At 38.5% G+C, this 57,671-nt stretch carries 55 protein-coding genes (1 of these 55 running past the window's edge); 34 read left to right on the plus strand and 21 right to left on the minus strand.

The features are described 5' to 3' along the window. Window positions 1-100 precede the first annotated feature (100 nt). Window positions 101-772 carry a LytTR family DNA-binding domain-containing protein gene (locus ACOMCU_RS20655; protein ID WP_421051254.1) on the minus strand — a complete coding sequence of 224 codons (672 nt, stop codon included), beginning with the start codon at window positions 770-772 and terminating at the stop codon, window positions 101-103. Window positions 773-986: 214 nt separating this feature from the next. Here ACOMCU_RS20655 and aceA point away from each other — a divergent pair, with 214 nt between their 5' ends. From aceA to ACOMCU_RS20670, 3 genes are all read left to right on the plus strand, one after another. Continuing rightward, a complete protein-coding gene (gene aceA / locus ACOMCU_RS20660; protein WP_421051256.1) occupies window positions 987-2,270 on the plus strand; it encodes an isocitrate lyase in 1,284 nt (427 codons plus the stop codon). Between the two features lie 110 nt (window positions 2,271-2,380). Beyond that, a complete protein-coding gene (gene aceB, locus ACOMCU_RS20665; RefSeq protein ID WP_421051257.1) occupies window positions 2,381-3,979 on the plus strand; it encodes a malate synthase A in 1,599 nt (532 codons plus the stop codon). Window positions 3,980-4,288: 309 nt separating this feature from the next. Then, entirely contained in the window at window positions 4,289-5,458 is a 1,170-nt protein-coding gene (locus ACOMCU_RS20670; protein ID WP_010857539.1) for a pyridoxal-phosphate-dependent aminotransferase family protein, read from the plus strand. 130 nt (window positions 5,459-5,588) lie between these two features. On the opposite strand, the gene ACOMCU_RS20675 is transcribed toward ACOMCU_RS20670, so the two are convergent. After that, complete coding sequence (locus ACOMCU_RS20675; RefSeq protein ID WP_421051286.1) at window positions 5,589-6,251, minus strand: O-methyltransferase; 663 nt, start codon at window positions 6,249-6,251, stop codon at window positions 5,589-5,591. A 123-nt stretch (window positions 6,252-6,374) separates the two neighbouring features. Here ACOMCU_RS20675 and ACOMCU_RS20680 point away from each other — a divergent pair, with 123 nt between their 5' ends. From ACOMCU_RS20680 to ACOMCU_RS20705, 6 genes are all read left to right on the plus strand, one after another. After that, window positions 6,375-7,262, plus strand: a complete 888-nt coding sequence (locus ACOMCU_RS20680; protein WP_421051258.1) for a LysR family transcriptional regulator — start codon at window positions 6,375-6,377, stop codon at window positions 7,260-7,262. A gap of 166 nt (window positions 7,263-7,428) precedes the next feature. After that, window positions 7,429-7,824, plus strand: coding sequence for a GntR family transcriptional regulator (locus ACOMCU_RS20685; protein WP_010857542.1), 396 nt, complete (start codon window positions 7,429-7,431; stop codon window positions 7,822-7,824). A 4-nt stretch (window positions 7,825-7,828) separates the two neighbouring features. Beyond that, window positions 7,829-8,926 (plus strand): DUF1648 domain-containing protein, encoded by a 1,098-nt coding sequence (locus tag ACOMCU_RS20690; protein ID WP_421051259.1) that lies wholly within the window; start codon window positions 7,829-7,831, stop codon window positions 8,924-8,926. A gap of 55 nt (window positions 8,927-8,981) precedes the next feature. Then, complete coding sequence (locus ACOMCU_RS20695) at window positions 8,982-9,653, plus strand: response regulator transcription factor (RefSeq protein ID WP_010857544.1); 672 nt, start codon at window positions 8,982-8,984, stop codon at window positions 9,651-9,653. Continuing rightward, complete coding sequence (locus ACOMCU_RS20700; protein ID WP_010857545.1) at window positions 9,650-11,026, plus strand: HAMP domain-containing sensor histidine kinase; 1,377 nt, start codon at window positions 9,650-9,652, stop codon at window positions 11,024-11,026. The genes ACOMCU_RS20695 and ACOMCU_RS20700 overlap by 4 nt, the downstream gene beginning before the upstream one ends. A gap of 72 nt (window positions 11,027-11,098) precedes the next feature. After that, a complete protein-coding gene (locus ACOMCU_RS20705; RefSeq protein ID WP_421051261.1) occupies window positions 11,099-11,509 on the plus strand; it encodes a hypothetical protein in 411 nt (136 codons plus the stop codon). A 198-nt stretch (window positions 11,510-11,707) separates the two neighbouring features. On the opposite strand, the gene ACOMCU_RS20710 is transcribed toward ACOMCU_RS20705, so the two are convergent. Together ACOMCU_RS20710 and ACOMCU_RS20715 are read right to left on the minus strand one after the other, a co-directional pair. Next, entirely contained in the window at window positions 11,708-12,619 is a 912-nt protein-coding gene (locus tag ACOMCU_RS20710) for a DMT family transporter (RefSeq protein WP_421051262.1), read from the minus strand. A gap of 33 nt (window positions 12,620-12,652) precedes the next feature. After that, the gene (locus ACOMCU_RS20715) at window positions 12,653-13,252 is read right to left on the minus strand and encodes a nitroreductase family protein (protein ID WP_421051263.1); all 600 of its coding nucleotides are present in this window, start codon (window positions 13,250-13,252) and stop codon (window positions 12,653-12,655) included. A gap of 310 nt (window positions 13,253-13,562) precedes the next feature. Here ACOMCU_RS20715 and ACOMCU_RS20720 point away from each other — a divergent pair, with 310 nt between their 5' ends. Next, window positions 13,563-14,432 (plus strand): LysR family transcriptional regulator, encoded by an 870-nt coding sequence (locus ACOMCU_RS20720; protein WP_010857549.1) that lies wholly within the window; start codon window positions 13,563-13,565, stop codon window positions 14,430-14,432. Between the two features lie 86 nt (window positions 14,433-14,518). Here the strand turns inward: ACOMCU_RS20720 and ACOMCU_RS20725 are convergent, their stop codons facing one another. Then, window positions 14,519-16,462 carry an SEL1-like repeat protein gene (locus ACOMCU_RS20725; protein ID WP_421051264.1) on the minus strand — a complete coding sequence of 648 codons (1,944 nt, stop codon included), beginning with the start codon at window positions 16,460-16,462 and terminating at the stop codon, window positions 14,519-14,521. Window positions 16,463-16,621: 159 nt separating this feature from the next. On the opposite strand from ACOMCU_RS20725, the gene ACOMCU_RS20730 reads away from it, so the two are divergent. The 4 genes from ACOMCU_RS20730 (at window position 16,622) to ACOMCU_RS20745 (ending at window position 20,542) form a co-directional block, all read left to right on the plus strand. Then, complete coding sequence (locus tag ACOMCU_RS20730; RefSeq protein ID WP_421051265.1) at window positions 16,622-17,329, plus strand: glycosyltransferase family 2 protein; 708 nt, start codon at window positions 16,622-16,624, stop codon at window positions 17,327-17,329. A gap of 92 nt (window positions 17,330-17,421) precedes the next feature. Further along, on the plus strand, window positions 17,422-17,682 hold the full coding sequence (locus ACOMCU_RS20735; protein WP_010857552.1) for a metal-sensitive transcriptional regulator: 261 nt from the start codon (window positions 17,422-17,424) through the stop codon (window positions 17,680-17,682). 269 nt (window positions 17,683-17,951) lie between these two features. Further along, the gene (locus ACOMCU_RS20740; protein WP_421051266.1) at window positions 17,952-19,106 is read left to right on the plus strand and encodes a transglutaminase domain-containing protein; all 1,155 of its coding nucleotides are present in this window, start codon (window positions 17,952-17,954) and stop codon (window positions 19,104-19,106) included. Window positions 19,107-19,234: 128 nt separating this feature from the next. Next, window positions 19,235-20,542, plus strand: coding sequence for a transglutaminase domain-containing protein (locus tag ACOMCU_RS20745; RefSeq protein ID WP_421051287.1), 1,308 nt, complete (start codon window positions 19,235-19,237; stop codon window positions 20,540-20,542). 41 nt (window positions 20,543-20,583) lie between these two features. On the opposite strand, the gene ACOMCU_RS20750 is transcribed toward ACOMCU_RS20745, so the two are convergent. The 7 genes from ACOMCU_RS20750 to ACOMCU_RS20780 form a co-directional block, all read right to left on the minus strand. Further along, complete coding sequence (locus tag ACOMCU_RS20750; RefSeq protein ID WP_010857555.1) at window positions 20,584-21,531, minus strand: N-acetylglucosamine kinase; 948 nt, start codon at window positions 21,529-21,531, stop codon at window positions 20,584-20,586. Further along, window positions 21,528-23,042: an argininosuccinate lyase gene (gene argH, locus ACOMCU_RS20755; protein WP_421051267.1), complete on the minus strand. Its 1,515-nt coding sequence runs from the start codon at window positions 23,040-23,042 to the stop codon at window positions 21,528-21,530. Before argH ends, ACOMCU_RS20750 begins: the two co-directional genes overlap by 4 nt. Window positions 23,043-23,069: 27 nt before the next feature. Continuing rightward, window positions 23,070-24,791, minus strand: coding sequence for an ABC transporter permease (locus ACOMCU_RS20760; protein WP_010857557.1), 1,722 nt, complete (start codon window positions 24,789-24,791; stop codon window positions 23,070-23,072). A gap of 12 nt (window positions 24,792-24,803) precedes the next feature. Continuing rightward, entirely contained in the window at window positions 24,804-25,874 is a 1,071-nt protein-coding gene (locus ACOMCU_RS20765) for an ABC transporter ATP-binding protein (RefSeq protein ID WP_010857558.1), read from the minus strand. Window positions 25,875-25,964: 90 nt separating this feature from the next. Then, window positions 25,965-27,056 carry an extracellular solute-binding protein gene (locus ACOMCU_RS20770; protein WP_036129763.1) on the minus strand — a complete coding sequence of 364 codons (1,092 nt, stop codon included), beginning with the start codon at window positions 27,054-27,056 and terminating at the stop codon, window positions 25,965-25,967. Between the two features lie 310 nt (window positions 27,057-27,366). Beyond that, window positions 27,367-28,284, minus strand: a complete 918-nt coding sequence (locus ACOMCU_RS20775) for an EamA family transporter (protein WP_010857560.1) — start codon at window positions 28,282-28,284, stop codon at window positions 27,367-27,369. 18 nt (window positions 28,285-28,302) lie between these two features. After that, on the minus strand, window positions 28,303-28,866 hold the full coding sequence (locus ACOMCU_RS20780; protein WP_010857561.1) for a GNAT family N-acetyltransferase: 564 nt from the start codon (window positions 28,864-28,866) through the stop codon (window positions 28,303-28,305). A gap of 179 nt (window positions 28,867-29,045) precedes the next feature. On the opposite strand from ACOMCU_RS20780, the gene ACOMCU_RS20785 reads away from it, so the two are divergent. The 6 genes from ACOMCU_RS20785 (at window position 29,046) to ACOMCU_RS20810 (ending at window position 34,008) form a co-directional block, all read left to right on the plus strand. Further along, window positions 29,046-29,993, plus strand: coding sequence for a carbohydrate kinase family protein (locus tag ACOMCU_RS20785; protein ID WP_010857562.1), 948 nt, complete (start codon window positions 29,046-29,048; stop codon window positions 29,991-29,993). A gap of 17 nt (window positions 29,994-30,010) precedes the next feature. Next, entirely contained in the window at window positions 30,011-30,445 is a 435-nt protein-coding gene (locus ACOMCU_RS20790) for a protein-tyrosine phosphatase family protein (RefSeq protein WP_230491814.1), read from the plus strand. Between the two features lie 743 nt (window positions 30,446-31,188). Further along, a complete protein-coding gene (locus tag ACOMCU_RS20795) occupies window positions 31,189-31,392 on the plus strand; it encodes a PLDc N-terminal domain-containing protein (protein WP_010857564.1) in 204 nt (67 codons plus the stop codon). Continuing rightward, on the plus strand, window positions 31,389-32,282 hold the full coding sequence (locus ACOMCU_RS20800; protein WP_421051268.1) for an ATP-binding cassette domain-containing protein: 894 nt from the start codon (window positions 31,389-31,391) through the stop codon (window positions 32,280-32,282). The genes ACOMCU_RS20795 and ACOMCU_RS20800 overlap by 4 nt, the downstream gene beginning before the upstream one ends. Next, window positions 32,279-33,061, plus strand: coding sequence for an ABC transporter permease (locus ACOMCU_RS20805; protein WP_421051270.1), 783 nt, complete (start codon window positions 32,279-32,281; stop codon window positions 33,059-33,061). The genes ACOMCU_RS20800 and ACOMCU_RS20805 overlap by 4 nt, the downstream gene beginning before the upstream one ends. Window positions 33,062-33,294: 233 nt before the next feature. Further along, a complete protein-coding gene (locus tag ACOMCU_RS20810; RefSeq protein ID WP_421051271.1) occupies window positions 33,295-34,008 on the plus strand; it encodes a CBS domain-containing protein in 714 nt (237 codons plus the stop codon). A gap of 18 nt (window positions 34,009-34,026) precedes the next feature. On the opposite strand, the gene ACOMCU_RS20815 is transcribed toward ACOMCU_RS20810, so the two are convergent. Further along, a complete protein-coding gene (locus ACOMCU_RS20815; protein WP_219363846.1) occupies window positions 34,027-34,746 on the minus strand; it encodes a DUF421 domain-containing protein in 720 nt (239 codons plus the stop codon). A gap of 108 nt (window positions 34,747-34,854) precedes the next feature. On the opposite strand from ACOMCU_RS20815, the gene ACOMCU_RS20820 reads away from it, so the two are divergent. Further along, window positions 34,855-36,063: an MFS transporter gene (locus ACOMCU_RS20820; protein ID WP_421051272.1), complete on the plus strand. Its 1,209-nt coding sequence runs from the start codon at window positions 34,855-34,857 to the stop codon at window positions 36,061-36,063. Between the two features lie 301 nt (window positions 36,064-36,364). Here ACOMCU_RS20820 and ACOMCU_RS20825 read toward each other — a convergent pair whose 3' ends face one another. Beyond that, the gene (locus tag ACOMCU_RS20825; protein ID WP_010857570.1) at window positions 36,365-37,051 is read right to left on the minus strand and encodes a histidine kinase; all 687 of its coding nucleotides are present in this window, start codon (window positions 37,049-37,051) and stop codon (window positions 36,365-36,367) included. Window positions 37,052-37,538: 487 nt separating this feature from the next. On the opposite strand from ACOMCU_RS20825, the gene ACOMCU_RS20830 reads away from it, so the two are divergent. The 10 genes from ACOMCU_RS20830 (at window position 37,539) to ACOMCU_RS20875 (ending at window position 45,956) form a co-directional block, all read left to right on the plus strand. Continuing rightward, window positions 37,539-39,953, plus strand: coding sequence for a Na+/H+ antiporter subunit A (locus ACOMCU_RS20830; RefSeq protein WP_010857571.1), 2,415 nt, complete (start codon window positions 37,539-37,541; stop codon window positions 39,951-39,953). Then, entirely contained in the window at window positions 39,940-40,362 is a 423-nt protein-coding gene (locus tag ACOMCU_RS20835; protein WP_010857572.1) for a Na(+)/H(+) antiporter subunit B, read from the plus strand. Before ACOMCU_RS20830 ends, ACOMCU_RS20835 begins: the two co-directional genes overlap by 14 nt. A 3-nt stretch (window positions 40,363-40,365) precedes the next feature. Beyond that, window positions 40,366-40,704 carry a Na(+)/H(+) antiporter subunit C gene (locus ACOMCU_RS20840; protein ID WP_010857573.1) on the plus strand — a complete coding sequence of 113 codons (339 nt, stop codon included), beginning with the start codon at window positions 40,366-40,368 and terminating at the stop codon, window positions 40,702-40,704. Then, on the plus strand, window positions 40,697-42,202 hold the full coding sequence (locus ACOMCU_RS20845) for a Na+/H+ antiporter subunit D (protein WP_010857574.1): 1,506 nt from the start codon (window positions 40,697-40,699) through the stop codon (window positions 42,200-42,202). The genes ACOMCU_RS20840 and ACOMCU_RS20845 overlap by 8 nt, the downstream gene beginning before the upstream one ends. Next, window positions 42,202-42,684, plus strand: coding sequence for a Na+/H+ antiporter subunit E (locus tag ACOMCU_RS20850; protein WP_010857575.1), 483 nt, complete (start codon window positions 42,202-42,204; stop codon window positions 42,682-42,684). The genes ACOMCU_RS20845 and ACOMCU_RS20850 overlap by 1 nt, the downstream gene beginning before the upstream one ends. After that, window positions 42,684-42,968: a Na(+)/H(+) antiporter subunit F1 gene (locus ACOMCU_RS20855; RefSeq protein ID WP_010857576.1), complete on the plus strand. Its 285-nt coding sequence runs from the start codon at window positions 42,684-42,686 to the stop codon at window positions 42,966-42,968. The genes ACOMCU_RS20850 and ACOMCU_RS20855 overlap by 1 nt, the downstream gene beginning before the upstream one ends. Continuing rightward, the gene (locus ACOMCU_RS20860; RefSeq protein ID WP_010857577.1) at window positions 42,946-43,305 is read left to right on the plus strand and encodes a Na+/H+ antiporter subunit G; all 360 of its coding nucleotides are present in this window, start codon (window positions 42,946-42,948) and stop codon (window positions 43,303-43,305) included. Before ACOMCU_RS20855 ends, ACOMCU_RS20860 begins: the two co-directional genes overlap by 23 nt. 365 nt (window positions 43,306-43,670) lie before the next feature. Next, the gene (locus ACOMCU_RS20865; protein ID WP_421051273.1) at window positions 43,671-44,471 is read left to right on the plus strand and encodes a transporter substrate-binding domain-containing protein; all 801 of its coding nucleotides are present in this window, start codon (window positions 43,671-43,673) and stop codon (window positions 44,469-44,471) included. A gap of 110 nt (window positions 44,472-44,581) precedes the next feature. Next, window positions 44,582-45,241 carry an amino acid ABC transporter permease gene (locus ACOMCU_RS20870; protein ID WP_010857579.1) on the plus strand — a complete coding sequence of 220 codons (660 nt, stop codon included), beginning with the start codon at window positions 44,582-44,584 and terminating at the stop codon, window positions 45,239-45,241. Continuing rightward, the gene (locus ACOMCU_RS20875) at window positions 45,234-45,956 is read left to right on the plus strand and encodes an amino acid ABC transporter ATP-binding protein (protein ID WP_010857580.1); all 723 of its coding nucleotides are present in this window, start codon (window positions 45,234-45,236) and stop codon (window positions 45,954-45,956) included. The genes ACOMCU_RS20870 and ACOMCU_RS20875 overlap by 8 nt, the downstream gene beginning before the upstream one ends. A gap of 75 nt (window positions 45,957-46,031) precedes the next feature. Here ACOMCU_RS20875 and ACOMCU_RS20880 read toward each other — a convergent pair whose 3' ends face one another. Together ACOMCU_RS20880 and ACOMCU_RS20885 are read right to left on the minus strand one after the other, a co-directional pair. Further along, a complete protein-coding gene (locus tag ACOMCU_RS20880; protein ID WP_421051274.1) occupies window positions 46,032-47,105 on the minus strand; it encodes a saccharopine dehydrogenase NADP-binding domain-containing protein in 1,074 nt (357 codons plus the stop codon). Then, window positions 47,106-47,816: a class I SAM-dependent methyltransferase gene (locus ACOMCU_RS20885; RefSeq protein WP_010857582.1), complete on the minus strand. Its 711-nt coding sequence runs from the start codon at window positions 47,814-47,816 to the stop codon at window positions 47,106-47,108. 268 nt (window positions 47,817-48,084) lie between these two features. Between ACOMCU_RS20885 and ACOMCU_RS20890 the strand changes: the two genes are divergently transcribed. Next, window positions 48,085-49,152: a helix-turn-helix transcriptional regulator gene (locus tag ACOMCU_RS20890; protein WP_421051275.1), complete on the plus strand. Its 1,068-nt coding sequence runs from the start codon at window positions 48,085-48,087 to the stop codon at window positions 49,150-49,152. Window positions 49,153-49,573: 421 nt separating this feature from the next. Then, a complete protein-coding gene (locus ACOMCU_RS20895; RefSeq protein ID WP_421051277.1) occupies window positions 49,574-50,395 on the plus strand; it encodes a metallophosphoesterase in 822 nt (273 codons plus the stop codon). Between the two features lie 459 nt (window positions 50,396-50,854). Here the strand turns inward: ACOMCU_RS20895 and tatC are convergent, their stop codons facing one another. The 4 genes from tatC to ACOMCU_RS20915 form a co-directional block, all read right to left on the minus strand. Continuing rightward, window positions 50,855-51,697 carry a twin-arginine translocase subunit TatC gene (tatC, locus tag ACOMCU_RS20900; RefSeq protein WP_421051278.1) on the minus strand — a complete coding sequence of 281 codons (843 nt, stop codon included), beginning with the start codon at window positions 51,695-51,697 and terminating at the stop codon, window positions 50,855-50,857. An 11-nt stretch (window positions 51,698-51,708) separates the two neighbouring features. Further along, entirely contained in the window at window positions 51,709-51,912 is a 204-nt protein-coding gene (gene tatA, locus ACOMCU_RS20905) for a twin-arginine translocase TatA/TatE family subunit (RefSeq protein ID WP_010857586.1), read from the minus strand. Window positions 51,913-52,038: 126 nt separating this feature from the next. Next, window positions 52,039-53,751: a GMC family oxidoreductase gene (locus ACOMCU_RS20910; RefSeq protein WP_010857587.1), complete on the minus strand. Its 1,713-nt coding sequence runs from the start codon at window positions 53,749-53,751 to the stop codon at window positions 52,039-52,041. 12 nt (window positions 53,752-53,763) lie between these two features. Next, the gene (locus ACOMCU_RS20915; RefSeq protein ID WP_010857588.1) at window positions 53,764-54,507 is read right to left on the minus strand and encodes a gluconate 2-dehydrogenase subunit 3 family protein; all 744 of its coding nucleotides are present in this window, start codon (window positions 54,505-54,507) and stop codon (window positions 53,764-53,766) included. Between the two features lie 522 nt (window positions 54,508-55,029). On the opposite strand from ACOMCU_RS20915, the gene ACOMCU_RS20920 reads away from it, so the two are divergent. Further along, complete coding sequence (locus ACOMCU_RS20920) at window positions 55,030-56,133, plus strand: serine hydrolase (RefSeq protein ID WP_421051279.1); 1,104 nt, start codon at window positions 55,030-55,032, stop codon at window positions 56,131-56,133. A gap of 484 nt (window positions 56,134-56,617) precedes the next feature. Here ACOMCU_RS20920 and ACOMCU_RS20925 read toward each other — a convergent pair whose 3' ends face one another. Further along, window positions 56,618-57,671, minus strand: partial view of a serine-tRNA(Ala) deacylase AlaX gene (locus ACOMCU_RS20925; RefSeq protein WP_010857590.1) — the 3' portion only. Its footprint extends 131 nt past the window's final position; 1,054 of the gene's 1,185 nt are visible here — the last part of the coding sequence; its start codon lies off the right edge, out of view — the gene reads right to left on this strand; its stop codon occupies window positions 56,618-56,620.

A 57,671-nucleotide genomic window follows, 5' to 3' on the forward strand; every position in this document is an offset into this window, starting at 1 on the left:
TAAAGCCTGAGAATTTATTCTCAGGCTTTTATTATATTACGAATGACAGCTGCTCTCTAATGAATGAAAGTTCATAGGGCAGCTGTTTTTATATTATATTTTAAAATTCAAGGGCATTGCGAAGGTTATTGATATAAGATTGGCTGACCGGCAATTCACATCCATCCGTTAACGTGACAATAAAATTTGAAGTAAGATCACGGGACATTTTTTTTATAAAATAAATATTAACAATATAGGATCTATGAATGCGAATAAAGAATGATGGTAGTCGCATCTGTAAATCTTTCAATGTGATGCTTGTTTTAAACTGTTCTCCCTCTAGATAAAACCACGTTTTTTTCTGAAGACTTTCAATGTGGGAAATTCTACCTATTGCAACAGGGTACCAATCCTCATTCTGTTTGCCAGTTAAAAATTGATAAGGTTCTAATTTTTGTACAGAGAAGGTTGAAGGGAGCACTACTACAAGTGCTGCTGGAACATCTTGAATATAAATCGGATAACCTATCCCGTAGTAAGGCGTATCAAAAAGAGAATTGTCTAAGATGGCATCTGTTCTTATTTTTGTGTGTAATACCTTCTCTGCAATGCTGCCAGATTGAACTTGCTGTCCTACCTCCAAATGAAGACTTTGATGACCAGAATGAAAATAGATATAAGTATTTTGAACAGCAATAGCGATGGAAGAATTGGATGGAATCCAGTCTTTTAACATCGTAATATACTGTTGTGAAATATCTTTTGCTGATAAGTTGTACTCACTCTTCATTGAGAATAACCCCCTTGTTTGTAAACAGTTTACCAAATTTCGTCGCTGAAAAATGAGGTTTCATCATAAAAATTTGGCCTTTTATCTAAAAATAGTGAAAATTCAGATGTTCTGTTATATATTAATTTACAACAAATAAACCTGTTATGGAACAGATGCTTAAAAGTTTTTTAACAGAGTATATTTTACACAAAGGGGAAGGTGGAATTTTAATATGTCAACACGTCAAGAAAAAATCCAAACTTTAGAGAAACAATGGGCAGAAAACCCACGTTGGGCAGGCATTGAACGCGCATATACGGCTGAAGAAGTAGTTAAATTACAAGGCTCTGTTGTACTTGAACAAACTCTAGCAACTAAAGGTGCTGCACGACTTTGGAACTCTTTACATGAGGAACCATTCATAAATGCATTGGGTGCCTTAACTGGTAATCAAGCGGTTCAACAAGTTAAAGCGGGATTACAAGCAATCTATTTATCAGGTTGGCAAGTGGCTGCTGACGCTAACCTTTCTGGTCAAATGTACCCTGACCAATCATTATACCCAGCAAACTCTGTACCAGCAGTAGTAAAACGCATTAACCAAGCGTTACAACGTGCTGATCAAATTGACCATGCTGAAGGTCGCGTAGATAATTTCGATTGGTTCGCGCCAATCGTAGCGGATGCTGAAGCTGGGTTTGGTGGTCCTTTAAATGTATTTGAGCTTGTAAAAGGGATGATTGAAGCAGGAGCAGCTGGTGTTCACTTAGAAGACCAATTAGCCTCTGAGAAAAAATGTGGTCATCTAGGCGGTAAAGTATTACTACCGACACAAAACGCTGTTCGTAACTTAATTGCTGCACGTCTTGCAACAGACGTAATGGGTGTTGATACGATTTTAATCGCACGTACGGATGCTGATGCTGCTGATATGGTAACTTCTGATATAGATCCACGTGATGCTGAATTTATCACTGGCGAACGTACACCTGAAGGTTTCTTCCGTACAAAACCAGGTATTAAACAAGCGATTGCACGCGGTTTAGCTTATGCGCCATATGCAGATTTAATCTGGTGCGAAACTTCTAAGCCATCTCTTGAGGAAGCACGTGAATTTGCAACAGCAATCCATGCTGAGTTCCCAGGTAAAATGCTTGCTTACAACTGTTCACCTTCTTTCAATTGGAAAGCTAATCTTTCAGAAGAAGAAATTGCTGAATACCAACGCGAACTTGGAAAACTAGGATATAAATTCCAATTCGTTACATTAGCTGGCTTCCATGCTTTAAACCACTCTATGTTCGAGCTTGCACATGACTATAAAGATAACGGTATGGCTGCATATTCTAAGCTTCAACAAGCTGAATTTGCTTCTGAATCAAAAGGCTATACAGCTACTCGTCACCAACGTGAAGTGGGTACTGGTTACTTTGATGACGTATCACAAGTTATTTCAGGTGGCACATCTTCTACAACTGCAATGGCCGGTTCTACAGAAACAGAACAGTTCGTATAAGATAGTTAAGTACATCGGTTCCTAAATTCATAATCATAGCTCAGTCTCCTCCGCCCCTCCTAAGCGGGGGAGGACTGCACTTAAAATTGCAAAGGTGGGGGAAACTACGAATGGAACAAGCAACTACAGGTAAGCTTAAAATTGTTGGGGAACAAAATGAGCAAACAAAAGAAATTTTGACACCGGAAGCCCTTGAGTTTGTTCTTGCCCTACATGAAAAATTTGATGTTCGTCGTAATGAACTTTTAGAGGCTCGCCAAGAACGTCAAAAACGCCTTGATGCTGGTGAAAAACTCGACTTCTTATCAGAGACAAAGGCAATTCGTGAGGGAGATTGGACAATTGCACCACTTCCAGCTGATTTACAGGATCGCCGTGTAGAAATTACAGGGCCTGTTGACCGTAAAATGGTTATCAATGCGTTAAACTCTGGTGCAAGAATGTTTATGGCTTGCTTTGAAGATGCATCCGCTCCTACATGGGAAAACATGATTGGCGGTCAAATTAATATGCGTGATGCTATTAATAAGACAATTGAATTTACACAAGAGTCAAATGGTAAAACGTATAAATTAAACAAAGAAACAGCCGTATTATTAGTACGTCCACGTGGACTTCATTTACTTGAAAAGAATGTGCAAGTAGACGGTGAACCGATATCTGGTAGCTTCTTTGACTTCGGTCTATATCTATTCCATAATGCAAAAAACGCACTGACAAAAGGTACAGGTCCATACTTTTACCTTCCGAAGCTTGAAAGTCATTTAGAGGCTCGCTTATGGAATGATGTATTCATCTTTGCTCAACAATATATCGACATTCCGCAAGGTACGATTAAGGCAACCGTTTTAATCGAAACCATTTTAGCTGCATTTGAAATGGATGAAATTTTATATGAGTTACGTGAACATTCAGCTGGTCTGAACTGTGGGCGATGGGATTATATCTTCAGCTATATCAAACGTCTGCGCAATCAACCTGATGTAATTTTACCTGATCGTGGCCAAGTAACGATGACGGTACCATTTATGAAGGCTTATACTTCATTATGTATTCAAACATGTCACAAACGCAACGCACCTGCGATGGGTGGAATGGCAGCGCAAATACCGGTTAAAGGTGATGACGAAGCGAATGCAGTAGCATTTGCAAAGGTTGCTGAAGATAAACGTCGTGAAGTAACAGATGGCCATGATGGCACGTGGGTAGCGCATCCAGGCATGGTTGCAACAGCAATGGAGCAGTTTGATGCGATTATGAAAACACCAAACCAAATCGAAAAAAAACGTGAGGATGTAAGCGTGACTGCTGAAGATTTAGTATCCGTTCCAGAAGGTACAATTACAATTGAAGGTCTTCGTATGAACTGTAGTGTTGGGGTTCAGTATATTGCTTCTTGGTTACGTGGTAACGGTGCTGCACCAATTAATAACCTGATGGAGGATGCTGCGACAGCAGAAATTTCCCGTACACAAGTATGGCAATGGATTCGTCATCCAAAAGGTATTTTAAATGATGGTCGTGGTATTACACTAGCATTTGTGCTAGAAATCTTGGAAGAGGAGCTTGTGAAAATTACAGAGGCTGTTGGGAAGCAGGCTTATAACAGTGGTCGCTATGATGAAGCTGCTGAACTGTTTAAATCTTTAATTGAGCAAGATGAATTCGTGGAATTCCTGACACTTCCAGGCTATGAAAGATTAACTTAATTGATGTGAATCTACTAACGAACATGTTCAACCTTAATACAGTGGGCTGAACTCGAATGCAGTCCACCTTCCACTGATGTAACGACCGAGGTTGTTACATCGTTCCTTACGAAAGAAAATGAGCATAGTTTCAATAAAAGGGGTCTACTTATAAATTATAAGTAAAGAGATTTAACAAGGGGTGAAAGATGTCTTGTGAGCTTAGATGGGAGGCTCTCAGGGCATTTTTTGTATATTTGGAAGGATTATGTTGTGTATGAAAGAATACAATTTAGAGGATGGGCAAGTATAACACAAGGGGGAAAAGAAATGCGTAATAAAGAAATGTTACTAGTTCCTGGACCAACACCAGTAGTTGATGAAATTTACGATGCATTAGCAAGTGAAACAAGAGGGCATACCGATCCACGTTTCGTAAATATTTATAAAAATGCGTTAGAACAAACTAAAAAACTGTTACAGACAGACGGTGAGGTTTTTGTAATAGCTGGCTCTGGTACACTGGCGATGGAGATGGCAATTGTCAATACAGTGGGTAGAGGCGAAAATTTACTGGTAATAAGTCATGGTTACTTTGGTGATCGTTTTACGCCACTAGCAACTGCATATGGTATCAATGTTGAGGTGATTCAGGCTGAATGGGGGAAACAAGTAGAAGTATCAGTCATTCAGAAAAAATTAACAGTGGGCAATTTTAAGGCTGTGACGATTACACATGCAGATACATCTACAGGTGTCCTATCAGATTTAGATGCATTAGTGCCAGTCATTAAAAAGACCGGTGCACTTGTAATTCTGGACGGCGTTGTCGCAACAGCGGCTCTTGATGAAAATATGAGCAAGGAATACGGGCACCCTGATTACAAATTAGACGTAGTGTTAACAGGTTCACAAAAGGCTATCGGTGTACCGCCTGGTTTAGCAATAATTGCCTTCAATCAATCGGCTTTAAAGGCACGAGAAGCATTAGGTACAATCCCTGCGTACTACAGTGATATCACAAACTGGATTGCGGTAATGAATGATCCGGGTAAATATTTTGCAACACCGCCTGTAAATTTAATTTATGCGTATGATGTGGCGATGAACATTATCTTAGATGAAGGTATCACGAAGCGGGAGGCTCGTCATATTGCATATGGCCGTGCAGTGCGAGCTGCATTATCTATGTATGGTATGATCGCACTTGCAGAAGAAGCAGTTGCTGCGCCAACGCTGAGTTGCATGTTGTATCCAGAAGGGGTAGAGGATGTAAGATTCCGTGCAAAGTTAGCGGAAAAAGGTGTGATCGTAGCGGGCTCATTAGCACATTTAGCTGGAAAAGCATTCCGCATCGGGCATATGGGGAATACTACGCCAGTGATGCTTGAAGAAGCAGTTAAGCTAATCGGTGAAGCGTTAAATGAGGTAGGTAAAGCAGTAGATGTAGAAGCTGCTATTTTACGCTTAAAAGAGGAATTAGCTGTAACTATCAAATAGTTAAAGAAAGCTGTGTCCAATTAATTGTGACACAGCTTTCTTTTAATAAAGGTATTAAACGTTTCCGCTACTGTGACTCATCAAAAGAAAAGTGGATGTCTAGGCTATCATGCAATTTTACCGTAGTAAGCTATCTAACAATACTTATCACAAAGCCATCATATCCTTTATTACCAACTGTTTGTATGGCTGTAGATTCGATACGAGGTTCTTTTTCTAATAAATCCATAAATTGACGTACACCTTGTACGCGTTCATCTTCACTTTTTTCGTCAATTACTTCTCCGTTTCGAACGACATTATCCCCGATTATAAGTGCCCCGCTATTCGTTAATGCTAATGCCCATTTCAAGTAATGAGGATTATTGGGCTTATCGGCATCAATAAAAATTAAATCAAATAATAGGCCTTTATCTTTTAGGGTAGGCAAGGTATCTAATGCTCTACCTACGAGGACTTCTACTTTGTTTGCGCAACCTGCATTTTGTATATTTTGTTTAGCTATTTTTGCATACTTTGGTTCAATTTCAAGCGTATATACTTTACCTGTTTCAGGGAGGGCACGTGCAAACCATATGCTACTATAGCCACCAAGAGTGCCTATTTCTAGAATATTTTTAGCTCCCTTAATTTTAGCCAATAGATATAGAAATTTACCTTGTGTTGGTGAAACATCTATTTCTGGAATACCAGCTTCTTTATTCGTTTGTAATACTCCCTCTAGTGTTTTATCAGAAGGTATTAGTTTATCAATAAAATATTCATCTACATCTTTCCAAACGTTGTTCAACATCATAGTATCCTCTTTTCTATTGTGTTTTGTACTTGCAACAAAAGTGTATGATAGAATGAATCATAATAAAAATATATTATTATTATTCATTCATAACATTTAGTTATGAGTAGAGGTGAAATCATGAATATACATGGCTTAAAATTGTTTTATCAGGTAGCGATTACAGGAAGTTTTACAAAAGCAGCTGAACTGCTATGTATTAGTCAACCGGCTGTTTCTAGCCAAATTAAAAAATTTGAAAATGAACTTGGCATTCCTTTATTTAAGCAACACGGGCGAGGCGTTGTGTTAACTGAATTCGGGGAAGCATTAGCTGAAAAAGCATATAATCTTGTTGCGCTTGAAGAGCATATTGAATCATTCATTGAGGATTATCGGCTAGCCAAGGCAGGCACAATCCATCTTGTCGCCACGTATTTACCTGCGAATTTTTTAATTCCTCAATGGGCAGCCACATTTAAAGGTGCAAATGAGGATGTTAATTTAATCATTACGACTACTAATACGAAGGATGCTTTTGAACAACTCATGTATTATAAAGCTGATATTGCAATTTATGGAGGCGGCGTATCAGAAAGACCAGAGGAAGTAACATGGGAAGAATTATTTGAAGATGAACTTTGGTTTGTTGTATCACCAGACCATCATTATGCCAATCAGGACATTACATTAGCTGATATGGTTAGAGAACCATTTATTATGCGTGAAGAAGGAAGTTCGATGAGAGAACACCTTTTTTCGTTATGCCAAACATATCAAGTAAAACCCCCGAAAATATCCTTGCAATTTAATGGAATGAATGAAACCATTCGTTCAGTAATGGCTGGCTATGGCGCAAATTTCATTTCATCGCTTGCTGTTCGTGAGTATGTAGATAGTGGTCAATTGGCGAGAGTTTATGTTCAAAATGTAGATAGTAAACATAAAATTGCAATATGTACAAGAAAGGATGAAAAACAAAGCGTACTTGTACAAAAATTTATAGAGATTATTAAAAATTCTATATGAACTTTTATACCGCTAAGGGGAGCAATAAGTCAAAAGGATGTCATTTAGCTTGGCGTGTTATTGCTTTCATTTGGTCGTAAAACCATATATATCAACAGTCTTTTCCAATGCATTTACGCGGGTTGTTTGTTATATTATTTATATAACAAAGATGGAGCTGATAAGAGTGTTAATTCAAATAGAGCCACAGTCGGATGTGCCAATTTATGAGCAGGTAACACGACAAATTATCGAAGGGATTGCCAGAGGAGATATGAAGCCGGGAGATACATTGCCATCGGTACGTAATCTAGCGTCCGACTTGGGTGTAAATATGCATACAGTCAATAAAAGCTATCATGAGCTAGAGGCGAAAGGTATTTTAACGATTCGTGCTAAATCGGGGGCAATTATTCGTTCAGCAGAGGAGCGTACGGTTACACCTGAGCAATTACAGCAAATTGAAAAAAACTTGAAGCCTCTTGTGGCGGAAGGAATGGTGCTAGGCGCCACCGTAGACCAAATTGAGTTTATGATGAAAAAGGTCTTTGCGGATTTACAAATGCCGGCAGAAGGAGTGTAGCAAGATGCTACTAGCTGTTTTTACAATTTCGTATATCATAACATTGGCTTTGCAAGTGTTTATTCCGTATATAGTACAAGAGACAATTGTATTCGGTGTAACGGTACCTGAACAACATGTAAAGCATCCAGCATTAGGTATTGTGAAAAAGCGTTATGCCCAAATAGTAGGGGTTGCTGGAGCAGTATTGTTAGTTATTATGCTCGTTGTAAATTGGATGTTTGCGCCTTCTGAAATCGCACAAGGTGCCCTTCTACTTGGAATTTTATATGGGATGCTTGCTGTGAGTATGGTGCTATACTGGTTGAATCACCTGAAGATTACTAAATTGAAAAAAGAAGAGCAATGGGGAATGAATATAAAGCAAGTGCGTGCAGTGGATTTAACTGCACGTAGTCGTGATGAAATGCTCCCTTGGCCATTCTATGCGGTTCCTATAGGGGTAACTGTATTTTTAATGATATTCACAGTGCTGCATTATGAACAAATACCAAACGATATCGCTGTGCATTGGGGCCCTACTGGAGAGGCAGATACATGGAAAGAGAAAACGTATTTTACTGCGATTTCTCTACCGCTAATTATGCTGATGCTGCAATGTATGATGTGGGGCATTGCAGATTCTGTTAACCGTTCAGCGATAAAATTATCTGTTAATCGCCCAGAGGAGTCTTTAGAAGATCAGTTAAAAACACGAAAATACATGAGCTGGCACATTATGCTATTAAGTTATACTCTTACTACATTGTTGACGGTATTACAACTAAGTAATATCTATCCTTCGATGGCTGAAGGGAAAATTTTATTACCAGTGTTTATCGCATTTTTGGCACTAGTGCTAGGTTCACTACTTGTTTACGTATGGAAGAAACGTCAGTTGAGGTTAAGTTATGTAGACAATGTAGTATCAGAAGTGATGGATGTTGATGAGGATCGTTATTGGAAGGGGGGACTGGTTTATATGAATTCCCAGGATCCTTCTGTTTTTGTAGAGAAGCGCTTTGGTGTCGGCTGGACAATGAATTTGGCGAACCCAAGGGGCTATATCGTCATTGTATTACCATTAGTTATATTGCTGTTGATTTCTATAATTTCATTATAAAATGAATGGGTCATTACACTAGGTAGTGGCCCTTTTTGAATGGAGGTAAGAATGAGTGAAGATTTTAGTTGTGGATGATGATGTGCATATTTTACAGTTAATCAATATTTATTTAACACGTGAAGGCTATCAGGTATTACAGGCAGAAAATGGTGAACAGGCGTTACAATTGCTTGAATGTGACTTGCCTGATTTGGCTGTAATTGATGTAATGATGCCAGGTATGGATGGTTTTACACTAACGGAAACACTGAGTCAGGATTATGATATTCCAGTGTTGTTATTAACGGCAAAGGGCGAACTAGAAGACAAAGAACGTGGGTTTTTAGCGGGTTCAGATGACTATGTTGTCAAACCATTTGAACCAAAAGAGCTATTATTTCGCATAGCGGCCATTTTACGTAGACTCGATAAGAAGAATCAGGTGACGGTGCAGGTTGGAAAATTGTTAATTGATCGCAGAAGCTTTGAGGTTGCTATTGGCGAGGACACACTTATTTTGCCTCTAAAGGAATTTGAATTATTAGCACTGCTAGCGTCACGCCCGAATCAGGTATTTACGCGCAGTATGATAATGGAACAAGTTTGGGGCTATGATTATGAAGGAAACGAACAAACGTTAAATACACATGTGAAGCGGGTTCGTGAGCGATTACATCGGTATGATACAGATGTGGAGATTACAACTGTACGTGGCGTAGGCTATAAGCTAGAGGTAATAGCATGAATAAAACGTTATATAGCAAGTTTGTTGTTACGACCATACTTATCATGATTGGTAGCTTGTGTATCGGTTTTTTAATAACAAACACTTACTATCATCAAGTGACCAAGGAACAAAATGATACAAAAAATGTTGACATTGCGACAAATATTGCGGAATATATCCAGTCTGCTAACCCTGTAGATTTAGATAATTATTTAACAACACTCGGAGAGATTGGCTATCAAATTTATGTCACAACCGGCGAGGAAGGTCATTTTTACGGCGGTGAATATCGAGAAAAAACTTTATCAACTAGTGTTATTCAACAGGTATTAGACGGAGGAATTTATCACGGTATGCGTGATTTTCCGAAGGAGACATTTGTGACAGGTTTTTTTGCCAATGAACTAATTAACACAATCGGGGTGCCTTTTACGTATGAAAATGAGCAATATGCATTGTTCATCCGACCGGATATTCGCCTGTTGTTCTCGGAGGTGCATACAATTCTAGGTGGATTAATTCTTGTCATGGCAGTCCTAAGCTTGCTAGCCATGCTACTATTTGCCAAGGCATTAATTCGCCCTATTACACAGTTAACAGAGGCAACGCATCAGCTCGCACATGAGAAGTTTGATACGCTGCTAGAAATAGACCGTGCGGATGAGATTGGGCAACTGGCAGACAGCTTTAATGTGATGACCGAGAAATTACAGGAAAATGATCGAATTCGTAAAGAATTTATTAGCAATGTATCTCATGATTTTCAATCACCTTTATTAAATATTCAAGGCTACGTAGATTTGCTGAAAAATCCACTGCTTTCAGAAAAGGAAAAACAAGAATACGCTACGATTATCGAGCTGGAAACGAAACGACTTTCGACATTAACGAAACAATTACTCTTGCTGACATCCCTGGACCAATCGACAAGATTATTAAAGCGTGAACCGTATCGTGTGGACGAGCAGTTGAAGGATACGGTGCGTAAATATCGTTGGCAGCTAGAGGAGGCAAGTGTGCAGTTAACGTATCAGCTAGATGCTGTTATGTATGAAGGTGATGCGGGGCTTTTACAAAATGTATGGGATAATTTACTAACAAATGCCATTAAATACAATGTTGAGAGTGGCGAAATCCATATTCATATGCAAGAACATGCAACTTTTGTCGAAGTCTTAATACAGGATAGTGGCATTGGTATGACAGCAGAACAATTGGAGAAGGTATATGACCGTTTTTATCGTGCGGATGAATCAAGAACAAAACAGGGAACCGGCCTAGGTTTAGCCATTGTTAAGCAAATTGCTGAGTTGCACGGTGGGGAGGTTCAGATGGAGAGTACTCTAAATTCGGGAACTAAGGTTCGAATCCGCCTACCGAAATTGTCATGAGGAGTTCATGTAAAGTTCATATTCACTCGGTAGACTTCTAAGTAAGTGAAAAAACTTAGGAGGAATGATTGTATGGAACAAAAATGGAGTTTACGCCTTATCCGACTGGCTGCAATTTTTGCATTATTAGGAACGTACTTAGGTTCACATATGTCAGGATCAGGTAGTTATGAGTATCGACCAATTCATGCACACATGTTACTTGTTGGATGGTTAAGTATGTTTGCTTGGGGAATTTTCTACCGTGCTTTCAAAGTGAAATCTAAAAAATTAGTAGCAGCACACGGTTGGAGTGCAATTTTGGGTGTCTTTGGTTTAACTTTGGGGATGTGGTTCTACAATATTAATCCGTTTAATTTTAGCAATACATTTACAATGGTCTTCTTTATTGTTGGTGGGACAACTTTATTAATTAGCTTTGCATTATTTATTGTTGTGACATTTATGATAAATCAAAAAGAAGAAATGAAACATTCTTGTTAATTTGGAAGTGAATGATACCTGAATAGTGGAAACTGAACTGCCCTCTGTCTAGTTGACAGGGGGCAGTTTAAACATTAAAAAAGTGCCTATATCAAAGATGAAAAATAGAGGCGTATTCAAGAGGGTGATGAATGTGAAAAAGATGACTCCGGCAGCATATTCAGCATACCCAAGTCATCTTATCGCCGCTTCATTGTCTTATACGGCCTCTTTTATTTTTTTGCAGTAAATCGTTCCTGTCACACCAACTAGAATGATAAAGGTACCAATAATATGATACAGTTCGATAGTTTCATTCAGGAAGAAGACGCCCGCTATTATTGAAATTAAAGTGGCTAAATTATTGAAAACGCTCATCTTAGCCGCCTCTATATGCGATAGTGCATAGTTTGAAAAGAATGACGTAGCTAGAGACGAAAAGGCACCTAAGGAAATGATGGCAACGATGAAAGTCGGGTTTGAAAATGGTGCTATGAATTCAGGCATTGTTCTTGTCATTGCATGATTACTAACAGCTGTCACATTGAAAAATATGAAGCCGAAGAATGTCATGACATAGGTTACTGTGAAAAACGAATACTGTTTTACGAGTTTTCTTGCAAGAACGGTATTACACGCACCAGTTAAAGCTGAAAGAAGAATAAGGATAATTCCTTTCAGGTTTTGGGCGTTTATAGCTGCTCCATTCATCATGAAAATGTAGATGACACCAGAAACCGATAATAGCACCGATACTTTTTGCAAAGGGGTTGTATATTCTTTCAAAAACAGCGACGCTAAAAGCAATGTGAAAATCGGAACAGTCGCTTGAATGATACCAGCTTCCGATGAGGATGTATAGACCAGGCCGAAAGTTTGAAATATGAAAAATAAAATTGGATAAATCAAAGCTAGCGGAAGAATTCTCCATACAATCATTTTAGATAAATTTAAGCGAACTTGTTTCAAACCAATCAATGTACTGGCAATGATGAAAGCAATGGTAAAACGGTGAGCCAACGTATCAAGCGGAGTGGCCACATTAAGGCTCAGTTTTGTAAACATGAACGAAAAGCCTACAATTAGTGCATATAAGGTTGCTGCGAAATAAGCTTTCGTAATGGTTGTCATTAGAGGCAGACTCCAATTCTGTTATTATGGAAATTAGTTGAACACTATAATGCGTCCTGCATCTGCTATAAATTCTTTTTCGCCAGGTGCTGCTTCAATACTTCCAAATGGCATTTGGCCAGTTAATTTCCATGTATCAGGAATTTTCCATTCATCTTTCACTGCCTGATCGATGAGTGGATTATAGTGCTGCAGTGAAGCACCGAGTCCTTCTTGAGCTAAAGCAGTCCATACAGAATGTTGCGCGATTCCAGTTGCTTGTTCAGACCAAATAGGAAATTGATCTGCATATAAAGAAAATTGATCTTGAAACTGCTTGATGATATCTTGATCCTCGAAGAATAAAATAGAAGCGAATCCAGCGCTAAAAGTTGCTAATTTTTCTTCTGTTGCTGTGAAACGTTCTACGGGTACAATAGCGCGTAATTTCTCTTCGACAATGGCCCATAATTTCATATGGTGTTCATTAAATAAAACGACTACTCTTGAAGTTTGTGAGTTGAAAGCACTTGGGCTATGCTTGATGGCATCTGTAATTGTATTTAGTAACGCTTCCTCAGTCTGTTCAACATTTTTACCGATGACGTAAATTGAACGTCGTTTTTCCATCATTTCAATATAATTATTTTTCATATTTGAAGACCCCTTTTCGAATGAATGATTTGTCCTTTAATTTTACTGCTTTATCCCGCATAAACGGTCAGTAAGGTGCCCACCACAAGTTGAAAGATGGCACCGAGTGAAGGAAGTGTTCGATCACCTGACCGTAAAAGCCCCATTGGTTAACAGGTAATGGAGAACCCTCCTCACTGATTAAAGTTGCACTTTATAAAACTCCTTTCTTTCACGTTGAATTCATTGTAGAATTTATTTTATAATAGTTCAATTCTATTTTTTTCTATGATTATGATAGCGTGAGACTATAGAAAGGGAGGGATATGAGATGGAAATTAGACAACTGCAATATTTTCTCATGCTTTGTAAAGAATTACACTTTTCTGAAGCGGCTTTTAAAATAGGGATTTCGCAACCGACTTTGAGCCAGCAAATACGTGTACTGGAGGATGAATTAGGTGTACCGTTATTCGATCGAATGGGAAAAAAGATAGCGAAAACGGAGGCGGGGGAGTTACTTGAGTGCTATGCGTTACAAGTAATTCAGCAACTGGATAATGCCAAAAAAGCAATCGCTGATTTGAACGATTTGCATACCGGGCGTTTACGCATTGCTGTGTTACCCTCCGATCTTGACTATCGTTTGACAGAAATCTTAATTGAGTTTCGAAAGGAATTCCTCAATACGAAAGTGCAAGTGTTTCCGACTATTGAAAGTTTGTCGAGGGTGTTAAATAATGATGTTGATATTGGCATTAGCTTAAAAATGGATGCAGACAGTCGTCTGAGACAAACACCGTTCTATACAGAAACATATAGCTTATTTGTAAATGAAAAACACGACTTTGCTCAAAAGAAAAGTATTACACCAGCAGAGTTGGCCAACATTCCACTTGTGTTGTACCCTCAGGGAAAGTGTGGTCGTGATTTAATTGATACATGGTGTGTTAAACAAGGAATCACCATAGATAGTGTTATGGAAACTGGCTCTGCCACCTCTCTATTCCAACTTGTCCAAGAAGATATTGGTGCTACGATCCAACCGAGCCAGCTCATAGAGAACTTTCACTCACTTGGCATCGTTTCTATTCCAATTGAAAACGCGCCAATACGTGAACTTGATATCGTTTACCGCAATGATAGATACTTAAGTAAAGCAGCAGAAGCTTTTATAAAACTGATGATAGAAAAGTTTTAGTTAAATTAAAATTCACCTACAAATAGCCCAGATTTTGAATTGTGACAGCGCAATTGAAAATCTGGGCACTATTATGCCTGCATTAATTAATGTAATAATTCTAGCGACTTTTTTAGCCAGCGTGTTGCCTCGCTATAATCCTGTGCAACGCCTTGACCTTTTCTATAGAGCATACCAAGCTGAAATTGTGCTTTTTGGTGACCCTGATTGGCAGCCAGTCGATACAGCTGAGCAGCCTTTGCAAAATTCTTCGGTACGCCCTGTCCATGACTATGCATTTGAGCCAGCTGGTATTGGGCTTTAGCATGACCTTTGGTTGCAGCCTGTTCAATCCATTTTGCTGCTTCCGTGTAGTCTTGCTCGACACCTACCCCCTTGTCATATAAATTACCAAGTTGATATTGTGCTCCTGCGTGTCCTTGTATCGCAGCGAGTCGGTAACAACGTCGTGCCTCATCTAAATCCTGTGTGATGCCTAGTCCTTGCTCATATAACAACCCTAGCTGATATTCAGCGCTTATATGTGATTGGTCAGTAGCAGCACGCCACCATTTAACAGCTTCCATGTAGTTTCGCGTGATAGCCACACCTGTCGCATACAACAAACCAAGTTCAAATTGAGCCTCAGGATAGCCTTTTTCTGCTGCTATTTTAAAGTAGTGTAAAGCATTTTCAGGTTGTTGAAGTTGATTTACATAAAGGTGACCAAGTTCATAACTGGCACTAATGTGCCCTTGATCGGCAGCGAGTTGTAACCATTGTTCAGCACGTGTGCTATTTTTTTCTTTTTCATATAGTACACCAAGGCAATACTGCGCATTAATATGTCCTTTATGGGCCGCAAGTTTAAACCATTTTAACGCTTCGACAGTATCTTGTTGTAATCCCTGCCCTGCATTGTATAGCATGGCCAAATGAAATTCAGCATTAGTATGATCTTGTAGTGCCGCTAAGTGGAACCATCTTGCGGCTTCGTGAAAATCTTGTGCAATTCCACGTCCCTTTATATACATATAGCCTAGATTGTACTGTGCACTTGCATCGCCAGCTGATGCTGCCATTTCAAAACAGGCTATAGCCTCTTCATAGCTTTGTGGGACTCCCGTGCCATTATGATAGAGAAAGCCGAGATTGTTTTGAGCACTTGTGTAGCCTTGGTTGGCCGCTAAAATATACCACTTTGCCGCTTCGGAAAAATTAATAGGCATACCCAATCCTTGATTGTGAAGGACACCGAGATTGTACTGTGCATCAGCATTGCCTAAATCGGCCGCTGCTTTATAAAGGCGAGCAGCTTCACCATAATTTTGTAATATACCTTGTCCTAAATGATAGAGTACGCCTAAGCTATAAAGAGCGCTTGCATCCTTCTGAGCCGCCGCTTTTTCATACCACATTTTCGCTATTTTATAGTCTTTCTTTACTCCACGACCATGATTGTATAAGACGCCCAAATTATATTGTGCGCTTGCATTGCCTTCACTTGCTGCTAATTCAAACCAATTAGCGGCATGTTCGTAATCATCCCACGGTTGGTCTTCCAGACGGAGGATATTCATATCGAATGGGGGCATGATATCTTCAAATTTAGAGCTCTTTTGTATGGATGTATTAGCCTTAAAGCTACGATCATAACGATTGATAAACCATTCTACAATATCACTGACATAGTCGAGAACAATTTTTGCTGCTTTCGCTTCCACAAGGGCATTGCTACTATTAATGGTCATTTTTCGGACAAGATCCATGAGCAAATAAATACGGCGTGGGTGTATTTTTGCTATAAAACCACGATTATTCATGAATGTTCGAATACTTTTTGACTTAGGTTCAGTATGCATTTCCAACTTATACATTTCATATAAAATTTCCTCAAGTACAAGGCGTGACTTTTGCAAGGAAACAGCCGGTTTTGTTACAGCAGTCGTACTAGCATCTTGAAAATTTTTAGTTAAATTAATGAGGGGCAATACATGCAATTTTTTACATTGTTCACGTAGAATTTCATATTGTATGACGATAGTACTCACCTCCTATTTCAATAAATGAAAAAACAGTTCTTTTTTCATTTATCGGGAAAATAGTGGAGTTATTGATGTTTTTCAAATGGATTCATCAGTTGAATTGTCCTCGTTACATGATACTATTTGATATAAGGGTTAGTTTATAGCCATTTGGGGGATTGAGTGATGAAAAATATTGCAGCTATTATTCCAGCATATAATCCGCAACAATCGTTTGTAACCTATGTACATCAACTATTAGCCACTAAAATCACACAAATTATTATTGTAAATGATGGCAGTGATCAAAAATATGCCTGTGTTTTTGAAGAATTGAACACAATTGATAATTGCCGCGTATTGCAACACGAATTGAATATAGGAAAAGGTAGTGCGTTAAAAACAGCCTTTGCTTATGCTTGGGCGCAAAAAGGCTGTTTTCAAGGTGTTATAACACTAGGTGCACATGGTCAGCATACATTGCAAGATGTGAAACTAGTTTTAACGATGACCAAGGTATTTTCTGAAGGAATTGTGCTAGGAGTTCGCAATTTTCATTCGTACGATAGTACGTTTCTCTCCTATTGGGGTAATCGAGCAACAAGTTTGTTTTTTGAATTGCTTTTTCATAGAAAGCTCATGGATACACAATCTGGCCTACGTTACATATCGATAAAAGAGTTGCCGTGGCTAATGCAAGTGAAAGGTGATCGCTTTGAGTATGATACGAATATGCTGATAGCCGCACTTAAAAGAAAATGTCCAATTTTCGAAGTAGAAATTGGTCAGCTACGCTTAAAGAAAAACTCAGTAATTCAGTATGATGAAGTCACGAATGCAAGTACAGTTATTACAAATATGTTTTTAAATTATTTAAAACCAAGGCGAAAGTAACGTTACAGGTGTATTTTCGAAATAATGGGTAAGGATAACAATGATAATTACTCAATGGAACGTAGCGAGTATAAAAAAAAGGAGTAATGAATGTGGAATATTCAGATCAAGTGAAAAATCGAGTAAAGCGGATGGAAGGTCAGCTACGTGGGATTTTGAAAATGATGGAAGAAGAAAAGGATTGTAAGGCAGTAATTACGCAATTGTCAGCAGTACGTTCAGCTGTAGACCGTACAGTTGGTGTAATAGTCAGTACGAATCTTCTAGAATGTGTACAAAATGCAGAAGGTGACGGGGAAAAAATGAATGAAGTGATTCAAGAGGCTGTAAATTTAGTTGTAAAAAGCCGTTAAAATTTCAATATGCATTTGTTTAGCTGTAATAATCATCTATCGTTAAGAAAAAGGAGAAAACTCACTGTAATTGGTGGGTTTTTTATTTTGTGCAAAAAAAAGTTGTATTTTAGTATCAATTCAGTAAATAATGATAGTAAATACCTGTATTTATAAATATAAAATTAAAGTTCAAAGTCATAGTAGTGACCTTGGACGATAGATTTATAGTTACTTTTTCCTTTATAATTATTGTGAGAATAATATATAAAAGGGAAGGAGAATTTATTATGAAAAAATGGTTACTAAGTGGTGTAGCATTATTGATGTTAAGCCCAACTGCTGCATACGCACAAAATGCAGAAAACCATACAGTCGAGACTTCCCTTAAGAGTGCTGCCAATGTAATGTCCAGTTCAAAGGTAACTACTTGGGATAAATTCATCAATGAAGTAGTACAACAAATGAATGAATTTTCTACGGAAATTAAAGTTACATATAGTGGGCCAATGGCTGACTTCAATAAACATATCATGCAGTCATTAGAACAAGCGCAGAAACAGGCAACCTATGCAAGTGGTCATTTGGAGGGTGTCAGTATTACTTCAGACTCCGAGGGTAACGTGACACTTAAAGTGAAATATTTTACGAATCAAACAAAAGAAGCCGCTGTACAAAAGAAGGTTGATCAAGTATTAAAAACGATTATAAAGCCTTCTATGACACAATTCCAAAAAGTAAAGGCTGTTAATGATTACATTGTATCGAATGCAGCATATGGCAATAAAACGAAAGCAAGTCCTCATAGTGCTTACGCATTACTAATGGAAGGACAAGCGGTATGCCAAGGCTATGCGTTACTAGCATATAAAATGTTAACGCAAGCAGGTATTGAAACGGAGTATGTAGTAGGCTTTGTCAACAGCAATCAAGGCCATGCCTGGAATATGGTGAAAATTGATGGCAAGTGGTATCATTTAGACACTACATGGAATGATCCATTACCAAACCGGGTAGGTGCATCTTCGTACGATTATTTCTTAGTAACAGATGCCCAACTAAAGAAAGACCATTCTTGGATTGCTTCAGATTATCCTGAAGCAACGAGCACAACATATAACTATATGCAAAATGTACATTATTCATATCAAATCAATAACACGCTGTATTTTAGTAATACAGCAGATAATGATAAATTGTATAAGCTCGACTTAACGAATGGTAAGAAGACAAAGGTGATTGATACGCGTGCATTGTATATAACAGGTGTTGGCGACAACCTGTATTATAGCGACTATAGCAATGGTGGTTACTTAACAAAGTTAAATTTAAAAACCTTAAAAGCGGGCGTGCTAGTGAAGCAATCAATATCAGATTTAGAGATTAGAGATAATAATTTAGTTTACAAGGTGAATGCAAAAGAGCAAAAGTTGAAGATTAATTAATAGGTAGACATAACAAGATACTGAGTAAAGATTTCTATATATCATTTATAATTTCTAAGCACAAAAGAGCTTCCAAGTGAGTTCTTTGTGCTTTTTTTGTATATAATGTAAGTAGGAAACGGTTGGAGGTGAGGATTTTGTGGAAAAAACTAGCCATTATTTTGATTATTGTTATTTTTATTGATCCTATATATACGGCTGGTAAAGCGACAGTACAACAAGTCATGACATGGGCAAATAACGATGAAATTCAAACGATGCTTCTAGCCACAAAGGACAAAATCGTTGATGTCACAGCACAATTTTCAGACGATGCCTCTATCGAAACAGCCACCCCAATAGAAGACAGGAATGATGAAGCTGAGTTAGTAGCCACGACTGCACCGGCGCTGAAACCTGAAGCAAAGCTTGTTGTAACGAATGCTAAAGAATTGGCAGATGCAATGTATGCTTATTACAGTAGTTTTTCACCAACTTTCGAAATTCAATATAAGGGCAGTACTCAGCGTATAGAGCAGCTAGTAGAGGAAGCCTATGACAGTGCCATTAAACGGGATGATTATGTGTATGGCCATATTAGTAAACACTCAATTCGTTATGAATACGGGAAAAAACAAGCCACGATTTACGGAGAACAAAGTTACTTAATGACTCCTGAGCAAGCAGCTTATGTAGAGATGAATGTTCAGGAGATAGTGGCCTCTCTTAGTAAGAGCGCGAAGACCGATGTAGAAAAAGTGAAGGCGGTCAATGATTATATTGTATCGAACACGGCTTATACTGATAGTACGAAGGCAAGTCCACATAGTGCATATACGGTACTAGCTGAGCATGGTGGTGTTTGCCAAGGTTATGCGTTATTAGCACATTCAATGCTACAAAAACTCGGTATTGAAACACAGTACATTATCGGCTATGTTGGTCAGGAAGGACATGCTTGGAACTTAGTAAAACTAGATAGCCAATGGTATCACCTCGATACAACTTGGAACGACCCAGTGCCGGATCGTAAGGGTGCTGTACGATACCAATACTTTTTAGTAGATGATCGTACAATGGCGCGAGATCATACGTGGATTGTAGCCGATTATCCGAAAGCAACAAGTACCATTTATAGCTACTATCATGATATTGATTTTCCAGCACAGGTAGATCAGCAATTATTTTATAGCAATGTCTCTGATGACAATAAACTGTATGTGCTCGATATTTCTACCGGTAAATCGAAGCGTATTTCAAGCTCACGAGCTCAATATATTGTTTATGCGGATGGATGGTTATACTATAGTAATTATTCACATGGCGCATATTTATCGAAAATTCGCCCTGATGGTAGTGGTGAACAAGTATTGAATCGTGAAGAAACAAAAGATTTATTCGTGAAGGGTGGTTATTTATACTTCATGACTGATGAACTGAAAAAAATGGCACTTTAACTTTATCCAGTACAAGCGGAAGTGATAAAGGGCATATGACATTATCTATTGTCATATGCCCTTTTAGTTCGTTCAATAATATAATGAATGGGTTGCTGCTGACATAGGGACACCTGAATTTGTGGATACATCGACGTCATGTCCTGAGAAAATGTCTTTAAAATCAGGGGGTTATGCTTAATGGCCCCACCATTACAATAAAAATTAATGGCTTCTCCTTGATAGTTAATTTTTTTTAACACGGCACAAGCCAGGAGCACTAATTCATGAGCAGCTCTCATTGAGATTTGAATCGCACAAGAATCGTTTTTCGCAACGGCTTCGGCTAAAAATGCGCCCATTTTTGCAAGTTGAGCATTTGTATAAGATGGGCGGAATAGCCATGCAGCAAGCTCCGTAACATCCTGAATACGTAGATAATTATAGACTTTGCTTTTAAGTATTGTCGGCTCCCCACGCCCGTCTTCCATACGGAAAATCGTGCGTATGACCTCTTGACCTAACCAGTACCCACTACCTTCATCACCAGCACGATGCCCCCAACCACCAGCTCTTTCAATACGCCTACCATCGAATGCGTATGCAATGGCACCAGTTCCAGCAATAAGCAAGGCACCAGTTTGTCCAGCTGTGACACCTAATAATGTTGCTTCTGCATCATTTTCAATAATAAGCGTCGCTATGTCTAGCTGAGATGTGGTAATTACTTGCTGAACAATGGCTTTAACTATGGCTTGGTCCTTCGAAGAGTCAATCCCTGCCATTGCAAAAGTGGCTACAGCAATTTTTGAGTTAGTTTGTTCTTGTAAAAATGCATGTACAAATACTAATAATGCTTGTAAAATCTCTGTCGCAGAGTCTGTACCAATCGCTTGGTAGTTGGATCCGCCAGCAGTTTTCGTGTATTTAATCTCACCGGATTCGGCATGCACAACTGCACATGCCGTTTTCGTTGCTCCGCCATCAATAATTAGTAACCAATCCTTCATTGATTCCATTCCTCCAAAAACACGACTAATTGTTTTTCTGCCTGATCAATGGTTGCTTCCTTTAGTTGAATCCATTCATATAGTCTGTGAGCAGAAGCCTTGCATAGTTCAAGTGATGCTCGCATTGTCTCGGGGGCGGGACCTCCTAGCAATGTTCGGACGCCTACGAAAAACTCCGGTTTTAAAGTATGATAGAAATCTTCCTCGGAAATAGTTAAAGGTTTGCCTGTTACCAGTTTGGATTGTGTATTGGCTAGCCCCCATGTAAGGCTGGCAAGTGATTCTTCATTATGAGCAAGTAATACTTTGATGCATTTACTTACAATGCTGTGTGCTTGACGGAAGGAAATCCCTTCAGAGCGTACTAATGTATCGGCAAGCTCGGTTACATTGGCAAAGCTATTTTCTGCACGATTTCGTAGTTTTTTCTTGTTTACATCCATCGTCACAACGAGGGAACCAAATAATTTGTAAATGCCGACTAAACGATCGATGGCACGCCATAAATAGGGCTGCATATCATCCTCTGTGTCTACGATATCACCAAACGGTGTATTATGTACCATTTGCAATACCGTACTTGCATCACCCACAACCGCTGATAGCAGGGAACGTGTATGCTCAATCGACACAGGGTTGCGTTTTTGAGGCATAATGGAGCTAATTTGTACGTACGGGCTGGCTAGTGTAAATGCATTGAATTCCTGTGTCGCCCATAATAAAAAATCTTGAGATGTACGGCCAAGATTGAGAGCAGCGAGCTGTACAATACTTGCAGCTTCAGCTATATAATCTGCTCCTGCGACTGCATCCCAAGCATTTTCGATAATTTCGTCAAATGCCAATAAGTCTCGCATCCGCTCACGACTAATATTAAAGCCAGTAGTTGTCAATGCTGCCGCACCCATACTGCTTCGATTGACGGTTTTGTAGACATTTTGCATACGTTCAAAGTCGCGGCCAAGTTGATCGATTACAGCTTTTAAGTAATGAGCGAAGGTTGTTGGCTGTGCCTGCTGCGTATGAGTATAACCAATCATTATGGTATCGATATGCTCCTCAGCTGCGGCTACTAAATCATCCCGTAATGTTAGTAGCTCTCGCATAAGCTCTAATAATTTTTTCCGTAATGTCATGCGATAAATGGCGATACCCATATCATTACGGCTTCTACCAATATGAAGATTCCCAGCAACATCACCAGCAAACTCTATTAATTTATTTTCAATGCGGAAAAATAAATCTTCGTAGTTTGGGCTATAATCCTCTATACGATAATAGTTCAAATCTAGTTTTTTTAGTGCAATGCCAATTTGTTGTACTTCTTCTTTTTTTACGAGTCCTTGTTCTTCTAACATTTTTAAATGTGCAATATTAATCTGAAGCATAATGGTTAAAAAATTTTTCTTTGCTTCGTCATAAGCTGGCTGCAAGACAATTTGACGATAAATATTAGAAGGGAAAGTCATCCCATCCTCTTGCTGCGTTTTGTTACGGAAATCTTCAAACATATCCATTGCCTCCTAATAGATTGGCAGTTAAATGGCTGAGCCAGCACTGCCTTTTGATAACTTTTCAGAAATAATAAGAACAATTAAAATTAAGCAAATTTGTAAGACGCCATATGCACAGGCTGTTCCAAACTTGAACGCATATAATTTTTGAAATATCGCGACTGACAGTGGAATAGTGGAAGTACTGTAAATAAGAATTGAAGCTACGAATTCGCCTAAGCTTTGGACAAGTGCTAGCAATGTTCCTGCCAATATACCAGTAAACGTTAGTGGTATAACGATACGCCTAAAAGTATAAAACCAGGTGGCACCTAGACTTCTGGATGCCTCTTCGATAGACTGATCTAATTGCACAAGAGAAGCTGAGGTCGATCTGAAAACTAGCGGTAAATGTCTGATAAAGTAAGCTAATGGTAAAATCCAAAATGTGCCGATTAGGACCTGATTAAAGGCGAAAATATTTTCTGTACTAAAGGCAGCAATTAGATTAACGGCGACAACTGTACCAGGTAATGCCCAAGGAATCATAATCAAAATATCTAGCAGCGTTTTACCTTTGAAATGCAACCGGACCATAGCATAGGCTGCTGCGACCCCAAATATAATATTGCCGAGCGTTGCAACTACACCCATTTGAATAGAGTTCCAAATCGGTCGCCATGTCCGTTCATCCGTAAAGAGTGCAAGATAATGATCAATTGTATAGTCAGTCGGTAAGATTTGTGTTCTCCAAGCGCCATCGACCGAAAAAGAAATTAAAATAAGCACTAAAATAGGCAAAATTAATATTAATGTACCTACAAAAGAAGCAATAGTCGCAAAGATTTTCATCCCTTTTGAAGACACTTCAGAACGATGTACGCTAATACCCTTGCTCAAGTTTTGATAATTGCGACGGTTTTGATACCAACGCATAATGATTAAAAATGTGATTGAAACAAAAGATAAAATCATGGACTGAGTAGCTGCCATCTCTAAATTTCCATTTGTGCGTGATAAGTATATTTGCATCGTCATCGTACGTTCTACGCCAAACATTAATGGGGCTGTATAGGATGCCATAGAAATCATAAATACAAGTAGCGCAGAGGCCACAATCGAAGGCGTCAACATAGGTAAAATAACCTTTGTCCATACACGAATACGCCCAGCACCCAAACTAGTAGCTGCTTCCTCTAAAGATGGATCTAATCCTTTAATAGCTGCGGAAGCGGTTAAGTAGAAGTATGTGTACATGGTGAATGTATGTACAACGATAACTCCCCAGATGCCTTTCAATGAAAATGGGACTTGCTCCAGACCGAACAAATGCTGAAGTGCACGTGGGAAAATACCGCTATCCCCGTACAAAAATGTAAAAGAAAGTACACCTACAAGTGGGGGAAGAGCCATGGGCACTAGTACTAAAATAGCGAGCAAACGTCTACCTGGAAAATCATAGCGTTCCAACAAAAAGGCCATGGTCACACCGACAATTGCACAGCATATAACACTGATGATTGATATATATAAACTAGTCCACAGTGCTTCGAGATTTGCAGGACTTGCTAGACTGAAAAATTTTTTATAATGAGAGAGCACATCATCGCCAGAAAAGCTTTGCATAAAAGTTTGATAGAAAGGATAAACCACATAGGCGAACAGCACTAAAAATAATGGCGAAATTAAAATATACACAAACCATTTGGATTGGGTTAGTTTTGCCCATGCACTTTCTTGATAAGAATCGACAGGTGGTTTTTCCATAGTGGTTCCCTCCTATTCCCCTAAGAAGTACAGTGCATCATGCGCAATATGCAAAGTGATGTCTTCACCGATTTGCTTGAGTTGATCGTTCGTATTTATAATCATGACTTTTAGTGAAAAGTCTATAAAATCGACAATGTAATTCACACTTACACCAGTAAATTCGACAAATGAAATTTTACCAATAAGTTTGTTTTCACCAGGGCCGAGGTTAACGGATTCAGGACGAATAGAAATAAACACTTTGTCTCCAATCATATGCGTTAAAGTAGGGGAGCTGTGTTGCTTTCGCCCAGTAAAAACTAGCCCATTCACAGTTTTTGCCTGTATTTCATCGCCATTCATGGCTTCTATCGTAGCTTCGATTAGATTCGTTTCACCAATAAAATCAGCAACAAAACGGTTTAGCGGACGATTATAGATCTCCTGTGGTGTTCCAATTTGCTTAACGTATCCATTTTCCATCACCATAATACGATCAGACATGGACATCGCTTCCATTTGATCATGCGTTACATAAATGGTTGTCACACCGAGTTCTGTTTGTATCCGTTTTATTTCAATACGTGTTTCCTCGCGTAATTTAGCATCTAAATTGGACAAAGGTTCATCCAGTAAAAGTATATCTGGTTCAATTACCAGTGCTCGTGCTAATGCAACACGTTGCTGCTGACCGCCAGATAACTCATTGATTTTCCGTTTACCGTATTGTTCTAAGTGTACAAGCCCTCGAATTCGATCAACTTTTTGCTTAATCTCCGTTTTCGAAAGCTTTCGTACTTGTAAACCAAAAGCAATATTTTCATCTACGGTCATATGTGGAAAGAGGGCATAGTTTTGAAACACCATACCGATATTGCGTTTATTTGGCTGAAGTAACGTCACGTCTCGCTCATCGAAAAGAATTTTTCCTTCAGTTGGGTAATAAAAGCCAGCAATCATACGTAGTGTTGTCGTTTTTCCACAGCCGCTAGGGCCAAGGAATGTGAAAAATTCACCAGCTTTAATCGTAAGATTTAAATCCTTTACGCCTTGCACTTGACCAAATTGCTTAGAGACATCTTCTATTTTGACACTTTTCATATGAAATGCTCCTCTCTCACTGACAACTAGGTGTACAGAAACCTCGAGCAAAATATTACTCGAGGCTCAAAAAACGCCACTATATAATTACTATTTTCCATTGCCTTTAATATTCGTATCCCAATGCTCCATCCACTCAGCTTCTTTATCGGACATAAGTTGCCAATCTATGTCAAATGTTTTTAAATCTAACTCCTGATACCATTCCGGCATTGCTGCCTTATCAATATCTGAGCGAGTTGGGATTTGGTAGTAATCATTGGCTAATTTCGTTACCATTTCTTTTTCAAATAAGAACTCGACGAATAGTTGAGCATTTTCCACATTTTTTGCATTTTTTACGACAGCAACACCATCTACTAAAATAGGCGCACCACTCTGTGGATAAATGTAATCAAACGGATAGTCAGTTGTATATTTCTTTAATAAAATATCTTGCAAATTCCATAATGAGATGCTTCCTTCTTGACGTGTTAGCTTTAAGTAAAGTGCATTTGGATCTTGTGTATATTCTTTGGTATTAGCATCTAATTTTAATAACCAATCATAGCCTTTCTCAGGTGTGTCTGCACCTTGTCTTACAATCATGGATGAATAGATTGTACGCATTGTGCCAGAGGCTAATACACCGCGGATTAAGATTTGATCTTGCCATTTTGGATCTAATAAGTCATCCCAATCCTGTGGACCAGTTTCTTTAGTTAGTAAATCGCTGTTAATCATAATTACTTCCGGCAATAACATTTCGCCGAACCAGCGACCATCTGAATCTTTATGATTGGCATCTATTGAATCGATGAAACTTGGCTTCCATGCGTGTAGTAAATCTTCATTTGCACCGACAATTAGCGCTGATTGTGTGCCTCCCCACCAAAAATCAGCTTGCGGATTTGCTTTTTCGCCACGCAGACGCTCTAAGATTTGCTGGGCACCCATTGTTAAAAACTCCACTTCAATTTCCGGGTACTTCTCATTAAACTGATCGATTACGCCTTGCACCATCTCTTCATCTCGTCCTGTATAAATCACAAGCTTTCCTGATGGAGATGCTTCTTCTTCTGCCTTGTCAGAACCAGACGCTTTGTCGCCGTCTGTTGCATCCTTGTTATCATCACTACTACAAGCAGCTAAAACCATGAGCATTAACACAAGTAAAAAACCGAAAATACGCATTTTTTTCATCATCATCTTCCCCTTCCTACTTAGTGTGTAGCTTCCATATAGCAGTATAATGCTTACAATAAACATTAATGTTAGAATAATTAAAAAATTCTAACATTATATTTATCATAAGCTAAGTAAATGATGGTTTTCAATGAAATTTAAAGAAATGCAAAAAAACTTCTTAAAAATGGCATTGCCATTTTTAAGAAGTTTTTTTAATTTTACTTTATCTTGCCAACGGGTTCAGCCAAACACTTACACTTAAGCTCATTTAGATCATCGTGCCTAATGTATAATCCGGTGATCATTTCCTGATGTCCAATGCTTGTCATACACGTTTAGGCTCAAGAGTACTTTTCTTGTGACGTAGCTGAGCGAGTAATGTCGGAAGCATCATACCTAAAATGACAAAGACAATACCGATTACCTGTAAAAAAGTGAGTGGCTCATGTAAAACAATTACGGAAACTGTCACAGCAACAGGTAATTCAATTGCACTTAAAATGGAAGCAAGGCCCCCACCAACTTTTGGAACAGCAATAGAAAATAAATAAATCGGTAAAATAATACCGAAAAGTCCGAGTGCTAGTCCATATTTCCATAAGCCTTCCGTGAATAACTTTCCATTCCACGCGATTTCAGGACTTAAGAAAATACTAATCATAATGAGAGCAACAAAGGAAACAATCAATACACGTGCTGTGGTTGTCACACCTTCAACAGGGCGAGAGTTAAATTGGATAAAACAAGCAAAGGTAAATGCTGCAGCAAAGCCAAATATCCAGCCTTGTATAGCGATGCCGCTTAAATCTACATCTAATATACCAGCAGCTAATATTGTCCCAGCAAATAAAACAATGAGGGAAAGCACTTCAGGTCGGCTTGGCCAACGTTTATGAAGTGCACAATCTAACAATAAACCAATCCACGTAAATTGGAAGAGCATGACAACTGCAAGAGATGCAGGTAAATATTTTAGTGATTCACCGTACACAATACCTGTAATGCCGGTAAACATCCCAGCACTGACCATAATAAACAGGCCTTTTTTCGAAAATTTTGGTACCTGTCTTTGTGTGACAATAAAAATAGTCGCCACTAACATAAAGCCAATTATATATTGACTAGATACCGCCTCTGCTGACGTAAAGCCATGCAACATTGCTACTTTGACTATTGTCGATAGAATGCCGTAGCTACTTGATGCAATGACAATCAATAGAGGATAGATTAAATTTGTTTTCATGCTATTTTATGTCACATCCTAAATCTGTTTTACCATATGATGAAAGGGTTCGTCGATTATAGACCATGGCTCTGTGATAACAAAACCTGTACGTTCATATAGGCGACGAGCGTCTTCTTTTTGTGTTTCAACATTTAATGATAATTTTGTAAAGCCTAGTTTTTCCGTTTGCTCTATAGCGAATTGTAATAATAATGTGCCGATTCCTTTACCACGAGCCTCTGGTGCCACACAAATTGTATCTATATAATATTCATCTTCATGAGCCTCTTTATCGATGACAATACTTGGCGCATTTTTTGCTTCAAGCCATTTTACAAGATTCGCGTCCATGTCAATGGCTTGTTCACCGTTATAATAAACAAGAATGCCTAAGACCTGTTCATCTTCTACAGCAACAAAAGTATTTAAATAGGAATGGCGGTTATCTTCTCGTTTGAAAAGCACTATAAGTGCTTGCTCAACAGCCTCTGGTGTTTGTTCACCAGTTAAACGGTTGGCGATATCACCAATAGCATCAATAATTAATGGTACAACGGCATGGGCATCCTGTGGTTGCGCTTGTCGAATTGAAATACTCATCTTCAAAATCCCTACCTTTCTATAGGCAAGTATAACAAAGATAGAGGATGTCACAAACTTTTGAAATATTCACTACTTTATGGAAGGAATCTTTTCAGTATTTTTCCGAAAGTTTAAAACTTTATATGAAATCAACTTTCGTGTTAATCTAAAATGAACAGACTTTCGGGAGGACAACAATGACAAAGGAAGATAAAGATTTTATATTAGTTTACGGAGATGCTTTTATTGACTATATTGCAGATGATGTAACAAACTCATCTTTTACTAAATATATGGGTGGTGCTACAGTAAACGTTGCTGCTGGCATTAGCCGTATCGGTGCTCCTTCTGCACTGATTACAATAACAGGGGATGACGAGGCTTCGCAATTCGTCCGAGATGGCCTTGTAAAAGAAGGCGTTAGCTTAGACTATGCAGTATTTGACCCAGCGAAGCGAGTTAGTGGCGTTTATGTACACTTAACAGAAGCATGTGAACGTATCTTCAAGGACTACGTCGATGAGACACCAGATTTACAAGTAGAGTCAAACCAACTAAATGAAGCTGCTTTTAAACATGCTTCGGCATTAATTGTGTGTTCAGGCACGATGTTTCACCCTACTGCACTGAAAACAACTCGTGCTGCCGTCGACATGGCAAAGGATAAAGGCGCGATAATCGCAATGGATGCCAACATTCGTCCATTACGTTGGAGCAGTGAGGAAGTCTGCCGTGAAACCATCACGTCATTTTTCGAAAATGTAGATATTTTGAAAGTAACAGATGATGAGCTGTTTTTCTTAACTGAAACAACTACCTTAGAAGAAGGGATTCAGCAATTAGACAGTTATTTAGTACCCATCATCTTAGTAACAGTAGGGGAAGAAGGTACCTACGCAGTATTGAACGGCGATGTTATACATGTACCGACAGAAAAGGTAGTGCCAGTAGATACAACAGGCGCTGGTGATGCCTTTATGGCGGGTGTATTACGAGATGTCCATTACAATGGGTTACCAACAACTGTGGAAGAGCTCGTTCGCTGTGTAAGCTTTGGCAATAAGCTTGGGGCCTTGGCGGCAACAAAAGCAGGCGCATTAACAGCTCTTCCATATTATAATGATATAAAGCATTTGCTAAAGTAGTAGTTTGGAGCGTGCATATGATGGAGAAAGACTATGATGTGTTAGTAAAAGATTGGCTGTATTTTGGTGGCGCAAAAGATGCTGGTGCGGTCTTTGAAAATGAATCAGTAGATGTCATTATTGATGTTCGTGTTAATGGCCTATCTGCTGAAGAGCAGGTAAAAGTAAACTATACGTACAAGCATTTTCCGATTGCAGATGAAGAAGTACAAGTGGCAGCTTCCATTGAAAAGGTAGCGCAAGAAATTGTTACTGCCTATGAAGCCGGTCAGAAGGTATACTTCCATTGCGGTAGTGGTGGCGGACGAGCGGGTGTAGCAGCGACTGCTGTATTAATGGAGCTAGGCTTGGCGAATACTTTAGAGGAAGCGCAGCTAGCTGTAAAAAATGCCCGTCCACAAGTAACAATTCGACCAAATATGGCGGAAGCTTTAACAAAATTATATAAATAAAAGAAGATGTACCAAACCTTGGTTTTGGTACATCTCCTTTCAGACTGTAGACAAAACTCAAAGAAATTTGAGTTGATCTACAGTCTTTTTCTTTTTGAATAAATAATAAGAAACCGTTGATTTCCGTTCCAGGTGCTCCCTTTCCGCAGGCATGACACCAACTAATTTTTAAGGCGGGTAGCCGAAAAGATGGATTTTCCGCATGTGCTGTTCCTGCAGGAGTGTCGCGCCTTCCACGCCAATCAACTTGTATCGCCTACAGATAGCCTATTCTGCTTCCAACCTGCTAAAAATACTTAAGGTGATGATAAACATGAGGACGACAAATCAAATCAATGCGCGTGAACAGCTTGAAATGCTCCTTCAAAAACGACTAAAGGTATTCGGAAAGATCACATTGCGAATACCTTTTGTAATTTTTAGTAACAAATAGCCCCTATTAACGATGTCGTTATTACTATTTTTCGTCAACCTATCCATCACCTCAATCATTAATAGACGACCACTAGTTGACTGAAGCCATGCCCACGAAAAGCGTCCGCCGTAGCGGAAAGCAACGGGTTTATATAGATACTTCTTTTTTATTATGGCTAGGCGTTGGCTTACTTAAGAATGCTATGTATTTTTCCTGTACTTACAGAAATGCGATGCTCAAGTTAAATTTTTAATGACATTTTTTGTTCTATGCATATTAGAACAAAGTTTGTTATAGTTATATTATAACAAAGAGTGAGGTGGTTCGTATGTTAGAGGAGTTAGCCAAAGTGCCTTGGGCGGTTATTGCGCCATTGATTGTGGTTCAATTGATTTTAGTGGTTGTGGCACTGATCGATTTACGTAAAATTCATACAACGAATGGACCTAAGATTTTATGGGTATTCATTATTTTGTTTATCAATCTACTTGGGCCAATTGCTTACTTTATAGTAGGGAGAAAACAATCATGACGACACTACTACAGGTGACAGGACTGACAAAGCGCTTTGCAGAAAAAACAGTTGTAGATGCCATCAATTTTACGTTAGAGGAACATACCTCAACAGCATTGATTGGACCCAATGGTGCAGGAAAGACAACGACTTTATCTATGTTAACCGGTTTGTTAAAGCCAACGGCTGGTAGCGTAGCAATGTTAGGTAAAGATTTGCGCGCAAATATTGGTTTTTTACCACAATATCCGCAATTTCACCCATGGTTAAGTGCGCTAGAGTTTACAGAAATGGCTGCGAGACTAAGTGGTGTACCTACTAAAAAAGCAAAAGTAGAAGCTCGAAAAACATTGGAGTTTGTTGGGCTTGACGATGCTTTAAATAAAAAGATTGCGACGTTTTCCGGTGGTATGAAGCAACGCCTTGGTATTTCCCAGGCAATTGTGCATAAGCCTAAATTACTGTTGTTAGATGAACCTGTATCTGCGTTAGACCCAGTTGGGCGCAGAGAAGTATTAGATTTGTTGAAAGGTTTACAACAAGAGACGACGATATTATATTCGACGCATATTTTAAATGATGCTGAAGAAATGACAGATCAGTTATTATTTTTACGCGATGGAAAGCTTGTGGAGCAAGGGACGTTGCGTGAGGTGCGGCAACGTTTTGATGAGCCTCGTTATGTAGTAGAATTTAGCACTGAGGAAGAAGCGCAACTTTTTGCTAGTCAAGCAGCACTTTTAAGCAAGGCACAGGGGTGCTATGTATATATAGAGATTCATGAGGAAAAACCGAGTATGCAGCAGTTACTGCACCTTCTTAGTGCATGCACCTATACTGTACGCAAAGTGGCATGTCAAACAGCATCGCTTGAAGAAATTTTCATGAAGGTGGCGAAAAGACGATGAATGGGTTTAGCGTACTTCTTCAAAAGGAATTTCGTGAGGCGTGGCGTAGCTGGAAGTTCTTATGGATCCCACTTGTTTTTGCGCTACTCGGCATGACTGATCCTTTGACGAACTACTACATGATGGATATTTTATCGGCAGTCGGTAATTTACCAGAGGGTTTTGAAATGATGATGCCTGAATTTGGACCAGCTGATTTATTGCAGGCTTCAATTGGGCAGTTTCAGCTGATTGGTTTACTCGTACTTATGGCTTCATTTGTTGGGACCATTAGTAAAGAGCGTGCCAATGGGATGGCTACCTTAATGTATGTACGCCCAATTTCATTTGGGGCGTACTTTATGAGTAAATTTGTTGTCATGAGTACAGTCGGTTTTATTAGCATTGTGACTGGATTTTCGGCAAGTGTTTATTATATAGCTGTATTATATGGGACATTTGAAGTCAGGACTTTGTTGGCAAGTATTTGCACGTATTTTGTATGGCTATTATTTGTATTAGCCGTGACATTGCTGATGAGTGCAACATTTAAACCAGTGGTTGCAACAGCAAGTGCATTTATCATTATATTTGTCGGGCAAATTTTGGATGCACTGGTTGGTGCATTTTGGACAATAACACCATGGAAACTTCCAACATATGGTGTGCAACTGATTCGAGGCACGATGGAGATGTCTGATTACTGGTGGAGTTTAGCTATTACACTGGTAATCACGATAATTTCTATAAGTATCGGGGTTTTGACAATGAAGAAGAATGCATCCTTGACGAAAATTTAACAGAAAAACGCTTTCTCAACTGATATGCCACTTTCTATTAACGGAAAGTGGCATATTTACTATAAATAGTAATTACTTAATCATTTGTTTTGAGAGCTCCAATGGGGGAGACGTTAATTAGTTTCATTTACCTATCTTTCCTTGGAATATCCATAACTTAGGAATATAATGTAGCTATAACTCGAAATTTGTCAAATAACTCCGAAAATATAAGCATTTAAATTGGAAGGTAGGTGACAGGATTGGTTACACAAAATTCGGATCGATTTCTCACAGCATTTAACCGAATTGATCACAGGTTACGGGATATCGTTGGTGCGAAGGATTTCATGCCTTTTTACCGTCTTATAGATCAAGCAAAGAAGAAGGATGTTCTAGTACGTAAATATGAAGATGACTTACGTTCCTATGCGGATTTACGCAATGCGATTGTCCATCATCGTACGTCCATGGAATATGTAATTGCTGAACCTCATGTAGATGTGGTAGAACGGATTGAGTATATGGATGCTACGCTTGCAAAGCCGACACTTGTCGGTCAAATGTTTCGTAAAAAAGTGCATGTTTTTCAAGAAAGGGATTCACTAAAACATGTGTTGAAAGTTATTCGTAATCGTAAATTTACACAGTTTCCGGTGTACTACAAAGAGCAATTTAAAGGTCTAATTACTACTGTGGGTATAGCAAATTGGCTAGCGACGATGATGGGAGGAAATCAAATACCAAAGCAGGTCCCCACATTGCACGACATATTAATGCATGAAAAAAATAGAGTGAATTACAAATTTGTGAGTCGATACATAACGATATATGAGGCAGAGGAAATTTTTAAGCAAGGGGTCGAGCGGGGACGCCGTTTTGAGGCACTACTGATTACGGAGCATGGGAAACCACAGCAAAAATTAATCGGTATCGTGACACCATTAGATATTATGAAAGTAGATTAAACAAAACGAGACAAGCTATTAAGGACTTGCTTGCCTCGCTTTGTCTTTTAGGCTGATATATAATGAGCCATTTGTTTGAACCTGAGCAAAAAAGACATCTTCCACGGATTGGACATTTTGTTTTTTTAATTTTTTCATGAGCCAGTCTGCAGTTAACTCAAGTTCGACTAAATTTTCGTAAATAAGTTGGCCATCTGAAACCACTTCTGTTGGCAAATAAGTTGGTGGTGAAATATCAGCTTTCACATCTTGTTTTGTAGCCGGTTGTTCAGAGGTTCTTTGTAGAACGCTAAGTTTACCGTTTGTTTCAAGCATTGCATATTGTACATCTTGAACAGAAAAAATGGATTGCTCACGTAGCATCATTGTTAGCTCATCCATATGCAGCCGATTTTTTTTCAATCCTGATTCTAAAATAAGCCCATTTTGGACAACAATGGTTGGTTTGTCATCAACGAGTACACGTGCTTTTTTTGATTTAATGGTAATGATAGTCATGAAATATGTTAAAACACTCCACCAGATAAGAGAGATAATACCATCTAAAAAAGGTGTTTCAGCTTGAGAGGCAATCTCTGATGCAATCGATCCGAATGTAATCCCTGTGATGTAATGGAAAAAGGTCAATTGACCAAGTTGCTTTTTCCCAAGAATACGGGCCAAAATAAGTAATACAAAAAATGAAAGTGTAGTACGAAGAATCATTTCCCAAAAGTTAGCATGAAAAAAACTTTCCATACATGTATCAACTCCTTTTACAGCTGTCGTTGCATAGCTTGTGCAAAAAGGACGATTGTATGCGACAATCACTAACAATAAGAAAGATTAGAAAGTGTGATGACAGTAATGAACAAACAAATGGCGAATTTTAGCAACCCTGTCTATCCGATAATGATTGCTATTGGGGTTGCCCATCTTATCAATGATACGATGCAGGCGGTTATTCCAGCGATGTTTCCAATATTGAAGAGTGATTTAGGCTTAACCTTTACGCAAATAGGACTCATTTCATTTGTATTAAATATATTTGCATCTGCCTTACAGCCAATTGTCGGTTTTGTTAGTGATAAAAAGCCGATGCCGTACGCTTTACCAATCGGTATGATTAGCTCATTTATAGGCATCGCCATTTTAGCAGTTACAACACAATACTGGGTAATCATTATAGCTGTATTATTTTTAGGCTTTGGTTCTGCGATATTTCACCCGGAAGGCTCACGTGTATCATTTATGGCGGCAGGTTCTAAAAGGGGATTAGCACAATCGATTTATCAAGTGGGTGGAAACTCTGGACAAGCTCTTGCGCCACTTATAAGTGCTTATATTTTAGATATATTTGGACAACGTGGGGCGGCATTTGTATTAGTATTAACAACTTTCGGAATAATATTATTAAGTAAGATAGCCAAATGGTATAAGAAGCAACTCGAGCAAGAACGGACATCGAAGAACAAACGAATATTAGTATCATCTTTACCACCACTTACAAAAAAACAGGTGGGCATTGCTTTGACATTATTATTTACTATTATTTTTGCTCGATCATTTTATACAACCAATATTACGAGCTTTTATGTGTTTTATTTAATGGATCATTATGATGTGACGTTACGCCTTGGTCAAATTTTAATATTCACCTTTATGGCATTTGGGGTTATTGGGACATTTTTCGGGGGCTCATTATCAGACCGTATTGGTAGAAAAAATGTAATTCTATTATCAGTTGTGGTGCCAATGCCGTTTTGTTTAGCGTTACCTTATGTGCCGTTATGGGCTGCAATGATTTTTTTAGTTATTATCGGTACACTCATTATGATTAGCTTCTCCGTAACGGTTGTCTACGCACAAGAGCTTGTGCCTTCAAAAATTGGTACAATGGCAGGTTTAACAACGGGCTTTGCATTTGGTATGGGCGCGATTGGTGCCATGGTAATTGGCGTGCTAATGGATCATAAGGGTATAGATTTTACTATGATGGTCGTTTCGATACTGCCGTTATTACTATTGGTGGCGTTCTTTTTACCAAAGGATAAACCAGCCACAGCTCCTTTATAACATGTAGACAGATAGACTGGAAAAAGCGCCGATAGGATACGAAAAGTGACGGATAAAAGCGGATTGGATTTATACTGTCTTTTAGCGTTGTCGTTGACCAGGATACACTAGTTAATTGGAGCGCAGGCGGCGACTTCTGCGGGAATAGCATGAGCGAAAAGGCCCTGCAGGAGCGTAGCGACGAGGAGACTGAAGTCATGCCCGGGAAAAGCGTCCGCCGTAGCGGAAAGCAACGGGTTCATATAGATACTTCTATATTTAAAATAAAAAAACACGCCCTCTACAAGAAGGGCGTGTTTTTTTATTGACGTAATGGTGATAAAAATTCTGCGGGAAGATTTCCCTTATCAATTACAAAGCCCTCAGAAATATGAACTTCATGCATTTTGTCATTATAGGTGAATTTGAAAATACCGTTGTCAAAGTCGGTGCCAATTTCTTTGAAGAAAATACCTTCGATTGAAACATATTTAGGACATGTAAATGCCACCTTAAAGTCATCGTTCTCTTTAATTAAGTAAGCACGTACTCCTTTTTCATATGTATCATTTGCATCGTCTTCAGTTGGGCGTTGTACTGCAACGATGTGGAAATCTACAAAAGGTACTTCTTTTAAAAGAACGTTTAGGAAGGAGCCCTTCGTAATTTCTTCCCAGCGACTTTGAGCACTTTGACCTACAATGATTTGTGAAATACTGTAATTCTTTGCCACTTCTGCAATAACCTTTTGTATGGGACGTTTCTCATTATCTAACAAAATGAATTTTTCAACCTCAAGCTCTTCTGATAGATCTTTCCATTGATCAATGTAACTGGATTTCTCCACGTCAAATGCATCAAGGGGTTGCGAATCGACTGAAAGAATATAGAGCGGGCAATCGAGCATCGTTGCCATTTTATGGCCACGTCGAATTAAGCGCTCACCATTAAGTCCGTAGTAAACGCAAACTAAAATACTTTCGTCTAATCTCCCTTTTACATGTTTCATAAAAAAATCACACCTCTTATTCTGTTGTTATTTTGTTGTTTCTATTGCCGATTTCGAAAAAATTATCCTAAAACAGCTAAAACCGATGCAGTTACAGTGCATTATGCACATTTATAATGTATACTTATTAGTGTATAAAAATTATTTACGATATATCGGAAAACCTTTGAAGAAATAGGCTTATCTCCATGCTCTACAGTTATTTGATTTATGCATTACGTGCATTTAAACCAATTGCCTCTATATGCCACATTATTATGCAGTGAGTTAAATAGATAGTCAAGTGTCAGGATAAATAGAAACTTTAATTGATAAGGATTTGTGTCATTCCCATCATTTTCAGTTGAATTATCTGGTACTTACGGATGCTTAAACGTCCGTTTACTCTTCGTCTTGTAGTTTTAGTCTTACAACCATTAGTACGAGATACCAATCCAATTTTAAGAGAAATTCTGATATGTTAGTTCAGTTAGTAGGAGGTCTTCCTTTGGTTATAGTTCTCATTATGATACTTTTCCCATTTGTTTGTGCTGCCCTGATTCCACTGCTTTACAGGCGACTAAGGCGCGTAGCACATCTTGGCTGGTTTGTTTTATCCGTTCCAATCATATTGTTTCTTTTACTCGCACGGTATATTCCTCAAATTGCCGAGGGTAAAACGTTTATCCATACATATGAGTGGATTCCCTCTTTTGATATAAATTTCACAACGTACCTTGATGGACTCAGTATGATTCTTGGTTTGCTGATTACAGGTGTAGGTAGTCTAGTCATTTTATATTCTATTTTTTATTTATCAACGAAAGAATCACTTCATCATTTTTATTGCTACTTACTACTATTCATGGGCGCAATGCTTGGCGTCGTCTTTTCAGATAACTTAATGGTGCTGTATACCTTTTGGGAATTAACGAGTGTGTCGTCGTTCCTACTAATTGCGTTTTGGCATCATCGTAAAGCTTCACGAGCGGGTGCACGAAAAGCTATGACCATTACTGTTTTTGGTGGGCTTGCCATGCTAGCAGGATTCCTTATGCTTTATGTTTCATCAGGAACGTTTAGTATTCGTGAAATTGTGGCTAACGTAGAGGTAATACGTGAGCACACATTGTTTGTTCCTGCATTATTGCTTATTTTAATTGGGGCTTTTACAAAGTCTGCACAATTTCCATTCCATATTTGGTTGCCAGACGCAATGGAGGCGCCAACACCGGTTAGTGCGTATCTACATTCTGCGACAATGGTAAAAGCAGGGATATATATCGTTGCACGTTTTTCTCCCGTGTTTGGCGGAGAAGCGGTCTGGTTCTGGCTAGTAAGTGGCATTGGCCTTGTGACATTATTCTGGGGCTCTTTCAATGCGGTACGTCAAACAGATTTAAAGGCGTTGCTGGCCTATTCAACGGTCAGTCAGCTAGGTTTAATTATGAGTTTATTTGGTCTTGGCTCAGTCGGACATTATTTTGGTTATGCAGAAAGTTCCATTCTATATACACAAGCAAGTTTTGCGGCGTTGTTCCATCTCATTAATCACTCCACGTTTAAGGGTGCGTTATTCATGATGGTCGGCATAGTCGATCATGAAGTAGGAACACGCGATATTCGGCGTTTAGGTGGTTTGATGGCATTGATGCCAGTAACCTTTACAATTGCGGTCATCGGTGGCTTTTCCATGGCTGGATTACCACCATTTAATGGTTTCCTAAGTAAAGAGATGTTTTTTACTGCGGTTCTAGCCATCCGTGATGTCCAAGCCTTTTCAATTGCTGATTTGGGGCTATTATTCCCAATTGTGGCATGGGTGGCAAGTATTTTCACCTTCGTCTACAGTATGATTTTAATTGGTCGGACGTTTTTCGGAAAGTTACAGCCCGATAAAATAGACAAGAAGCCGCATGAAGCGCCACTTGGTATGCTGATTTCACCAATAATACTATGTTTGTTTGTTGTTGGTATTTTCTTTTTTCCAAACGTGCTGGGACATTATATTTTAGCGCCTGCAATGGCAAGTATTTATCCTACATTTCCTACCACAAGTGAATTAACGCCACATATTCACGCGTGGCACGGTATAAATGCAGAGCTGCTAATGACACTTGGTGTAGTTATTATCGGTATTATATTATTTAAAACTTTAGAAAAGTGGAAACCTCTATATCGAGTATTTTCGCAAAAATATGCATTTAATGCTTATTACAATCGAATGATTGATTTTGGCGAAAACAGCTCAACAAAGATTACAAAGCGTTATATGACAGGCAATCTAACGCATTATTTTGTTTATATTTATGTCTTCTTTGTAGCTCTTATTGCGGGCTACTTTATATGGTCGGAAGCATTTACTTTTAACTTTGTACAGGATTCAGCAGTTGAGTCGTATGAGCTTATTTTAGTATTTGTCATGATGTTTGCAGCAGTATGGATGATTTTCGCTAAAAGTCGTGTAACTGCCATGCTGTTAAATGGCGTGCTTGGGTATTCCATAGCGTTCTTCTTTGTGATATTCCGTGCACCTGACTTAGCACTGACACAATTAGTCGTTGAATCTGTGACAACAGCATTATTTCTTCTATGCTTTAAATATTTGCCTGATTTAATGCCTGAGTTCACGCGCAAGCGAGTTAAATGGTCGAATGCCATTATATCTATTTTTGTTGGGGCAACAGTGACATTAGTGGGCTTAGCAGTTGTGCATTATGACAAATTTGAACCAGTGTCTTTGTACTTTAATGATGCCTATAAATTAGCAGGCGGTTCGAATATCGTTAATACAATTTTAGGGGATTTCCGTGCATTTGATACGATGCTTGAGGTTGTGGTTCTTCTAATTGCAGGCTTAGGTGTGTATACACTGACGAAGCTCAAGCCGCGAAAGGAGGAGACAGATCATGAAAATCAATGATGTTATTTTACGCACGGTCACGAAATCTGTCGTATTCATTATTTTGACACTCGGTGTGTATCTATTCTTTGCAGGACATCATGCACCAGGTGGGGGCTTTATCGGTGGCCTTGTGCTTGCCTCAGGTATTGTTCTACTGTACTTAACGTATGACATTGAAACGGTGCACAAAGGGATGCCATTTGATTTTAAAAAAGTAGCGGCACTAGGGGTTTTGCTTGCTACAGGGACAGCAGTCGGTTCATTATTCTTCGATGTGCCATTTTTAACGCAGACCTATACGTATATTGATGTGCCGATTTTTGGGCAGATGGGTTTTTCGACAGTCACTATATTTGAAGCAGGGGTTGCTTTAACTGTGGTTGGTGTTGTTGTAACAATTATTTTAAGTATAAGTGAGGATGAGTAGCCTATGGAGTCGTTAATACTAGTTTTAGTTGGTGTATTAGTAGCTGTGGCTACTTACTTAATCCTCTCGAAGCAGTTATTACGTGTCATTTTAGGGACAGCTGTATTATCACATGCAGCGCATTTACTCATTTTAACGATGGGTGGTCTGAAAAAAGGTGATGTGCCACTGCTTGATGAATCAGAAGGTCCTTATACAGATGCACTTCCACAGGCATTAATATTAACAGCGATTGTCATTAGCTTTGCAGTGACGGCGTTCGTGCTCGTTCTCGGCTACCGGGCCTATAAAACGAATGGTTCGGGGAACTTTGATGAATTGAGAGGTACACCGGATGAGTAATATTATAGTTTTACCATTAATCGTGCCAGTCATTACGGCTATTTTATTAGTATTTATGCGAAAGAATATTTTATTACAGCGCATCATCAGCTTATTAACGCTGATCTTTGTCGCGATTATTAGTATTGTACTTTTGATGGAGATTCAGGTGCAAGGTGTGATGCGCATTGATTTTAGTGGCTGGCTACCACCATTTGGGATTTCGTTTGTTGCTGACTCATTTGCTGTATTACTGGTTTTAGTGGCCAATATTGTTGCAGCAATTTGCTTGTTATATGCATTCTTTACGATTGGTGAGCGTTATGAAAAAATGTATTTTTACTCATTTGCCTTACTAATGATAGCAGGGGTGAATGGTTCATTTTTAACTGGCGATATTTTTAACCTGTTCGTGTGTTTCGAAGTGATGCTACTCGCTTCTTACGCCCTTATAACTTTAGGTGGTGAGAAAATCCAGCTACGTGAGGCGTTGAAGTATGTGCTCATTAACATTGTCGCATCGTGGATTTTCTTAGTAGCATTGGCGTTTCTATATGGGACGGTCGGAACTTTGAATATGGCGCATATTTCGGTTCGTGTTATGGAGGCGGGCAATGATCCATTGATAACGACGGTTGCACTTATTTTCTTAATTGTCTTTAGCCTGAAGGCAGGTCTATTATTATTCTTCTGGTTACCAGGTTCATATAGTGTACCTCCGACTGCTATAGCCGCATTATTTGCAGCTCTTTTAACAAAAGTAGGAATTTATGCATTGGTACGTACTTTTACATTGTTATTCACAAATAATACAGAGGTGACACATACAGTCCTCGGTGTTATGGCAGGAATAACAATTATTGCTGGCTGTATGGGGGCACTTGCTGGTCGAGATGTGCGAACAATTGCTTCCTATAATGTTATCATTGGGGTTGGTTTTATAGTAGCAGGTCTTGCAATTGGTACAGAATCTGCCTTACAGGGCGTTACGTTCTATTTAATGCACGATATGGTGGCAAAGGCCATGTTATTTTTAGCAGTTGGCATGATGATATATGTAACTGGTGAGACTAGTCTGGATAAAATGAGTGGGCTTATTCGGAATTATCCAGTATTTGGTTGGATGTTCTTTATAGTAATGTGCTCGCTAGCAGGGATTCCACCACTAAGTGGTTTTTTAGGAAAGGTATTGATTGGACAAGGGGCTATTGAAGGCGGTAACTTTGTGCTATTAGGTCTTGGTTTCTTATCAAGCTTAGTTGTCTTGTATTCATTACTACGTATCTTTTTGGCGTCATTCTTTGGCGAAACAATCATAAGTCTAGAGGATGAAAAGCCATTGCCAAAACGAATAGAGATGCCTGTGATATTGCTGGCAGCTTGTACAATAGCTTTAGGCATTGGGGCAGAGTGGATATCACCATATATTACAGATGCAGCTGACACACTACATACGCCTTCGATATATATAGATGCAGTGTTAGACGGTGCAACATGGCAAGGCGAGGTGAATGAGTAATGGCAATGCAATTTATATTGAACTTATTCATTGCAACACTTTGGTTACTGCTACAGGATGAAATTACACCACAATTTACAACATTTCTAATGGGCTTTATCGTGGGGATGGGTATTTTATATGCGATGCACCGCTTTTATGGTACGCAGTTTTATCTGCGTCGCGTAGTTTCTATTATTAAATTACTATGGCTCTTTAATTGGGAGCTCTTATTATCGAGCTACAGTGTGTTAAGACAAATTACGACACCGAAGTTAAATATTACGCCAGGCATTTTCACGTATAAAACAGAGCTCAAAGGAGACTGGGAAGTAACGGCACTTGCGCTCTTACTAACGCTGACACCTGGATCAGTTGTGATGGAGGTTTCTGAGGAGGGAGATTTGTTCTATATTCATGCTATGGATATTGAACAATCTAAAGATGCTGTCATTCGTTCAATAGGGAAGTTTGAACAAGCAATAATGGAGGTGACACGCTAATGATTGAAAATATTTTACTATTAGCTCTTGCTTTATTTAGTGTATCGATTGCGCTGTCACTGTACCGGGTTATTCGAGGACCATCGATGCCAGACCGTGCTATTGCACTTGATACGATTGGTATCAACCTACTTTCGTCAATCGCCATTGTCTCGATTATCTTACAAACGAAGGCTTATTTGGAGGCAATTCTAATCTTGGGCATATTAGCCTTTATAGGAACAATCGCCTTTACGAAATATATAGAAAGAGGTGTGATTGTTGAACGTAAATCAAATGATTGAATGGACAGCAGCCATCCTCATTCTAATTGGCTCGATTGTTAGTGTTATTAGTGCTTTTGGGATGATTCGCCTGCCTGATGTTTACACGCGTTCGCATGCTGCAACAAAAAGTTCTACATTGTCTGTTTTAACATGTCTATTGGGCACATTTATTTACTTTTGGGTGCATGATGGTTATGTGAGTGTGCGGTTAATTTTAGGAATTATGTTCGTCTTTGTTACGGCTCCTGTAGCAGGACATTTAATATGTCGTGCTGCCTATCGCTCACGAGTACCTTTAGCAGAGGGCTCTGGTGAAGATGAACTGAAGTCCAAACTGTTTTCAGACGAAAAATAAGTAACAGATCTCCCAATTCGGAGGTCTGTTTTTTTAAATTTAGAATTATTTCAAAGCAAGGGAAGTATTGGAATTCACTTAAAGCAGGCATAAATGTTTAAGAGAAGGAAAATAGTATAGTAACGCTAATTTTCTGTAAATGGAGTAATGCAACATTAACGGAAAAATAAAAATAAATTGATTTGTTTGAAAATTTAGTTTACAATATTTTTTAAAAATTTTTAAAGTTAAGCTTGAAAATTATTTTGAAAGAGTATATCTTAATTAGCAGATAGATTTTTTATTCTGCAATGTGAATAAATATCCAATTTGCTATTTTGAAAAATTGGATTCTAATACACATTAAATACAAAGGAGTTTTGAATATGAAGAACAAATTTTGCATACTTATGCTTGTGCTAGTTATTGGTGTACTTGCAGCATGTGGTACAAAAGATGATAAAGCAAGTGATACAGGTTCAAACGCTGGTACAGGAACGGAAGAGAAACAAATAATAAAGGTGGGTACATCTGCAGACTACGCACCATTTGAATATGTTGATGCTGCAAAAGGTGAAGAAATTATTGGTTTTGATATTGATTTAATTAAATTAGTCGGTGAAAAAATTGGTGTAGAAATGCAAGTTCAAGATATGGATTTCAACAGCCTAGTGCCAGCTTTACAAGCAGGTAAAATTGATATTGTTATTTCTGGGATGACACCAAATGAAGACCGTGAAAAAGTTGTAGATTTCTCAGATAAATACAATCAAACAGAGCAAGTGATCGTTGTGAAAAAGGATAGCGGCATTAAAAAGGAAGCTGATTTAGCTGGTAAAAAAATTGGTGTACAAACAGCTTCGATTCAAGAAAATTTAGGAAACGCCATTGCAAAAAAAGTAGATGTAGCAGTAGAAGGACGTACGCGTATTCCTGAGATTATTCAAGACATGATGTCTAAGCGTTTAGATGGAGCAATTCTAGAAGGAGGCGTAGCGAAAGGTTATCTGAAATCGAATGATAAATTAGCAGCGTTTCCAGTAGAAGAACAACCTGAAGACTTTAAAGCAATTGCTGTTCAAAAAGGTAGTGACCTAAAAGATAAAATTAACCAAGCTTTAAAAGAATTAGCGGATGAAGGTAAAATTCAAGAGCTTGAAGAAAAATGGTTAGAAAAAGCTGAATAATACAATTGAAATGCGATAGCTCTATATAGGGCTATCGCTTGTACTTTTCATGTTAACTAAATTCAATCCAATTTTAAGATTTAATCGATAAAAAGAAAGGAGGGAACGCTGTGAATTTGGATTTTACAGCTATAATTCCCTCTATTCCTTACATATTAAAAGGAATAGGTGTTACACTTCAAATTACTATTGGTGCAACCATCATTGGTTTTATAGTAGGTATTTTATTAGCACTATGCAAAATTGGTAAGATTACAGCTCTTCGCTGGTTTGCCGATATTTATACGTCCATTTTCCGTGGGACACCGCTTGTCCTACAATTAATGATTATTTACTATGCAGTACCACAATTATTAGACATTCAGATTGACCCTGTACCAACCGCAATTATTGCTTTTGGTTTAAACTCTTCTGCATATATCTCTGAAATTATTCGTGCTGGCATTAATGCAGTCGATAAAGGACAGCAGGAGGCAGCAATGGCGCTTGGCGTACCTTACACAAAAATGATGAAGGACATTATTATTCCCCAAGCACTGAAAAATATTTTACCTTCATTAATGAATGAATTCATAACATTAAATAAAGAATCAGCAGTTGTAACAGTTATTAGTGCGCTTGATATTATGCGCCGTGCCTATATAGTTGGTGGAGCAACATATCGTTATCTTGAGCCATTATTAGTTGCTGGTTTAATCTACTATATTATGACGCTTGTTTTAACGTTCCTTGGTAAACGAATCGAGAAAGGAATGAGAAAAAGTGATTAAAATTGAAGATTTACACAAATCATATGGACAAAATGAAGTATTAAAAGGCATTTCTACAGGGGTAAAGGAAAAGGAAGTTATCGCAATTATCGGTCCCTCAGGCTCTGGGAAATCTACATTTCTTCGTTGCTTGAACCTATTAGAAGAGCCGACAAGTGGGACAATAACAATTGCTGGTGATGAGTTAACTAGTAAAGGGACAAACATTATGAAAGTGCGCGAAGAAGTCGGTATGGTATTTCAGCATTTTCATCTATTCCCACATAAAACGGTGCTTGAAAATTTAACGTACGCGCCAATTAACGTTAAAGGCATAGATAAGGCGACAGCAACGAAAAAAGCTGAAGATTTACTGACGCAGGTTGGCCTTTTTGAAAAGCGGAACGAATATCCAAGTCGTCTATCTGGAGGTCAAAAACAACGTGTTGCAATCGCTAGAGCACTTGCAATGGATCCAAAGGTAATGTTATTTGACGAGCCAACTTCAGCACTTGATCCAGAGATGGTAAAAGAGGTATTGGCTGTTATGAAAAACCTAGCAGATACAGGCATGACGATGTTAATCGTCACACATGAAATGGGCTTTGCACGTGAAGTAGCAGATCGTATTTTATTCCTGGATGGTGGTAAACTGATTGAGGATGCATCACCTGAAGAGTTTTTCTCGGCACCATCCACAAAGCGTGCAAAAGATTTCTTAGAAAAAGTACTATAAATCTATTTCAGGAATTCCCTATAGAGGCATAAAACGCATTTAGACTTGCTTATGAGAGCAGCTAAATGCGTTTTTTCATTGTTGATGATGCTTAATGTCCACAGTAGGTATATCAAATTGTTCTTCTAATACCTCAAGATTAAAGAGCTCCTCTATATGATATGTGCCTGATGGATGCTTTTGTTCAAGCATTTTCCGGGCGACTAATGCCGCTATTTTTGCCGTAACTAAGGATTCATCATTTTCAACAAAGGTTAACGATACTGAAATTTCTTCTTGCTGTTTTTTGCCGGTAGCTTCAATTTTGAGAGCACATATAGAAGAACCAATCTTCGTCTTTTGAATAAGAGACGCAAGAATATTCTTCAGCCATTGCCATTTCAATACTATGGAAAGACGACTCTTTTGTATTAAGGATACAAGTAGATTGAGCCATTCAACATCAAATCCCAGCCTAGTAATGATACGACTAGAGGGTAAATGTTTAGATAGTATATGTTGATCAGAAAAATTAAATTGATACAAGCTACGATTACCTATACCCATAAAGTCTACTACACGTTTATTGGTAAAATTAGTTATTTCTTGTTTGTCATTTTGATGAGCGATGGTGTAGCTGTTATTTAATTGATTTAAAATCCAATGAATGGCAGTTGCACCATGGGAATCTCCTGCGCCAAGTAAAATAGAAATATGAAGTTTCTCCAGCGAGGAAAATTGTTGGGCTACATGCATGGCCATTAAATTTGTCAGTCCCGGAGCTAAACCCACACTAAGAACTGCTGTAGTGTTGTGTTTAACAGCTAGAGGATTGAGCAACTCTAACTTCTGCAAAAAGGAGTAGCTTGCTGAAATATCGATATACTTAATGCCTTCTTGGAGACAAAGTGCAGCAAATTGAGTGTTTTCTTGCTCTAAGCACATGATGACAAGGGCTATGTTGGTTAATTGATGACCATTGATTGCCTTCGTAACATCAAGTTGAATAGGCGTAGCTAAATTATTTTGCTGTGCACAAAATTGTCTAGCTTTTTCTATGCTTCTACCAGCGATCCATACTCTATTTTGGTATTTTGGAAGTAGTAATTTCGCAATTTTCCCACCGACTTCTCCATAACCGCCTACAATTAAAATATTTTCTTTGTGCATTTAAAAACCTCTTTTAGCATCTTCTTTAATAGCAACTAAAGCATCAATCATATGTGATTTAAAGTAAGGAATCACTGTCGGAAATCCAACTTCTTGTAATAAGTTAACAAGGGTTTCCATATCAATTGGATGGGTAGTCATGCCAAATGATTGCTCAAAGCGTTGCCAATCATCTTGAGAAATGCCATTTTGGCGCATCGAACTTTGCCAATAGCTTAGCTGTTGTTTAAAAGTAAGTGCAGTTAAATCAGCATTAATGGAGGATAGGAATAAAACAGAGCCATCCTTTAAATTTTCTGCGATTTTTTTTAGCAAAGCTTTCTTTTCATCAAAGTCTTCAATAAAATGCAACACTAAATGACAGGTAGCTATATCGAATGGCTCATCAATCTTTAGTGAAAGTAAATCTGTTGGATACCACTCCACATTGAGTGGAACATTTAACTGATTAATATGCTGTTCGGCTAATTGCAACATTGAGCTTGAAGTATCTACTGCTATAAATTTAGTGGATGGGAATGTGCTGCCTAGCGTTAAAAGCTCCTGCCCACCCCCTGCACCAACGATGAGCATGCGATCTGTACATGGGTGATTTTGAAGCATATTTGTCATTACATCATATATTAGGTCGTAGCCTATAATTTTTTGGCGAATGGTTTGTTGATATGTGTAAACAGTTGGATTATGCCAATTTTGCAATTGTTCCTTCATAAAATGACCTCCTAAAAATTTTTATTTCACAGCACGTGTATCGAACTGTATTTCTTCATGTGTACTCTTGTACAATATCATTAAGAACTATTCTCAATTATAGTTTGTTATCGAAAATGTACTATCCCATAAATCTGGGGGGCCTTGCCTCCTACGGTAAGCGTAAGTGACAAGGCGGCCCTGTACCAAGAAAATGGTTGAGTGCCAAATGTTGAAACGAATTATAAGTGATTTAATTTTGGATGTATTGGAGAGGAGGGATAAGTTGATGAAAGATATACAGTATTGGCGTAGAAAATCGAAACAATGTTTAAAGGAAAGTCAGAGTTCATTTACGTACAGACAATCGATGATTGAAGTGCTTCAACAGCATGTGAATTTTGATGCATACTGTTGTACATTAACAGATTGCCATACGCTTTTTTCAGTAGGTGCAGTAACAGAGCATTCAGTAGAAGCTATTCATCATAAAATAATGTCTTTAGAGTATGATTCGACAGATATAAACAACTATGAATATTTGGTACAAAGTGGACAGCTAATAGGCAGATTAAGTGACGCTATCAATAATCATTTATCGCAAAGTATTCGCTTTATAGAGGTACTTCAACCAAATGGTTTTAGTGATGAAATAAGAGCTGCACTGATGTTTCAAGGACAATGCTACGGCTTTTTAACGCTCTTTAAAAAAGCTAATAATACACAACCATTGTTTCAAGATGCAGAACTGGCACAAGTAACAATGCTGATTTCAGTGATGGGGGAGGCATTAAAGGCGTATCATCATTTTATTATTGAGGAGCGGATTCTTTATGAAGATGGTGAAAAAGGCATTATTATTTTTGATAAGGAATTAAGTGTTATTTCCATCAATACCAAGGCTTCAAAAATGCTATCAATTTTAAGAAAAAATGAACGATTAACACAATGTCAAATACCTAAACCTATACAAGCGATTTGTGCGAAGCTCTTGGCTGACAAATTGAATGCTAATACATCGTTACTAGTACCAATCAAAGATACGGGTTATATTGCCATTCGGGCGTCCTTTGTGATGACAAGTAGCAATGAAAAGCAGTTAGCTATATTTTTAAATGAAGCCTCTTCTAAAGAAATGTTAGCCTTTTTAATTACTGCCTATAATCTTACTTCGAGAGAGAAGGAGGTAGTATTTGAAGTGATTAAAGGTATTCCAACAAAAGAGATTGCCCACAATCTTGCTATTTCAAACTACACGGTACAGGATCATTTAAAGCTTATATTTCAAAAAGTTAATGTTTCAAACCGCAATGAATTAGTATGGAAAATATTTTCACGATTTCAATTAGATTGTTAAATGGAAAATAAGTTTAGATTAGAAGTGGATAAACTCAATCCAGTTACATTTTGTGTACAAGCGCTTAATGTTCAATTCACAATTTGCACGTCAGGCGGTAACAGAAGTACTTACAATGAAGTTTTCACACATACCAAGTAGTCACGGGGCTTTCTTTGAGATTCAAGAAGCCCTATAGGCGAGGACTATAAGCTGGAATAAGTTGCCGATAATTGGAAGAAAAAAGCAAATGATGTGTAAATGATTGCATCCCGTCCCGGGAAATATGTTAAAACTAACTTCAAAGTCACTTCCTCAGATAGTCTTTTTCTGCAACCTATTGGATTTTCGGAGTATGTACTTACAATCAGGTTGGTTTTTGCTTATAATAGTAGATGCAGAAGATTTTCTGAATAACTAGCCACGAAGTGAGCGATTGCGATTGAAAAAATTATTATACTTAGGTTTTTTTCTTGTCTTTATAGTCATTTTTTTGTACGTAAACAATCACTGGCTGGTTGTAAGTGAGCATGTATTCGAATCCGAAAAGGTACCAGAAAGCTTTGATGGGCTACGTATTGTGCAAGTATCAGATTTACATGATGCCCTCTTTGGTGACAATCAAGAGAGGTTGATAGCAAAGGTTAAAGCGACGCAGCCAGACGTCATTTTTATTACAGGAGATGTCATAGATAGCAATCGCTTTGATTTGGAGCAGAGTTTGCAAGCAGTGCGAGGGCTAATTGAATTAGCGGATGTTTATTATGTACTAGGAAACCATGAAGTAGCGACGAATAAGGTTAGTGAAATTTATGAGGCGCTATCATCGGTAGGTGTACATGTGATGGCCAATGAATCGACCGTATTAGAGCGCAACGGGGAGCGCTTAGCGATTGTTGGCATTGAGGATCCACTAATGGGTAGATCGACAGAAGAAATGCTGGAGATTGCGACAACTTATGTGCCGCAAGATATGTTTAAGCTGTTACTGGCTCATCGACCTGAAGTATTTAATGTGTATGTGACAAGCGGTATCGACTTGGCGTTCACTGGGCATGCGCACGGTGGACAAATACGTATTCCTGGGCTTGGTGGACTTGTTGCACCAGGGCAGGGCATGCTTCCGAAATATACAGCCGGTATTTACGAGGGACAGGAGACAAAAATGGTTGTAAGTCGAGGATTAGGCAATAGCTCGGTGCCATATCGGATATTTAATTTACCCGAAATTGTCGTAATGGAATTAAAGACAGTAAAGAGGTAGTCTCAGGATGAGACTACCTCTTTTCAGATGACGACAAAAGGTATTCGGTATGATCACATGCCGAATACCTTTTGACATTTTATCAGAAATATTCGTTACAAATAGCCCCTATTAACGGCAGTAGTACGCTACGAGCGACGTTTTCTACCATTTTTGGAGGTTTGTGCTTTGTCCGTTATCTTTTACAGAGTAGCCACTCTAAGGGTCTGGTCGTGCTCACCTTGATATTTTTCGTCATCTATCCATCACCTCAATCATTTATAGACGTACACGAGTTGATGGGAGCGCAGGCGGCGACTTCTGCGGGAATAGCATGAGCTGAAGGCCCCGCAGGAGCCTAGCGACGAGGAGACTGAAGCCATGCCCGCGAAAAGCGTCCGCCGAAGCGGAAATCAACGGGTTCATATAGATATTTCTCTTTTACTTGAGAATTTAACACTCAATGCAATGAGCTTTTGCCTATTGAACAGCACTCTCTATTTGCTTGTGCTCCAAGCGTTTGACAAGGTAAATGCTTATTTCATATAAAATAAGCATCGGAATTAATACAAGCAGCTGACTAATGAAATCGGGTGGTGTAATGACGGCAGAGCCCACGCCCATGGCGATATAGGACCAACCGCGTATTTTTTTCATGGAGTCAGCAGTTAATAGCCCAATGGATGATAAAAAGATTGCCACAATAGGCAATTCAAATAATAGACCAAGTGGCACTGTTGTCATAATTAAAAAATGCATATATTCGCTCGCCGATACCATGACATTGAAGTTAGCTGCACCAATGCTAACTAAAAAAGAATAGCTGAGTGGATTAACGACAAAATAGCCGAACGCAACACCTAAAACGAAAAGCAAAAACATAACAGGTGCATACAACCCAAGAAATCGGCTCTCGTCTTCCTTTAAACCTGGTTTAACAAAACTCCAAAGAAAGTGAACGAAAAATGGCATGGATAGTCCAAGTGCCAGTGTTGTGGAAATCGTCATATAAAATTTAACGACCTCAAGTGGACCTAAAATGACAAGCGAATGTCCACGGGTCACATATGGAAACCAAAAATTAATGGTCGAAAACACGACAATAAAAAATAATATAAATACAACGAGTGCTTTGATGATTTGCTTACGTAGTTCTGTAATATGCTCAAGCAAAGAGTCCACAGGAATGAGGGGCTCCTTCTTAACGATTTCCTGTGCAGTTGTAATGGTTGGAATTTCAATAGAGGCCTCCACAGATACGGGAGGCTCGCCTTGTTCTTTATCAAGCGGACTTAAGTATTTTCTCTCTTCATATGGATCCATAGGAACACCTCCTACGAAACGTCAGATTTTTTTTCTACCTTTTTTGTTGGTTCATCATCGTCATCGATTAAGCCTTTTGTAGACTTTTTAAACTCTGCAAAAGTTTTACCAACTGCACCACCAATTTCAGGTAACTTTTTCGGGCCAAAAACGATTAATACAATAACCAAAATGATAATTAAGCCAGGAACACCAATTGCACCAAGACCTCCCATAAGTCACGCCTCCTCTTAAATGTAATGTTAAAAATGTTTGACGAAAACGCTTTGAATCTTCAACATGGCCACCGTTTTGTACCACAATTGTGGCATGTCAAAAGATATTGACCGCGTAAGACGAGCTTAAACCAAAGACCCACCAGATTTGCTGTAGTTAATAATTCCTTCTGCACAACGATAGGCTAGCGCACCTAATGTACCTGTTGGATTATAGCCGCCATTATGTGGGAAGTTTCCGGCACTAACAGCGAAAAGATTCTCTACGTCCCAATGCTGTAGATAGTTATTGACAACGCCGTTTTCTGGCGTTGAACTCATAACTGTTCCCCCTGTATTATGTGTCGTTTGATATGGCACAATATTGTAATCTGTAATCTCAGCACTTGGCACAATTGTTTTTGCGCCCATTTCTTTCATAATGTCAGCGGCACGTGCTGAGATAAATTTATGAAGTGCGCGATCCTGTTTAGTAAAGTTGTAAGTTAACTGCATTAATGGCAAACCATAAGCGTCCTTGTATACCGTATCCAGGGACATATAGTTTTCTTTATGTGGCATAGAAGCACCTTGTGCACCAATCCCGAATGAACGCGTATAGTAATAAATCGATTGCTTCTTAAACTCTGGTCCCCATGTTGGTGTATCGGGAGGAGTTGGGTTTGAACCAATAGGACGAGTACCGGTTTGTGTTAATGCAATAGTTCCACCATGTATGAAATCTAATTCACTATGGTCGAAGTTGTCACCATTATAGTCGTCTACTGTCATACCAAGAGAGCCTGCACCCATAAATGTATTGTATTGCTCATCAAAGAATCCAGCAGCACCCGGTAAAATTTGATAACAATAGTTTCGGCCCAATGTTCCTTTTCCTGTTATTGGATCATATGGTTGTCCAATGTTGGCCATCATTAATAATTTTGCGTTATTAAAGACATAGCTTGTTAATACAACGACATTAGCAGGTTGAATAAATTCTTCACCAGATATAGTATCGATATATTTGACACCGGTTACTTTGTTCCCTTGCTTTAAAATTTCAACAACATTGGAATTAAAGCGTAGGTCGAAGTTTCCTGTTTTTAAAGCAGTCGGCACAACTGTAATTTCTGCTGAAGATTTTGCGCCATACTCACATCCGAAACGTTCACAGAATCCGCAATATTGACAGGCGTTAATCGTTTCACCATCAGGATTTTTATAGACTTCTGATACGTTAGCAGAAGGAACCATATAAGGTGATAATTTTAAATTTTTTGTTGCTTTTTCAAATTGCTCTAGCATTGGCGTCATTTTCATAGGAGGTGTTGGAAAAGAATTAGCTCGCTTCCCTGCAAAGGGATTCTTATCTTCCCCTGAAATGCCTGCCGTTTTTTCAAATTTATCGAAATAGGGCTCTAGTTGATCGTATGTTAATGCCCAATCCTGTAGTAAATAATCGGGTCCTAATTTATTTGGACCATAGCGTTCGTCAGTCAGTGTTTTAATCTGAAAATCATACGGCAAAAAACGATAAGACATACCGTTCCAGTGCGTCCCAGACCCTCCCAGACCCTCTCCAAGTAAAAAGGAACCAAGCTGGCGCATTGGTAAAGCTCTCATGTTACGGTTATTACGGAATGATATAGTCTCCTTGGAAAGGTTTTGCATGAGGTCATATCGAATTGCATAACGATACTCATCGTGGACATTCAAATAATCTTCAGTTCCACGTTTTTGCCCACGTTCCAAACCTACAACCTTTAGGCCAGCTTTTGAGCACTCCGCAGCAACAATGCCTCCAGTCCACCCTACACCGACTGTTACAACGTCTACACTTGGTAATGTTGTCACCATCTATAAAACCCCCTAGTGGTTGCCTAATGGATTAGGCTCAATTTTTTGGAACTTCGTATCTTCAATTTGTGTAATAAAAGCCATCTGATGTCCAGGGAAGCCTTTCATACGCCAGCCAGCCATATCTCGATTCCCACCATACATTGGATCTGCATAAGCGCCCTCTAATGTAGCCGCACGTAGTAAAGCAAAGAAGAATGCAGATGTGACACCGCTCATCTGAACTTCGCCTTTCTGGAAAGCAGTTAAAATTTCGTCCATTTGTTTGCCATCTAAGTCGTTAAAACTTTTTTTGAACCGATTTTGTGCTTCGGTCTCTATTTTTTGAATACCTTGCTTAAAGATTTCTGAGCGCGTTAAGCGACTTTGATAGCCCTGTGTCGGTGCACCTTCACCGAATGGGCCATGCATATATTCCTTGGAATTACTGCCATATTGTCCGGCTAATTGATGATCAATAAAATAGGGTACGTCTAAACCAATCGCACCTGGACCTAAATCATCTTCTGGAAATATGCGTTCTGTAGCATTCGATAAAACACTAAAATCTCGTTCGTTCATGAAAAACATTTTAGCTTTAGGTGTTCCAGTAGCTTCATGTGTAGTTCCATTACCATGATCTAAAGTGGAAGTCCCTTTGCCGTTCATGTTATAGCCTACGAGCCCACCTATTAATCCACCACCGACTAATGTACCAGCAGCAATACCTGTTGTTTTTAAAAAGTCACGACGTGAAACATGATTGTCAGTACTCATATAGATACTCCCCTCAAGAATATATAGATTATGTTCTATCATTTATAATCAGCAAAAAAAGTAAATAATAATCAATTTCACATGGGAAAAGTTTTAATTTTATCCAGTAGAAGAAAACCAATTTAAAGTACAATTACGAGGAGATAGAAAATTGCTAATACCTCGGTTATTTTAGGGGATTACATAAATAACATTTTTTATGTTACGTAATGTTTAATCTATAATTGAAATTAAAAGATGATAGATAAAAAATATATGAGAAGAGAATACTAATTAGAAATTAAAGAGGTACCTAAACGTTTGCATAGTGTCGCTAATAATAAAGAATTAGTTACTGGCATATACTTGCAGGTAGTAACAAGAGAATTTTATTTTGGACTTTTTTTCCTTTTGTGGTAACGTTTAAGTATATTGAAATAGGTAACATATAGATAATTTAGTGGCTTCTAATAGAAGAAATATTATTGCTGTAATCAATGCGATGACTTATCATGTGAGTTACCAAAAAAGGGGATTAGTCTGTTGAACATATACTTTACTATTTTATTAGGTGTACTTTTATTATTCATAGGTTTTATACTATTGGGCTTTTTTATGAAAAGGAAGGACATAAACAAAACAAAAGATGACATTATTAAATTGATGGAAAAGAACCCTGAAATGTGGTCAATGTCAGTAATCCAAAATGATAATGAAATAATTACCTACAACAAAGATAAAATTATACCTTTAGCAAGTACCGTGAAAATTTTATACGCTGTTGCATTCATTAATGCCGTACGTAATAAATTTTTAAACCCAGATGAATTAGTCCCAGTTAAAGAAGTTGATTCACTTTATTTAAAAAACACAGATGGAAACGCTCATAATCTATGGAAAGAAAATGAACATATAGGTAGTGAAGTTACATTAAAAGAAATTGCAAAAGGAATGATGAAATATAGTTCGAATGCTTGTACTGACTTTATATATTACAGATTAGGAAAAGACAAAATTGATGCAGTAATAAAAGAGTATTCGTTGTTACAACAAACAGAAATCTACCCCATTAATTCAGCAATTTTAATTCCTAGTTATCTTTATATAGCGGAGAAAGTACCGAAAAAAAATATTGCTCAAACTATTAAAGACATGCCAATTAGTCATTTTAATTTATTAGCTACTGAACTGTTAAACAAAATTATTAAAGGCGAAGCAAATAGATTCATCGAAAATTTGCATATGATGTCTACAATGAAAGTTCAAAGAGAGCTAACAAAAAAACTCCCTGCAGCTTCAAGTTCTGATTATGCAAAATTAATGTATCAATTAGGGAAATCAGAAAAATTAACTACAGTAGATAAACAGTTATTGGATGATTTGATGGGGTTTACAGACTATGAAAAGAGTGGTAAACGCCTATGGTATAAAGGGGGGGCTACATTATTTGTCTTAACTTCCGCGGGTTTTAGAAGTAATGATTCTGAGAATATATCTTTTTCTTTTTTTATTGAAGATATGAGCGCTTTAGAGACTATTTGGATTGAAAAAAAATATAATGAATTTATTAAGGCTTTTTTAGAAGATAATCTATTCAGAACAAAGATACTAAATGTCATCGATGAAATTAATAATAAAAATGCTTAAATTTGTTTTTATTATTCTGTAATATCGTGGACTGTCGGTTTAAAAATTCCAGATTAATGAATACGTCATTAATATTATGTATGACAGTTTGTTTTATTTAGCAGAAAAAATGAAATGTGTACCGAAGCCCTTTCACTCGAGTCTAAGCTACCGGTACACATCACATAAATATGATCAACGAGTCTAATACGTCTTGATGAGTGTCATTCTAGGAAACAGAGAAAGCGTTGTTCCAAGTTGTCGAGGGATTTATCCTTCATTAACCCCACCTCAAGTTGAAAGATGACAACGAGTTAACTAGATGGCTGATCGTAAATGCCCGATCAGTTCAACAACAATCAGTGTGGGATGAAGAAAACCCCCACTAATTGAAGTCTCACTTTATTTTTATAATTTTCAACGTTGCCCAAAATATTCGGCACCTGTCCCCGATTGAACATCACTTAATATCCGTGAAAAAGAAAATCACCCTGTTCTTTATTCTTCAACTAGTGGCTTCTTGCATGGCAGTGAGCAACTGTTCTGTAGCGATGAGGCATTCGCCACCGCCTTGAACCATTTGCTCGCTACCACCGCCTTTTCCATTAATAAGCGGAAGTACATGTGTGGCGATGTCTTTCATGTTTTTTTCCACTTGTGCGCCTCGTGCTGCGACAAATTGTAGCTTGTCTTCATTTTCGGAAGCAAGTAGTGCGATTACTTCTGAACGTTCAGCCACAATGAATCGGGCTAATTTTTGAAGCTCTTGCACAGTACGATGACGAAAGGCGGCCGTAATGATATAGGCGTTGCTTGCAGCTAATGCTTTCGCTTCGAAGGCAAGCAGTTCTTCCCGTGCAGCGATGAGTGCCTTTTCAGTACCCTTCTGTGTTACTAATAGTTTCGTGAGAGCGTTTGCTGCGTCAACTTCAGGAACGCTCAGTTGCCGCGCAACATCAGCCAGTACAGTTTTGCGCATTGCCAACTCTGTCAATACACGTTGCCCACAGACGAAAGTGACACGCACATTGCCCTTCATTTTTTCGGTGCCAAGAATTTTAATAGCGTTGACTTGCCCTGTAGAGCTTGGATGCGTACCGCCACAACCGTTGTAATCATAATCAGGAATGATGACAAGACGAATATCACCTGTGACTGCAACCTCTTTTCGTAAGTTGTAATCTACAAGTTCTTTCTCTGTAATCCATTTCGTCTCAATCGGGCGGTTTTCTAAAATAATTTCATTTGCTCTCGCTTCGGCCGCAACAAGCTGCTCATCTGTCAAAACGTCGACGGCAATATCGATTGTGACCTGCTCACTTCCTAAGTGAAAGCTTACCGTTTGTGCATCAAATAATTCTACAAATGCTGCAGTTAAAATATGTTGACCAGCGTGCTGTTGCATATGATCGAAGCGTCGGTGCCAGTTCAATTTGCCATGAACTACACCTGTTAAAGCTGAAGCTTCGCACGTTATATAATGTCGGATTTCATCGTCAATTTTCTCGACATCAACGACCTCAATGTTGTTTAAGGTGCCAGTATCATGTGGTTGCCCA

Source organism: Lysinibacillus sp. UGB7, from assembly GCF_049058285.1.
Taxonomy (GTDB): Bacteria; Bacillota; Bacilli; order Bacillales_A; family Planococcaceae; genus Lysinibacillus; species Lysinibacillus sphaericus_B.

Excerpts from the sequence above, each read along its gene's own strand:
- ACOMCU_RS20780 (WP_010857561.1), bottom strand. The coding sequence starts at position 28,866 with ATGAGTATTTCAATTCGACAAGCGCAACCACAGGATGCCCATGCCGTT.
- ACOMCU_RS20805 (WP_421051270.1), top strand. The coding sequence starts at position 32,279 with ATGAATGGGTTTAGCGTACTTCTTCAAAAGGAATTTCGTGAGGCGTGG.
- aceB (WP_421051257.1), top strand. The coding sequence starts at position 2,381 with ATGGAACAAGCAACTACAGGTAAGCTTAAAATTGTTGGGGAACAAAAT.
- ACOMCU_RS20700 (WP_010857545.1), top strand. The coding sequence starts at position 9,650 with ATGAATAAAACGTTATATAGCAAGTTTGTTGTTACGACCATACTTATC.
- ACOMCU_RS20820 (WP_421051272.1), top strand. The coding sequence starts at position 34,855 with ATGAACAAACAAATGGCGAATTTTAGCAACCCTGTCTATCCGATAATG.
- ACOMCU_RS20750 (WP_010857555.1), bottom strand. The coding sequence starts at position 21,531 with ATGAAGGATTGGTTACTAATTATTGATGGCGGAGCAACGAAAACGGCA.
- argH (WP_421051267.1), bottom strand. The coding sequence starts at position 23,042 with ATGTTTGAAGATTTCCGTAACAAAACGCAGCAAGAGGATGGGATGACT.
- ACOMCU_RS20835 (WP_010857572.1), top strand. The coding sequence starts at position 39,940 with ATGAAAATCAATGATGTTATTTTACGCACGGTCACGAAATCTGTCGTA.
- ACOMCU_RS20850 (WP_010857575.1), top strand. The coding sequence starts at position 42,202 with ATGGCAATGCAATTTATATTGAACTTATTCATTGCAACACTTTGGTTA.
- ACOMCU_RS20855 (WP_010857576.1), top strand. The coding sequence starts at position 42,684 with ATGATTGAAAATATTTTACTATTAGCTCTTGCTTTATTTAGTGTATCG.
- ACOMCU_RS20655 (WP_421051254.1), bottom strand. The coding sequence starts at position 772 with ATGAAGAGTGAGTACAACTTATCAGCAAAAGATATTTCACAACAGTAT.
- ACOMCU_RS20785 (WP_010857562.1), top strand. The coding sequence starts at position 29,046 with ATGACAAAGGAAGATAAAGATTTTATATTAGTTTACGGAGATGCTTTT.
- tatC (WP_421051278.1), bottom strand. The coding sequence starts at position 51,697 with ATGGATCCATATGAAGAGAGAAAATACTTAAGTCCGCTTGATAAAGAA.
- ACOMCU_RS20770 (WP_036129763.1), bottom strand. The coding sequence starts at position 27,056 with ATGAAAAAAATGCGTATTTTCGGTTTTTTACTTGTGTTAATGCTCATG.
- ACOMCU_RS20800 (WP_421051268.1), top strand. The coding sequence starts at position 31,389 with ATGACGACACTACTACAGGTGACAGGACTGACAAAGCGCTTTGCAGAA.
- ACOMCU_RS20690 (WP_421051259.1), top strand. The coding sequence starts at position 7,829 with ATGCTACTAGCTGTTTTTACAATTTCGTATATCATAACATTGGCTTTG.
- ACOMCU_RS20715 (WP_421051263.1), bottom strand. The coding sequence starts at position 13,252 with ATGAAAAATAATTATATTGAAATGATGGAAAAACGACGTTCAATTTAC.
- ACOMCU_RS20720 (WP_010857549.1), top strand. The coding sequence starts at position 13,563 with ATGGAAATTAGACAACTGCAATATTTTCTCATGCTTTGTAAAGAATTA.
- aceA (WP_421051256.1), top strand. The coding sequence starts at position 987 with ATGTCAACACGTCAAGAAAAAATCCAAACTTTAGAGAAACAATGGGCA.
- ACOMCU_RS20760 (WP_010857557.1), bottom strand. The coding sequence starts at position 24,791 with ATGGAAAAACCACCTGTCGATTCTTATCAAGAAAGTGCATGGGCAAAA.
- ACOMCU_RS20775 (WP_010857560.1), bottom strand. The coding sequence starts at position 28,284 with ATGAAAACAAATTTAATCTATCCTCTATTGATTGTCATTGCATCAAGT.
- ACOMCU_RS20795 (WP_010857564.1), top strand. The coding sequence starts at position 31,189 with ATGTTAGAGGAGTTAGCCAAAGTGCCTTGGGCGGTTATTGCGCCATTG.
- ACOMCU_RS20825 (WP_010857570.1), bottom strand. The coding sequence starts at position 37,051 with ATGAAACATGTAAAAGGGAGATTAGACGAAAGTATTTTAGTTTGCGTT.
- ACOMCU_RS20730 (WP_421051265.1), top strand. The coding sequence starts at position 16,622 with ATGAAAAATATTGCAGCTATTATTCCAGCATATAATCCGCAACAATCG.
- ACOMCU_RS20670 (WP_010857539.1), top strand. The coding sequence starts at position 4,289 with ATGCGTAATAAAGAAATGTTACTAGTTCCTGGACCAACACCAGTAGTT.
- ACOMCU_RS20680 (WP_421051258.1), top strand. The coding sequence starts at position 6,375 with ATGAATATACATGGCTTAAAATTGTTTTATCAGGTAGCGATTACAGGA.
- ACOMCU_RS20765 (WP_010857558.1), bottom strand. The coding sequence starts at position 25,874 with ATGAAAAGTGTCAAAATAGAAGATGTCTCTAAGCAATTTGGTCAAGTG.
- ACOMCU_RS20705 (WP_421051261.1), top strand. The coding sequence starts at position 11,099 with ATGGAACAAAAATGGAGTTTACGCCTTATCCGACTGGCTGCAATTTTT.
- ACOMCU_RS20865 (WP_421051273.1), top strand. The coding sequence starts at position 43,671 with ATGAAGAACAAATTTTGCATACTTATGCTTGTGCTAGTTATTGGTGTA.
- ACOMCU_RS20710 (WP_421051262.1), bottom strand. The coding sequence starts at position 12,619 with ATGACAACCATTACGAAAGCTTATTTCGCAGCAACCTTATATGCACTA.
- ACOMCU_RS20790 (WP_230491814.1), top strand. The coding sequence starts at position 30,011 with ATGATGGAGAAAGACTATGATGTGTTAGTAAAAGATTGGCTGTATTTT.
- ACOMCU_RS20890 (WP_421051275.1), top strand. The coding sequence starts at position 48,085 with ATGAAAGATATACAGTATTGGCGTAGAAAATCGAAACAATGTTTAAAG.
- ACOMCU_RS20840 (WP_010857573.1), top strand. The coding sequence starts at position 40,366 with ATGGAGTCGTTAATACTAGTTTTAGTTGGTGTATTAGTAGCTGTGGCT.
- ACOMCU_RS20740 (WP_421051266.1), top strand. The coding sequence starts at position 17,952 with ATGAAAAAATGGTTACTAAGTGGTGTAGCATTATTGATGTTAAGCCCA.
- ACOMCU_RS20675 (WP_421051286.1), bottom strand. The coding sequence starts at position 6,251 with ATGTTGAACAACGTTTGGAAAGATGTAGATGAATATTTTATTGATAAA.
- ACOMCU_RS20845 (WP_010857574.1), top strand. The coding sequence starts at position 40,697 with ATGAGTAATATTATAGTTTTACCATTAATCGTGCCAGTCATTACGGCT.
- ACOMCU_RS20915 (WP_010857588.1), bottom strand. The coding sequence starts at position 54,507 with ATGAGTACTGACAATCATGTTTCACGTCGTGACTTTTTAAAAACAACA.
- tatA (WP_010857586.1), bottom strand. The coding sequence starts at position 51,912 with ATGGGAGGTCTTGGTGCAATTGGTGTTCCTGGCTTAATTATCATTTTG.
- ACOMCU_RS20910 (WP_010857587.1), bottom strand. The coding sequence starts at position 53,751 with ATGGTGACAACATTACCAAGTGTAGACGTTGTAACAGTCGGTGTAGGG.
- ACOMCU_RS20815 (WP_219363846.1), bottom strand. The coding sequence starts at position 34,746 with ATGGAAAGTTTTTTTCATGCTAACTTTTGGGAAATGATTCTTCGTACT.
- ACOMCU_RS20880 (WP_421051274.1), bottom strand. The coding sequence starts at position 47,105 with ATGCACAAAGAAAATATTTTAATTGTAGGCGGTTATGGAGAAGTCGGT.
- ACOMCU_RS20885 (WP_010857582.1), bottom strand. The coding sequence starts at position 47,816 with ATGAAGGAACAATTGCAAAATTGGCATAATCCAACTGTTTACACATAT.